This window comes from Faecalicatena fissicatena (assembly GCF_016900595.1).
Classification (GTDB): Bacteria; Bacillota; Clostridia; order Lachnospirales; family Lachnospiraceae; genus Claveliimonas; species Claveliimonas intestinigallinarum.
In genome coordinates, this window is record NZ_JACLYY010000001.1 from 341865 (window position 1) to 384663 (window position 42799).

The 42799-nt window shown below is 54.3% G+C and carries 43 protein-coding genes and 1 other RNA gene (1 of these 44 running past the window's edge); 9 read left to right on the forward strand and 35 right to left on the reverse strand.

The window, feature by feature from the left end; all coding sequences use genetic code 11:
* The 13 genes from H7U36_RS01705 to H7U36_RS01765 form a co-directional block, all read right to left on the reverse strand.
* Positions 1–8, reverse strand: the 5' portion of a protein-coding gene (locus H7U36_RS01705; RefSeq protein ID WP_205147505.1) for a MalY/PatB family protein. The gene continues 1201 nt to the left of window position 1, outside the view; only the first 8 of its 1209 coding nucleotides appear in the window; the start codon lies at positions 6–8; the stop codon falls past the left edge of the window.
* A 54-nt stretch (positions 9–62) separates the two neighbouring features.
* Positions 63–1076: an acyltransferase gene (locus H7U36_RS01710; RefSeq protein ID WP_205147504.1), complete on the reverse strand. Its 1014-nt coding sequence runs from the start codon at positions 1074–1076 to the stop codon at positions 63–65.
* Positions 1077–1098: 22 nt separating this feature from the next.
* Positions 1099–2010: a 4-hydroxy-3-methylbut-2-enyl diphosphate reductase gene (locus tag H7U36_RS01715; RefSeq protein ID WP_205147503.1), complete on the reverse strand. Its 912-nt coding sequence runs from the start codon at positions 2008–2010 to the stop codon at positions 1099–1101.
* 205 nt (positions 2011–2215) lie between these two features.
* The gene (locus tag H7U36_RS01720; RefSeq protein ID WP_033125473.1) at positions 2216–3226 is read right to left on the reverse strand and encodes a GGGtGRT protein; all 1011 of its coding nucleotides are present in this window, start codon (positions 3224–3226) and stop codon (positions 2216–2218) included.
* Positions 3227–3275: 49 nt separating this feature from the next.
* Positions 3276–3968 carry an iron-sulfur cluster assembly scaffold protein gene (locus H7U36_RS01725; RefSeq protein WP_033125472.1) on the reverse strand — a complete coding sequence of 231 codons (693 nt, stop codon included), beginning with the start codon at positions 3966–3968 and terminating at the stop codon, positions 3276–3278.
* Between the two features lie 151 nt (positions 3969–4119).
* Positions 4120–6303 carry a DNA topoisomerase III gene (locus H7U36_RS01730; RefSeq protein WP_205147502.1) on the reverse strand — a complete coding sequence of 728 codons (2184 nt, stop codon included), beginning with the start codon at positions 6301–6303 and terminating at the stop codon, positions 4120–4122.
* 16 nt (positions 6304–6319) lie between these two features.
* Complete coding sequence (locus tag H7U36_RS01735; protein ID WP_205155628.1) at positions 6320–7762, reverse strand: GNAT family N-acetyltransferase; 1443 nt, start codon at positions 7760–7762, stop codon at positions 6320–6322.
* Positions 7763–7789: 27 nt separating this feature from the next.
* The gene (locus H7U36_RS01740; RefSeq protein ID WP_033125469.1) at positions 7790–9055 is read right to left on the reverse strand and encodes a competence/damage-inducible protein A; all 1266 of its coding nucleotides are present in this window, start codon (positions 9053–9055) and stop codon (positions 7790–7792) included.
* Position 9056: 1 nt separating this feature from the next.
* Positions 9057–9599: a CDP-diacylglycerol--glycerol-3-phosphate 3-phosphatidyltransferase gene (gene pgsA / locus H7U36_RS01745; RefSeq protein ID WP_033125468.1), complete on the reverse strand. Its 543-nt coding sequence runs from the start codon at positions 9597–9599 to the stop codon at positions 9057–9059.
* A 1-nt stretch (position 9600) separates the two neighbouring features.
* Positions 9601–10923: a 30S ribosomal protein S12 methylthiotransferase RimO gene (gene rimO / locus H7U36_RS01750; RefSeq protein WP_033125467.1), complete on the reverse strand. Its 1323-nt coding sequence runs from the start codon at positions 10921–10923 to the stop codon at positions 9601–9603.
* Between the two features lie 69 nt (positions 10924–10992).
* A complete protein-coding gene (rpoZ, locus tag H7U36_RS01755) occupies positions 10993–11235 on the reverse strand; it encodes a DNA-directed RNA polymerase subunit omega (RefSeq protein ID WP_033125466.1) in 243 nt (80 codons plus the stop codon).
* Positions 11236–11239: 4 nt separating this feature from the next.
* A complete protein-coding gene (gene gmk, locus H7U36_RS01760; protein WP_033125585.1) occupies positions 11240–11869 on the reverse strand; it encodes a guanylate kinase in 630 nt (209 codons plus the stop codon).
* A gap of 43 nt (positions 11870–11912) precedes the next feature.
* Positions 11913–12794 carry a YicC/YloC family endoribonuclease gene (locus H7U36_RS01765; protein WP_033125465.1) on the reverse strand — a complete coding sequence of 294 codons (882 nt, stop codon included), beginning with the start codon at positions 12792–12794 and terminating at the stop codon, positions 11913–11915.
* Between the two features lie 145 nt (positions 12795–12939).
* Here H7U36_RS01765 and H7U36_RS01770 point away from each other — a divergent pair, with 145 nt between their 5' ends.
* Entirely contained in the window at positions 12940–14676 is a 1737-nt protein-coding gene (locus H7U36_RS01770) for an Rqc2 family fibronectin-binding protein (protein WP_205147499.1), read from the forward strand.
* A 69-nt stretch (positions 14677–14745) separates the two neighbouring features.
* Here the strand turns inward: H7U36_RS01770 and H7U36_RS01775 are convergent, their stop codons facing one another.
* Both H7U36_RS01775 and pheA read right to left on the reverse strand, forming a co-directional pair.
* On the reverse strand, positions 14746–16035 hold the full coding sequence (locus H7U36_RS01775; protein WP_205147498.1) for an ATP-binding protein: 1290 nt from the start codon (positions 16033–16035) through the stop codon (positions 14746–14748).
* An 18-nt stretch (positions 16036–16053) separates the two neighbouring features.
* The gene (gene pheA / locus H7U36_RS01780) at positions 16054–17184 is read right to left on the reverse strand and encodes a prephenate dehydratase (RefSeq protein WP_205147497.1); all 1131 of its coding nucleotides are present in this window, start codon (positions 17182–17184) and stop codon (positions 16054–16056) included.
* A 141-nt stretch (positions 17185–17325) separates the two neighbouring features.
* On the opposite strand from pheA, the gene H7U36_RS01785 reads away from it, so the two are divergent.
* The 3 genes from H7U36_RS01785 to H7U36_RS01795 are packed head-to-tail and all read left to right on the forward strand — an operon-like array spanning position 17326 to position 19287.
* Positions 17326–17862 carry a nitroreductase family protein gene (locus H7U36_RS01785; protein WP_033125461.1) on the forward strand — a complete coding sequence of 179 codons (537 nt, stop codon included), beginning with the start codon at positions 17326–17328 and terminating at the stop codon, positions 17860–17862.
* A 49-nt stretch (positions 17863–17911) separates the two neighbouring features.
* Positions 17912–18829, forward strand: coding sequence for an aspartate carbamoyltransferase (gene pyrB, locus H7U36_RS01790; protein WP_033125460.1), 918 nt, complete (start codon positions 17912–17914; stop codon positions 18827–18829).
* 11 nt (positions 18830–18840) lie between these two features.
* Positions 18841–19287 carry an aspartate carbamoyltransferase regulatory subunit gene (locus H7U36_RS01795; RefSeq protein ID WP_138303302.1) on the forward strand — a complete coding sequence of 149 codons (447 nt, stop codon included), beginning with the start codon at positions 18841–18843 and terminating at the stop codon, positions 19285–19287.
* Positions 19288–19378: 91 nt separating this feature from the next.
* Here the strand turns inward: H7U36_RS01795 and H7U36_RS01800 are convergent, their stop codons facing one another.
* Together H7U36_RS01800 and proC are read right to left on the reverse strand one after the other, a co-directional pair.
* On the reverse strand, positions 19379–19978 hold the full coding sequence (locus H7U36_RS01800) for a TetR/AcrR family transcriptional regulator (protein ID WP_033125458.1): 600 nt from the start codon (positions 19976–19978) through the stop codon (positions 19379–19381).
* Positions 19979–20092: 114 nt separating this feature from the next.
* Positions 20093–20887 (reverse strand): pyrroline-5-carboxylate reductase, encoded by a 795-nt coding sequence (gene proC, locus H7U36_RS01805; protein ID WP_191428022.1) that lies wholly within the window; start codon positions 20885–20887, stop codon positions 20093–20095.
* 167 nt (positions 20888–21054) lie between these two features.
* Between proC and H7U36_RS01810 the strand changes: the two genes are divergently transcribed.
* Positions 21055–21702 carry a GntR family transcriptional regulator gene (locus H7U36_RS01810; protein ID WP_205147496.1) on the forward strand — a complete coding sequence of 216 codons (648 nt, stop codon included), beginning with the start codon at positions 21055–21057 and terminating at the stop codon, positions 21700–21702.
* A 98-nt stretch (positions 21703–21800) separates the two neighbouring features.
* Here the strand turns inward: H7U36_RS01810 and hypD are convergent, their stop codons facing one another.
* From hypD to H7U36_RS01870, 12 genes are all read right to left on the reverse strand, one after another.
* Positions 21801–24179 carry a trans-4-hydroxy-L-proline dehydratase gene (hypD, locus tag H7U36_RS01815; RefSeq protein ID WP_205147495.1) on the reverse strand — a complete coding sequence of 793 codons (2379 nt, stop codon included), beginning with the start codon at positions 24177–24179 and terminating at the stop codon, positions 21801–21803.
* Positions 24180–24183: 4 nt separating this feature from the next.
* Positions 24184–25092, reverse strand: coding sequence for a trans-4-hydroxy-L-proline dehydratase activase (locus H7U36_RS01820; protein WP_205147494.1), 909 nt, complete (start codon positions 25090–25092; stop codon positions 24184–24186).
* 294 nt (positions 25093–25386) lie between these two features.
* Positions 25387–25736: RNase P RNA component class A (gene rnpB / locus H7U36_RS01825), an RNA gene on the reverse strand.
* 27 nt (positions 25737–25763) lie between these two features.
* Positions 25764–26249 (reverse strand): ribonuclease HI, encoded by a 486-nt coding sequence (gene rnhA / locus H7U36_RS01830; RefSeq protein WP_033125451.1) that lies wholly within the window; start codon positions 26247–26249, stop codon positions 25764–25766.
* A gap of 19 nt (positions 26250–26268) precedes the next feature.
* Complete coding sequence (locus tag H7U36_RS01835; RefSeq protein ID WP_191428019.1) at positions 26269–26988, reverse strand: MBL fold metallo-hydrolase; 720 nt, start codon at positions 26986–26988, stop codon at positions 26269–26271.
* A 7-nt stretch (positions 26989–26995) separates the two neighbouring features.
* The gene (locus tag H7U36_RS01840) at positions 26996–27472 is read right to left on the reverse strand and encodes a MogA/MoaB family molybdenum cofactor biosynthesis protein (RefSeq protein ID WP_033125449.1); all 477 of its coding nucleotides are present in this window, start codon (positions 27470–27472) and stop codon (positions 26996–26998) included.
* Positions 27473–27545: 73 nt separating this feature from the next.
* A complete protein-coding gene (locus H7U36_RS15285; RefSeq protein WP_052083991.1) occupies positions 27546–27872 on the reverse strand; it encodes a bifunctional adenosylcobinamide kinase/adenosylcobinamide-phosphate guanylyltransferase in 327 nt (108 codons plus the stop codon).
* Between the two features lie 3 nt (positions 27873–27875).
* Positions 27876–28280, reverse strand: a complete 405-nt coding sequence (locus tag H7U36_RS01850; RefSeq protein ID WP_033125448.1) for a bifunctional adenosylcobinamide kinase/adenosylcobinamide-phosphate guanylyltransferase — start codon at positions 28278–28280, stop codon at positions 27876–27878.
* Positions 28281–28309: 29 nt separating this feature from the next.
* Complete coding sequence (locus H7U36_RS01855; RefSeq protein ID WP_033125447.1) at positions 28310–28975, reverse strand: acyltransferase; 666 nt, start codon at positions 28973–28975, stop codon at positions 28310–28312.
* Complete coding sequence (locus H7U36_RS01860) at positions 28972–31092, reverse strand: DNA topoisomerase (protein WP_205155629.1); 2121 nt, start codon at positions 31090–31092, stop codon at positions 28972–28974. Before H7U36_RS01860 ends, H7U36_RS01855 begins: the two co-directional genes overlap by 4 nt.
* Before the next feature lie 10 nt (positions 31093–31102).
* Positions 31103–33223 (reverse strand): polyphosphate kinase 1, encoded by a 2121-nt coding sequence (ppk1, locus tag H7U36_RS01865; protein ID WP_205155630.1) that lies wholly within the window; start codon positions 33221–33223, stop codon positions 31103–31105.
* Between the two features lie 115 nt (positions 33224–33338).
* A complete protein-coding gene (locus H7U36_RS01870; protein WP_205155631.1) occupies positions 33339–34070 on the reverse strand; it encodes a Crp/Fnr family transcriptional regulator in 732 nt (243 codons plus the stop codon).
* Between the two features lie 104 nt (positions 34071–34174).
* Between H7U36_RS01870 and H7U36_RS01875 the strand changes: the two genes are divergently transcribed.
* Positions 34175–34927, forward strand: coding sequence for an ATP-binding protein (locus H7U36_RS01875; protein WP_205155632.1), 753 nt, complete (start codon positions 34175–34177; stop codon positions 34925–34927).
* Positions 34928–35058: 131 nt separating this feature from the next.
* Here H7U36_RS01875 and asd read toward each other — a convergent pair whose 3' ends face one another.
* The 4 genes from asd to H7U36_RS01895 form a co-directional block, all read right to left on the reverse strand.
* Positions 35059–36144 carry an aspartate-semialdehyde dehydrogenase gene (gene asd / locus H7U36_RS01880; protein ID WP_205155633.1) on the reverse strand — a complete coding sequence of 362 codons (1086 nt, stop codon included), beginning with the start codon at positions 36142–36144 and terminating at the stop codon, positions 35059–35061.
* 28 nt (positions 36145–36172) lie between these two features.
* Positions 36173–37555, reverse strand: coding sequence for an argininosuccinate lyase (gene argH / locus H7U36_RS01885; RefSeq protein ID WP_138303295.1), 1383 nt, complete (start codon positions 37553–37555; stop codon positions 36173–36175).
* Positions 37556–37649: 94 nt separating this feature from the next.
* On the reverse strand, positions 37650–38285 hold the full coding sequence (locus tag H7U36_RS01890; RefSeq protein ID WP_033125442.1) for an epoxyqueuosine reductase QueH: 636 nt from the start codon (positions 38283–38285) through the stop codon (positions 37650–37652).
* Positions 38286–38289: 4 nt separating this feature from the next.
* Positions 38290–39258 carry an L-lactate dehydrogenase gene (locus H7U36_RS01895; RefSeq protein WP_033125441.1) on the reverse strand — a complete coding sequence of 323 codons (969 nt, stop codon included), beginning with the start codon at positions 39256–39258 and terminating at the stop codon, positions 38290–38292.
* 147 nt (positions 39259–39405) lie between these two features.
* On the opposite strand from H7U36_RS01895, the gene H7U36_RS01900 reads away from it, so the two are divergent.
* Complete coding sequence (locus H7U36_RS01900; protein WP_033125440.1) at positions 39406–40173, forward strand: ABC transporter ATP-binding protein; 768 nt, start codon at positions 39406–39408, stop codon at positions 40171–40173.
* On the forward strand, positions 40166–40987 hold the full coding sequence (locus tag H7U36_RS01905) for an ABC transporter permease (protein ID WP_205147489.1): 822 nt from the start codon (positions 40166–40168) through the stop codon (positions 40985–40987). Before H7U36_RS01900 ends, H7U36_RS01905 begins: the two co-directional genes overlap by 8 nt.
* Before the next feature lie 66 nt (positions 40988–41053).
* Here the strand turns inward: H7U36_RS01905 and H7U36_RS01910 are convergent, their stop codons facing one another.
* Positions 41054–41311, reverse strand: coding sequence for a hypothetical protein (locus H7U36_RS01910; protein WP_191428010.1), 258 nt, complete (start codon positions 41309–41311; stop codon positions 41054–41056).
* Positions 41312–41339: 28 nt separating this feature from the next.
* Positions 41340–42140 (reverse strand): MBL fold metallo-hydrolase, encoded by an 801-nt coding sequence (locus H7U36_RS01915; RefSeq protein ID WP_191493240.1) that lies wholly within the window; start codon positions 42138–42140, stop codon positions 41340–41342.
* A gap of 152 nt (positions 42141–42292) precedes the next feature.
* Here H7U36_RS01915 and H7U36_RS01920 point away from each other — a divergent pair, with 152 nt between their 5' ends.
* Entirely contained in the window at positions 42293–42787 is a 495-nt protein-coding gene (locus H7U36_RS01920; RefSeq protein ID WP_033125436.1) for an HD domain-containing protein, read from the forward strand.
* The last annotated feature ends 12 nt before the right edge of the window (positions 42788–42799 follow it).

Consider the following 42799-nt stretch of genomic DNA (forward strand, 5'->3'; position numbering starts at 1 on the left):
TATTTCATAAATCTTCTCCTTTGCTGCGTCAGTTTTTCTGTGTATCTATTCTGCCTGCGGTATCAGGTGATCTTCCGTCCAAGCTTCGTCCTTCGCAGCAGCCAGACACACAGGAAGGATACGGCTGTGATACTCGCCACAAGCGCCGGCACCGCGATCCAGGCGGACAGATCGTAGGGCTCCATATGCTTTTTGTAATTGTCCAGGAACAGGATATGGATGAGATAGATCCCAAAGGAGCACCCGCAGAAGAGATCTATGACCCTTTTTGCCCTCTCACCGGGCCGCAGGCTTCCACCTCTCAGCCTGAGCATAACGAGGAAAAACATGGCAGAGGCCAGCACGATAAAGGGCATGCCATAGGTAAGGGCTCCCTCGTAGTGATCCCCCTGTACCACCGTCGCGGCCAGCGTGATGCCAAAGGAGGCGGCAAGACTCGCAGCGCATACCGCTGCTGCCGCCCTCTGGCTGAGGCGAATGCGGTCCCTGTACTTATAGAGATAGTAGCCCGCGTACAGGTAATAGACATAGACCCGGTCCCCGATCAGAGGCGGGTCGTAGTAAAATTCGCCGTTCATCAGCCAAAGCAGGTAATTGGCAATGACCGTCCCTGTAGTCACTACAAAAAAGGCTTTCTCCAGCTTTACGCTGAAGTTCCTGCACATCACCTGCAGGAACGGGAGGACCAGGTAAATGGGTATCATGGCATACAGATACCACAGATGCGCCTCCACAGGCTCATAGAGGATCGTCCGCAGGTCAAAATCTGACTTCATGTAAAAGGTATTCCACAGATAGTAGACCAGACTCCACACCACCAGCACGGTAAAAAACCGGATCAGTCTCTTCACATGCTTCTCAAGAGGCTCATCCCTCCCCATGAGCAGCGCCCCGGTGATCATGAAAAAGCAGGGCACGCTCACTCTGGCCGCCGTGTCCACCACAAGCGAAAAGAGGTATTCACTGTCCGGGATCTCCCCGTAGCCGCGGCAGAAATAATTGCTCACATGTATGGCGATCACCAGGACAAAGGACACCATGCGTATCAGTTCCAGGTTATAATTCTTTTCTCTCATCAGGTTCCCTTTCTATGACCGGTCAGTCAAGAATTTTCGTCAGGTCAGTGGCTGGCTTCCGGTAAGTGGCGGGATCAGTTTCCTCAAACTGTTCCAGAAATCCAATGACCTGGTTTGTCAGATAGGTGGGGGTGGACGCCCCCGAGGAGACAGCGGCCTTTCTCTTCCCTCTCAAAAGCTCCACATCCAGATCCTCCAGGCTCTCGATCATGTGGACCTCCCGTTTCTCCCGGGCGATGGCGGCCAGCTTCTGGGTGTTATTGGAGTGGGGATCCCCCACGATAAACACGATATCCACATCCTCGTCCATATTTTTGATGGCCTCCTGCCGGATCTTGGTGGCTGTACATGTCTCCTTCTCGACGAGTACGTAAGGCAGCAGCTTTTCCGCATATTCGCATAGCTCCTGCACATCGTACAGGGACATGGTAGTCTGGTTTGTGATGACGTAGGACCTGCCCGGATCTATGCCATCAAGGTCAGATTTGCTGGTAATAAGGTGGACCCTTTCCGCGTCGATAGAGACAGCTCCCTCCGCCTCCGGGTGCCCTGCCTTTCCAAAATATAATACCTCAAAGCCCTCTTGCAGCCTCGTCTTGATCACATTATGGGTCTTGATCACATCCAGGCAGGAGGCGTCGATGACGTGGAGTCCCTTGCCGCGAGCTTTTTCAAACACCTGATCGCTGGCCCCGTGGGCCGTGATAATCACAGTCCCCTCATCAATCTCATCCAGAAGCTCCAGACGTGTCTTCCCCGGATGATCAATGGTCTCAATGCCCATCTCCTTCAGGGCATCCACAATGTACTGGTTATGGACGATCATGCCCAGGATGACGATGGGCTTCTTTTCGTCCTTTGCCTTTTTTGCCATCTCTATTGCACGCACAACGCCCTTGCAGTATCCCCTGGGGGTTATCGCTTTGACCTGCATCTTTCTTCTCTCCTGTTCACTCTCATAAATTCTTCTGATATTTTGCCGGATTTTATGCCGACGCTTACAGTGTATCATACTCCGGCGCAAGTTCATACAGTTTTCTTATAACCAGATAAATATGCAGACATAAAAAGCTCCCCACATGGCAGCTCCGGATTTTCCGGTGTCCGCCATATGGGGAGCAATTCATTTCAAAGGCTGATTAGAATTTGCCAGCCTTCTTTGCCTCTTCGATGGAAACGGCAACTGCGACAGTCATACCAACCATCGGGTTGTTTCCTGCGCCGATGAGACCCATCATCTCTACGTGAGCCGGTACGGATGAGGATCCTGCGAACTGAGCGTCAGAGTGCATACGTCCCATTGTGTCTGTCATACCGTAGGAAGCCGGTCCTGCAGCCATGTTGTCCGGGTGGAGTGTACGTCCTGTACCGCCGCCGGATGCAACGGAGAAGTATTTCTTTCCTGCCTCAACACACTCTTTCTTGTAGGTTCCTGCAACCGGATGCTGGAAACGTGTCGGGTTTGTGGAGTTACCTGTGATGGAAACGTCTACGCCCTCTTTCCACATGATGGCAACACCCTCGCGCACATCGTTTGCGCCGTAGCAGTTAACCTTGGAGCGAAGTCCGTCAGAGTAGGCAATCCTCTGCACTTCCTTCAGCTCGCCTGTGAAGTAGTCGTACTCTGTCTGTACGTATGTGAAACCGTTAATTCTGGAAATGATCTTTGCAGCGTCCTTTCCAAGTCCGTTCAGGATAACGCGGAGCGGTTTCTTGCGGACTTTGTTCGCTTTCTCAGCGATACCGATGGCTCCCTCTGCTGCTGCGAAGGACTCGTGTCCTGCCAGGAAGCAGAAGCAGTCTGTTGTCTCCTCAAGGAGCATCTTGCCAAGGTTGCCGTGTCCAAGACCTACTTTACGCTGGTCAGCAACAGATCCCGGAATACAGAAAGCCTGCAGGCCCTCTCCGATTGCCGCGGCAGCGTCTGCAGCTGTCTCGCACCCCTTCTTGATAGCGATGGCTGCACCTGTGATGTAAGCCCAGCATGCATTTTCAAAGCAGATCGGCTGAATGCCTTTGATCTGGTTGTATACGTCCAGTCCGGCATCTTTTGTGATCTTCTCAGCTTCTTCCAGTGAAGCAATGCCGTAGCTGTTTAACACTTCATTGATTTTATCAATTCTTCTTTCATATGATTCAAATAAAGCCATTTATGTATCCTCCTGAATTATTACCTTTATTCTTTGCGATAACCTGCGATTACTCTTTGCGGGGATCGATGATCTTCACAGCGTCATCTACCCGGCCGTACTGACCTTTGGCTTTCTCCCAGGCGTCGTTCGGTGTATCGCCGTTTTTGATAAAGTCTGTCAGCTTTCCAAGGTTTACGAACTGGTATCCGATGATCTCATCGTTCTCGTCAAGAGCGATACCTGTTACATATCCCTCAGCCATCTCAAGGTAACGGGGACCTTTGGCTAATGTACCATACATGGTTCCAACCTGTGAACGGAGTCCTTTTCCGAGGTCTTCCAGACCAGCGCCGATGGCAAGTCCGTTCTCGGAGAACGCGCTCTGTGTTCTTCCGTAAACGATCTGAAGGAAGAGCTCTCTCATGGCTGTGTTGATAGCGTCACAGACAAGGTCTGTATTCAGAGCCTCGAGGATTGTCTTTCCCGGCAGGATCTCGGAAGCCATAGCTGCGGAGTGCGTCATTCCGGAGCATCCCAGTGTCTCTACGAGAGCCTCCTGGATGATACCGTCCTTTACGTTCAGAGTCAGCTTACATGCTCCCTGCTGAGGTGCGCACCAGCCTACGCCGTGTGTAAAACCGGAGATGTCCTTGATCTCTTTAGCCTGTACCCATTTTGCTTCTTCCGGGATCGGAGCCGGTCCGTGATTTGCACCCTGAGCTACCGGACACATCATTTCTACTTCATGTGAATAAATCATTTTAAAACTCCTTTCGATATGCGTACATGCCCTTGGCTGCATGTACGGAATTTTTGCAGGGTCGTTAGATATTTAACCCATACCTAAAATTATTCTCTCATAATTTTCGACATTCGTCAATCTGGTTTCAGTATTTTTTCTGCCGGTCCATCTACTGATCCAGCTTGATGCCCGCGAGGGCGTCCGCAAAGGCCGTGTTGACAGGCTCGTCCTTCTGCCTGTCCAGATATTTCCGGACATCCCGCTTGCTGACGCCTGCCCCCTCCTTCTTCCTTCGCTCCTTGAAGGCGGACAGCTTTTCCTTGTAGCCGCAGGAGCAGACAAACACCTGCCCCTCCCCCTGGCCCTTCAGCATCATCTTCTTGTGGCAAACCGGGCACCGGGCGTTGGAGGCGCGGGCGATGGTCTCCCGGTGGCCGCACTCTCTGTCCTGGCACACCAGCAGCTCCGCGTTCTTCCCCTTCACCCGCAGCATCCGCTTGCCGCAGACCGGGCACTTCGTGTTGGTCAGGTTGTCGTGGCGGAAGGTGCCGGTGCCGGTCCGGATCTCCTCCGTGACAGCCTGGGCGTAATCCCGGATATCCCGCATGAAGGCGCTTCTCTTCAGCTTTCCATCAGCGATGCGTGAAAGCTTCATCTCCCAGTCAGCAGTCAGCTCCGGTTTTTTCAGGTCTGCGGGAACCAGCTCCAGGAGCTGCTTTGCCTTGGAGGTGAGATAGATCTCATTTCCTCTCTTCTCAAGGAGGACGCTTCCAAAGAGCTTGTCCATGATATCCGCCCGGGTAGCCACAGTCCCAAGCCCGCCGGTCTCTCCCAGTGTCTTTGCCGCCTGCTTGTCGTGGCTCTCCATGTAGGCTGCCGGGTTCTCCATGGCCGCCAGGAGGGTTCCCTCGTTAAATCGGGCAGGGGGCTTTGTCTTTCCCTCTGTGACGGCAAGATGAACTCCTTCGATCCTATCCCCCTTCTCCAGTCTGGGGAGGGACTGGCTCTTTACGTCCTCGTCCTCCTCGCTCTCCTCTTCCTCGTCCGCGCCGTAGACCTCTCTCCATCCTTCCTTCAGCATACGCCTTCCCTTTGCGTAGAAGCTCTCCTCTCCCAGGGCTGCTGTCAGCTGGATCTCCTTGTACTCCGCCGGCGGATAGAGGACAGACAGGAAGCGTCTCACCACCAGGTCGTAGATCTTTCTCTCCTCGTTTGTCATGTGGGTCAGCTCCACATACTGCTCTGTGGGGATGATGGCGTGGTGATCCGACACCTTTTTGTCATTGACAAAGGCGGCCTTCGGACTCACTGCCGTGCGCATCACCTTTGCCGCCAGCTTCCGGTAGGGGCTCACAGCGCAGGCCTCCAGCCGATCCTTTATAGTGGGGACGATATCGCTGCTGATATACCGTGAGTCGGTCCTTGGGTAGGTCAGCACCTTGTGGTTCTCGTAGAGCCGCTGCATGATATTCAGTGTCTCCTTGGGCGAAAAGCCGAACCGTTTGTAGGCGTCCTTCTGGAGCTCTGTCAGGTCGTAGAGAAGGGGCGCGCAGGTCTTTTTCCGGGCGGCCTTCACCTCCCGCACTTCCGCCTCCCGGCCCTCCAGGGCTCTCCTGAGTCCCTGGATCCTTTCTCTGTCAAAGGTTCTTGTACTCCCCGATTTCCCATCCTTCCATATAAGGGTAATGCCCTTTGCGGACGCCCGCAGCCCATAGTAGGTCCGGGGGACAAAGCCGCGTATCTGTTCCTCCCTCTTGGCCACAATGGCCAGTGTGGGGGTCTGTACCCTGCCGCAGGAGAGCTGGGCGTTGTACCTGCAGGTCAGCGCTCTCGTGGCGTTGATGCCCACAAGCCAGTCCGCCTCCGCCCGGCAGAGGGCCGCGTCGTAGAGGGGATCGTAGTCGTGCCCGTTCCTCAAGCGGGCAAAGCCCTCCCGGATAGCTTTGTCCGTGACGGAAGAGATCCAGAGCCTCTTGATGGGCTTTTTGTTTCCCGCCTTGACAAGGATCAGCCGGGCCACCAGCTCCCCCTCCCGTCCGGCGTCTGTGGCTATGATGATCTCACCTACGTCCTTCCTGTGTATCTGGGCCTTCACAGCCTGATACTGCTTCTGGCTCTGGCGGATCACCTCCAGCTTGAACTCCTTTGGCATCAGGGGAAGATCCTCCAGCTTCCACGCCTTGTATTTGGGGTCATAGTCCTCCGGATCCGCCAGGGTCACAAGGTGCCCCAGCCCCCAGGTGACGATATACTGTCCGCCCTCGATGGCACCGGAAATATTTTTCCCGCACTTCAGGACTCTGGCTATGTCCCGGGCCACCGACGGCTTTTCTGCGATAACCAATGCTTTCATCTGTCAGTCCTCTCCTTTACTGAACAAGCGCCCAGAAGCCGCTGTCAGAGGCAAAGGGCCCTATCTCGTCAAAGTCAAAGGGCGCTGTCACCCAGGCATACCCTCTGTCGTCCTGGCTGTCCGCCGGATAGCGGAAGGAAAGGCCGATCTCCAGCCCGTCCTCGTCCACAAAGAATTCCGGTGTGTAGACGCCGTCCTTTGTGTCTCCGCCGAGGACATCCTTCATGTCCTCCGCGCTCAGCTCCGAGAGGAAGGTGTCGTCGTCCGCCTCGTCCCGCATAACCTGCGCCCACTGGCCGACAAAGCTGTCGTCCAGATTGACAATATCCTTCACCTCATAGAGGGTTCCATCCTGGAGGTTCACGTTCACGCACCGGAGGGCCACGTGATAGTCGTTCTCACTGCCCTCGTAGCTGTAATCCTGGAATACCACGCTTAAGAGCGACCGGCTCTGGTAGGTGACCTTGTACTCCACAAAGCTTGCCAGCACCGGATACTCCTCCCCCAGCACCTTCTCTTTCATCTCGTCAGAGGGAGACAGGTACAGCTTATCCACAGAGTCCAGGGCGCAGTCCTGGAGAGCGGTGTTCACCTTCTCCTGTACCTCCGCGTCCAGGCCGTCCACCTGGGGATAGTAGACCTCAAACTGAATGGTAGTGCTGCTCGTATTGTCCGCTGTGTAAATGTAGTTGTCCTCCGTCACATCGTAGCCGCAGTCCTCATCCACATACTCCGGGATGGCGTCAATGCCGGACTCCTCCTGACCGTCCTCAGCCTGTCCGTAGCCGCCGTAGAATTCATCATACCAGTCCTCAATGGAGGAGCCGTCATCTCCCCACTGGCTACCGTCCTGCATATACTCGTCCACGCCGTTCTCGGCCACGTAGCGCAGCTCCCTCGAGATGGCAGCTCCCGCCACCACAGCGAGAACAAGGCAGGCTGCCCCCACGCCTGCGGCAATGTAGACTCCCTTTCCCCTCTTTTTCTTCAGGGGAACAGAGGCTGCCCACATCTCCATGGGGATATAGCGCATCCCGCCTGCGTTCTGCTCCGGCGCTGTGTCGTGCATACCCATGTGGCGGTAGGCGTCCACCGCTCCCGGGGAAGCGTTGACCGTAAACTTCGATACCCGGTAAGTCTGAACCGCAAAGGAGCACATCTCCAGCAGGATAGCCTTCCCGATCCCTCTGTGCTGGTACTCCCGCCTCACAAAGAGGAGGGCGATATGTCCGGTGGGCAGAATCCCTCCCACGCCCAGCAGCTGGCTTCCCTCAAAGGCGCCAAAGAGGGCAAGCCCCTCTGTCTGCATCTTCCTCTCTATATTCGGATATCTGATAAAGTCCTGAAAAGAAGCCACTCCCTCCGGTGTGTACAGAGGCGCCACATCCTGGGCAAACACGTCCCACACAAGGTGGAGGGCATCCAGCGTCTCCTGTCTCTCCAGTCTGCGTATATTCATAGGATCTTCCTCCTTTTTCTATGGTATCTATGCCTTGTCCTCTGTCCTGAGCAGCTCCTCCCGGAGCAAGGTCAGCGCTCTGACAACAGCATAGTCTCTGTTCTTGCTGCGGTTCCCGGTAAAGCGGAATTCCTCCACCCGGGTCTTTCCCCTGACACAGCACCCGACGTACACAAGGCCCACCGGTTTCCCCGGCGTTCCCCCGTCCGGTCCGGCAATGCCGGTGACAGAGAGAGCCGCGTCCGCGCCTGCCTGGCGGGCCGCTCCCCGGGCCATCTGCTCCGCTGTCTCGGGGCTTACCGCCCCCACGCTCTCCAGAGTGCTGTGTTCCACGCCAAGGAGCTTTTCCTTGGCCTCATTGGAGTAGGTGATATATCCCTCTTTGTACACATTGGAGGCCCCTGGCACGTTCATGATCCTGCCTGCCAGCAGGCCCCCGGTACAGGACTCGGCTGTTGTGACTGTCATCTGTCTCTCCCGGAGCATGCCTACAACTGCCTCCTCCAAAGTAACCTCCTCGTCCATGGTGTAGATGTAGTCTCCGAACCGCTTCTCAAGCTCCGCCAGCATGGGCTCCATCAGCCTCCTGGCGGACTCCTCGTCCGCCGCCTTGGCAGTCACCCGGAAATGCACCTCCCCGGTCTTGGCGTAGGGTGCAAGGGTGGGGTTGCTCTGCTCATCCATCAGATCCGCCACCATGGTCTCCGCCTGGCTCTCTCCGATGGAGCAGATCTTCACCATCTTCGAATAAATGCCCTCCGGCTGCAGCCTGTTCAGATAGGGGGCGATATCCCTCTCAAACATGGGTTTGATCTCACCCGGAGGTCCCGGCAGAAGGATGGCCGTCTTTCCCTTTTCCTTATCCTCCAGGATGATGCCCGGGGCTGTGCCGTTGTGGTTGTCCACCACGATGGCTCCCTCCGGGACGAGGGCCTGCTTCCAGTTGTTGGCCGTAATCTCCCGGCCCTGGGCCCTCCGCTTGTCAAAGTAGGCCTGGATGCGCTCTTTGGAGTGGGCGTCCTCATAGAGCTCCCTTCCAAATACCTTTGCTGTCACTTCCTTAGTCAGGTCATCCTTGGTGGGGCCAAGGCCGCCGCTTAAGATGACGATGTCGGACCTTGAGAGGGCCAGCCGGATGGCGTCCTCCAGCCGCTCCTCATTATCCCCCACCACGCTCTGGTGGTAGCAGGAAAGCCCCAGCAGGGCAATTTTCTCCGCCAGGTAGGCGGCGTTTGTGTTCACGATGTTTCCGAGAAGTATTTCCGTACCGACAGAAATCAGCTCCACTGTCATCCTACATTCCTCCCTTTGTCAGCACTTCTACATTTTTCGCAATATAATCGATCAGTGATACCACTGTCAGTATCAGGGCGATCCAGATAAGCACAGTACCCACTGTATCAAATACGCCGCCCAGGTCAGCGATCAGCACGATCACCATGAACATCTGGGACACGGTCTTGAATTTTCCCCAGTAGCTGGCCGCGATAACGATGCCGCTGTCGGCCGCCACCAGCCGGAACCCGCTGATGATGAACTCCCGCGCGATGATGACGATGACCACCCAGGCCGGCAGCTTGCCCGCCGGAATGAGACAGATCATGGCAGAGCACACAAGCAGCTTATCCGCCAGAGGGTCCATAAATTTTCCGAAGTTAGTCACCAGGTTCCGGGCTCTGGCAATCTTGCCGTCCAGCATGTCTGTCAGGCTTGCCAGGCAGAAAAGGACGAGGGCGATCCATTTGCCGGCGTCCCCCGCGAAATCCGTGAGCATGAAAAACACAAAAAATGGTACCATGATTACCCGCAGTACGGTCAGTTTATTTGGCAAATTCATCTTACATCAACTCTCCTATCAAATCGTATTCTGCTGCCCCTGTGACTTTCACTCTGGCAAAATCGCCGGACATCAGTTCCTCATCTGTATTTACGAAAATGAGACCGTCCACATTCGGGGCGTCCTTGTAGGTCCTGCCCACGTAGGCGTTCTCGTCGGCCACCTTTCCCTCGATCATGACCAGCACCTCCCGGCCGATCATATCCTCAGCCAGGTCAAAGGCGATCTCCTGCTGGAGCTCCATCAGCTCCGCCTGCCGGTCCTCCTTTACTTCCTCCGGGATCTGATCCTCCATCTCGGCCGCCGGTGTCCCCTCCTCCGGGGAGTAGGTGAAGACGCCCAGCCTGTCGAATTCCATCTGGTCCACAAAGTCCATCAGCTCCTCGTGCTGCTCCTTTGTCTCCCCGGGAAATCCGGTGATTAGAGTGGTGCGGATGGCAATATCCGGTATCTCCCGTCTCAGCTTCCCGATGATCTCCTCTAAGTCCTCTCTCGATGTGCGCCGTCCCATTCTGCCAAGGATCTCCGTGCTGGCGTGCTGGATAGGCAGATCCAGGTAGTGACAGATCTTGGGCTCCTCCTTCATGACCTGGATAAGGTTATCATCAATCTCCTCCGGGTAGCAGTAGAGGATGCGGATCCACCGTATGCCGCTGATCTTACACAGCTCCCTGAGCAGCCGGTGAAGGGATTTCTCCCCGTACAGGTCCACCCCGTAGATGGTGGTCTCCTGGGCCACCAGGATCAACTCCTTCACGCCGTCCTCCGCCAGGGCCTGCGCCTCCTTCACAAGGCGCTCCATAGGCACGCTGCGGTAATTGCCCCGTATCTTCGGGATAATGCAGTAGGTGCAGTGCTTATCGCATCCTTCCGCGATCTTCAGGTAGGCGAAATGACCGCCTGTGGTCACAAGACGTTTCGTCTCAGGCAGGGGCAGGGCGTCGATATCCCCTATCCTGACGCCGCTTTTTCCCTCCAGGGCCTCCTGGATGGCGTCCACTATTTTGTCGTAGGATGTGGTGCCCAGCACCTCGTCCACCTCGGGTATCTCCTCCAGGATCTCATTTTGGTATCTCTGGGCCAGACAGCCGGTGACGATGAGGGCCTTTAAGGTCCCGGTCTTCTTGTACTCCGCCATCTCCAGGATAGTCTGGATGCTCTCCTCCTTGGCGTCATGGATAAAGCAGCAGGTGTTGATAACGATGACGTCTGCCTGTGTCTCATCGTCCGTCATCTGATAGCCCCTGTCCGCCAGCAGGCCGATCATGACCTCCGAGTCCACCAGGTTCTTGTCGCACCCCAGCGATATAAAAAGCACATTCATAGCTTTATCTCCTTTCAGTCAGAAAGGCAGATACCTTGTAAAAGCATCTGCCTTATCATTTTCGTCCGCTTATTCTTCAGAGTCCTCTGCGATGATCGTGATCTTGCCGCTGTTCAGTTCATCGATGGCAATGGAGAGCGGCTTCTCGCCGTCCTTTGTCTTTACCAGAGGCACATCGCCGTCAATGAGCTGTCTGGCTCTCTTGGCTGTCGCCATGACGATGGAATACCGGCTATTGACGACCTTTGTCTCGCCCTCCTCCACGTCTTTGTTTACTACTTTCATCAGATCCGTGTATGATGGATGCAGCATATTCCTATTCTCCTTTCAAATCCTCTTTCATATGTTCAATAAATGCCTGACTGCGCGTACTTCTTGCGTGCTCCGCTGAAATGACGCCGTGGACCTTATCCACACACTCCTCCAGCCGGTCCCTCTCGTTGAGAATGATGTAGTCGTAGGCTTCCATGAAGCCGGACTCCCTGGCCGCTGTCCTCATTCTCTCCTCAACCACCTCAGGAGCTTCCGTCCCTCTGTCCGTGAGCCTTCTCTTCAGCTCACCCGCGCTGGGCGGTGTGATGAAAATAAGGAGGGCATCCGGGAACCTTTCCTTGATTTTCAGGGCCCCCTGAACCTCGATCTCCAGGATCACATCCTTTCCCTGGGAGAGCTGCTCCTGCACGTACGCCTTAGGCGTGCCATAGTAATTATTCACGTACATAGCATACTCTATCAGTTCGTCTTTCGCAATCATTTTTTCAAATTCTTCCCTTGTTTTGAAAAAATATTCCCTGCCGTTCTCCTCCCCCTCTCTGGGAGCTCTCGTGGTGGCTGAGATGGAAAGGGCGTAATTGTCGTACTTTGTCAGAAGCCTTTTCAGCACAGTTCCCTTTCCCGCCCCGGAGAAACCGGATATGACGGTCAGAATTCCTTTTTGCTCGTTCATGCTCATGTCCCCGCTCTTCTATCTTTTTTCTATATTTATATTTCTACTCTATGTTCTGTATCTGCTCTCTTACCTTCTCGATCTCTGTCTTCAGGTCAATGCCCCTGTTGGAGACCTCCAGGTCGTTCGCCTTGGAGAGGATGGTGTTCGCCTCCCTGTTCATCTCCTGGGCGATAAAGTCCAGCTTTCTTCCTATACCGGCCTCATCGGACAGAAGCACGTCCTTCATGTGGCTGATGTGGCTTTTCAGCCTCACCACCTCCTCGTCCGTGCAGATCTTGTCTGCAAAGATGACTACCTCCGCGGCGATGCGGCTGTCGTCAATCTGGGTGTCGGCAAGGAGCTCCCTCACCTTCTCCTCCAGCTTTTCCCTGTACTCGGCAATGATCTTAGGAGATCTCACCTCGATAAATTCCACCAGCTCCGCCATGCCGTCCAGCTTGTCAATGATATCTCTGCGGAGATTTTCACCCTCCAGGGTCCGGGTCTCCACAAACTGGGAGATAGCGCCCTCCATAGCCTTCTTCAGGCAGTTCCATATCTCCTCCTCGTCCAGCGCCTGCTCCTCCATGGTAAGGACCTCCGGATACCGGGAGAGAGTGGATACACGGACATCATTTTCCAGACCAAACTGCTCCTCCATCTCCCTGAGGCTCTCCATGTACTCTTTTGCCAGTGAGGCGTTGTATTTCAGCACCGCCTGCCCCTCGGACAGATCCTCATAGGTAATGAAAATATCCACCTTGCCCCTGGATACGGACTGCTTCAAAAGACTGCGGATGGATGTCTCAAAAAAATTCAGCTTCTTCGGCATGCGGATGTTGACATCCAGATAGCGGTGGTTCACACCCTTCATCTCCACTGTGAATTTCCGCTCTCCGTCTGAGAGCTCACATCTGCCAAAGCCTGTCATACTCTTTATCATTTTGGCAACCTCGTTTTCGCTTTTTCATACTGCATTATTATAATTCATTTCCCCTCCCCCGTCAACTTTCCAAAACTCCCTTTCTGTGGTATACTGTGAACACTTGGCACTGTGAACACTTGAGACAGAAAGGACTGTAATCTATATGGCTTTTGACGGAATTACCATAGCAGCTGTGACGAAAGAATTGAAGGAGACCCTGGAGGGCGGGCGCATCAGCAAGATCGCCCAGCCCGAGGCGGACGAGCTGCTCCTGACGGTCAAGACTCCGGCCGGTCAGAGGCGGCTGTGCATCTGTGCCAGCGCCTCCCTTCCTCTTATATATCTCACTGATGAAAACAAGACGAGCCCCATGCAGGCCCCGGGCTTTTGCATGCTGCTGCGCAAGCACATCGGCAGCGGGCGCATCATATCCATCAGCCAGCCGAAGATGGAGCGCATCATCCGCTTCGAGATCGAGCACTTGGACGAGATGGGGGACCTGTGCAGCAAGACTCTCATTGTGGAGCTGATGGGGAAGCACAGCAACATCATCTTCTGCGATGACAGCGACCGCATCATCGACAGCATTAAGCATATATCCGCCCAGACAAGCTCTGTCCGGGAGGTGCTGCCGGGCCGGGACTACTTCATCCCGGACACCATGCACAAGCTGGATCCCCTGACCGTGGCCCAGGAGGACTTCATCACTGCTCTCAGGACAAAGGGCGGCCCCCTCTCCAAGGCCCTGTACACCAGCTTCACCGGCATCAGCCCGGTGGTGGCTGAGGAGATCTGTTATCTGGCAGCCCTGGAGTCCCGAATGACGGCCGAGGATCTCTCCGGGGACATGCTGGTCCATCTGTACCGGCAATTCAGCTACTACATGGAGCAGGTGAGCCTGGGCGACTTCTCCCCAGCCATCTACTATGAGGGCAGGGAGCCAAAGGAGTTTTCCGCGCTGCCCTTAAGCCATTTCTCCAACTACAGGAGAGAGGAATTCCCCTCTATCTCCCAGGTGATCCGCACCTACTACTCCTCCCGGGAGGCCCTGACCCGCATCCGGCAGAAGTCCGCGGACCTGCGGCACGTAGTCCAGACTGCTCTGGAGAGGAACCGGAAGAAATACGACCTGCAGTCCAGACAGTTAAGGGACACAGAAGGCCGGGACAAATTCAAGGTCTACGGGGAGCTGATCAACACCTACGGCTACGGACTGGAGCCGGGCGCGAAGCAGCTTGCCGCCCTCAACTACTACACCAACGAGGAGGTCACCATCCCTCTGGATGAGCACATGACTCCCGCCGAGAACGCCCAGCGCTATTTTGCAAAATACAACAAGCAGAAGCGCACCTTTGAGGCATTAAGCCAGCTCATCGAGGAGACCCGGGAGGACATCGAGTACCTGGAGTCCATCAGCAATGCCCTGGACATCGCCCGGGCCGAGGAGGACCTGGTCCAGATCAAGGAGGAGCTGACCCAGACAGGCTACATCCGCCGCCGGAGTACCAAACAGAAGGTGCGCATCACAAGCCGCCCCTTCCACTACATCTCCAGCGATGGCTACCATATCTATGTAGGGAAGAACAATCTCCAGAACGAGGAGCTGACCTTCCACTTCGCCTCGGGAAATGACTGGTGGTTCCACGCCAAGAAGGTGCCCGGCTCCCACGTCATCGTGAAATCCGGCGGGGAGGAGCTGCCGGACCGCACCTTTGAGGAGGCCGGTCGGCTGGCCGCCTACTACTCAAAGAGCCGGGGAGGCGACAAGGTGGAGGTGGATTATATAGAGAAGAAGCACGTGAAAAAGCCCGGCGGCGGAAAGCCCGGCTTTGTCATCTACCACACCAACTACTCTCTTGTCATCGACTCGGATATCAGCGGAATTGAAGAAGTAAAATAGCGACAGAATAAAAAGAGGAAGAACCGATAAGGCTCCTCCTCTTTTCTGCTTTCTGTCTATTCCGTTTGTCTACTCCATCCCAAGCAGGTAGTCGATAAACTGCTGAGCTGTCCGGCCGGACATGCCGCCGTGGTTCAGCTCCCAGCGGTTGGCTTCCAGAAGAAGCTGCTCCTCGTCCATCTCGATGCCGTTTCTCTTTGCCAGCTGACGGACGATCTCCTGGAACTCCTTCTTGGCCGGCTTCCCAAAGTAGATGGTGACGCCAAATCTTGCCACCAGGGAGAGCTTCTCCTGCACCGTATCGTTTGTGTGCAGCTCCTCGTCTCTCTCTTCCTTGTCCCGGAAGGTCTCCCGGATGAGATGCCGGCGGTTGGAGGTGGCGTAGATGAGCACATTGTCCGGCTTTTTCTCCAGGCCTCCCTCGATGACTGCCTTCAAATATTTATACTCGATCTCAAACTCCTCAAAGGAGAGGTCGTCCATGTAAATGATGAACTTGTAGTTCCGGTTCTTGATCTGTGCGATGACATCGTTGAGGTCCTGGAACTGGTGCTTGTACACCTCGATCATCCGCAGTCCCTGGTCGTAGTATTTGTTGAGGATAGCCTTGATGGAGGAGGATTTCCCGGTGCCCGCATCTCCGAAGAGGAGACAGTTGTTGGCCCGGCGCCCCTTCACAAAGGCCTCCGTGTTGTCGATAAGCTTTTTCTTGGCTGTCTCGTAGCCCACCAGCTCGTCCAGCTGCACGTGGGCAATCTTGGTGATGGGCACAATGTGCACGCCCTCCTCGTCGTGAGCCACCCGGAAGGCCTTGTGAAGCCCCAACTTGCCCACGCCGAACTCCTTGTAGAACTGGGTCACAGAGGCCTTGAACTCCTCTGCCCCCTCCGTCTGTCCCAAGCTCCTCGCCAGAGCGCAGATCCGGTCACGGATGCGGCCGTTGAACACGCTGCCGTGGGTGCCTGACCCGGTGTAAGTAAGGATCATGGAGACGCAGTCCACGCCAAGGCCTGCCTCCATGGCTGAGAAGTCGTAGTCAAACAGCTCCTTGAATATCTCAAAGTCGTGGAGTGCCACCTTGTTGATGCTCCCGCCTGTCTCACCCACGATCTCACAGGAGGTGCTGTAGGCATTCTCATCATTTGCCAGAAGGAAGGTCAGGTAGTCGTGCCAGAGATTTCCCTCAAAGCCGTGATCCACACACAGCTCCAGTATACTGCCCGTGCACTCAAAGAGAAGGCTTTTGAGGTCCTCCTGGTTGTAGTACTCATTGTCGTAGTTTTCCATCAGGAACGTCATGTCGTTCAGGATCTGCTCCTGCTCCAGATTTTTATAGATGATCAGCTCGTGTATTCTCATATCGTTTCTCCCTCCGCATCAATAATTTCCGAGTATCTTCAGGCTCTTGGACTCCTCCCGCAGGCCGCGGATGGCGTTCTTCACAGCGCCCTCTCCCATGTTTCCCTCAAAGTCCACAAAGAACCGGTACTCCCAGGTCCGTCCCTCCACCGGGCGGGACTCGATCTTGGACATGTTCAGGTTGTTGTAGGTGAAATGGGCCAGCAGGTGGTAGAGGGAACCGCTGGAGTGGTCCACCTCAAAGCAGATGCTGATCTTTTTGGCATCCTTTAAAAAAATCTTCTGGTTGGTCACAATGATGAACCGGGTGGAGTTGTTATCATTGTAGTTGATCTTCCGATCCAGTATCTTCAGCCCGTAAATCTGAGCCGCATGCTCACTGCAGATGGCCGCCTGGGTGATATCTCCGTCCTCCAGCACTTTTTTCGCCGCCACTGCCGTGTTGGGTGCGCTGATCCGCTGCCACCCAGGCTGGTCGTCCAGATATTTGGAGCTCTGCATCAGCGCCTGCGGGTGCGAGTAGACCGTCTTGATCGTGTCAAGAGTCGCCCCCTCCACGCTGGCCAGGGCGTGGTCGATGGGAAGGATGATCTCTCCCACAATATAATTTTCAAATTCCACTAGCAGGTCGTAGACCTCGCTCACCACGCCGGCAGAAGAATTTTCGATAGGAAGGACCGCGAAATCCGCCGAGCCCTCCTCGATGGCCTCCATGGCATCCCGGAAGGTCTGCACGTGAAAGCTGTTCACGTCCTTCCCGAAATAGGCGTGCATGGCGGCCTGGGAGTAGGCGCCGTCTGTCCCCTGGAAGACGATCCTGGACTGCTCATAGTCCAGCTTGTCCACGCCGATAAAGGGCAGTCTTCCAAGAGCCCCCTTCTTTGTCAGCATCTGGTACTGCATCTTCCTGCTCTGGGACATGAGCTGCTCAAAGAGCTCTGTCAGGCCCAGCCGCAAAAATTCATCGTCCACATTCCGGGTGATCCTGGCAAGCTGATCCTTCTCCCTCTTCTTGTCAAACACTTTTTTCCCCGCATCTATCTTGATATCGCCGATCTTCTCGCACACCTGCACCCGGCTTTTATACAGCTCCGCGATCTGGCTGTCGATCTGCGCCAGATGCTCTCTTAATTCCTCTAATTCTGCCATTTTTCTGTCTCCTTTTGTACACATACTAAAAGGTATTATAATACAACTCCCCGCCAAAATCCATGTCAGACATTGAAAATCTTTGGTATTTATTATATGATGTAGGTACGGTTGATTGATCTAAAAAGGAGGACGAACAGTATGAACACCATGGATTGTATTTTCAGCAGAAGAAGTATCCGCAAATTCAAACCGGATCCTGTAGGACATGAGCTTCTGGAGTCAGTGATCCAGGCGGCATCCTATTCTCCTTCCTGGAAAAACAGTCAGATCACACGCTATATCGCTATCGAATACACTTCTATTCTCACGAAAATTGCCGATGATTTCACCCCGTCATTCAACAGTCATATTATCCGCCAGGCACCGCTTCTCCTTGCCGTCACCTTTGTGAAGGGACGCAGCGGCTTTGAACGTGACGGCTCCTTCTCCACAAAGAAGGAAGACCGCTGGCAGATGTTCGATGTGGGAGCTGCCTGCCAGACTCTCTGTCTGGCCGCCCATGAGAAGGGCCTTGGCACAGTGATCATGGGCATTTTTGACGAGGACGGCATAGGAGAGCTTCTCGGCATCCCCGCTGACCGTGAGCTTGGGGCACTGATCGCGGTAGGGTATCCGGACGTCGAGCCCGAGGCGCCGAAGCGAAAGAGCGTGGACGAGCTGCTGACTTACCGTTAATTTTCACAGTGCCTGCAAGAGAAGGCACACGAACACGAAGGAGGTTTTTATGAGACATTTAATGAGTCCACTTGATTTTTCAGTGGAAGAGCTGGATAAATTGCTGGACCTGGCAGAGGATATTGAGGCAAACCCGAAAAAGTACGCCCACGCCTGCGAGGGGAAAAAGCTGGCCACACTGTTCTACGAGCCAAGCACGAGAACGCGTTTAAGCCACGAGGCTGCCATGCTGAACTTAGGAGGCAGCATCATGGGATTTTCCTCCGCTGACTCCAGCTCCGCCGCAAAGGGCGAAAGCGTGTCAGACACTATCCGCACCATCTCCTGCTACGCGGACATCTGCGCTATGCGCCATCCCAAGGAGGGCGCTCCTATGGTGGCCTGCCAGCACTCTTCCATCCCCGTCATCAACGCCGGAGACGGAGGACATCAGCACCCCACCCAGACCCTGACTGACCTGATGACGATCCGCTCGCTGAAAGGACACCTGGGCAATATGACCATCGGCCTGTGCGGGGATTTAAAGTTCGGCCGCACGGTCCACTCGCTGATCCACGCGCTGGTGCGCTATCCGGGCATGAAGTTTGTGCTGATCTCACCGGAGGAGCTGAGACTTCCCGGCTACATCCGCCACGATGTGCTGGAGAAAAATCAGGTTCCCTACGAGGAGGTCGTCCGCCTGGAGGAGGCTCTTCCAAATCTGGATCTTCTCTACATGACCCGCGTGCAGAAGGAGCGCTTCTTCAACGAGGAGGACTATGTGCGCATGAAGGATTTCTACATCCTGGACGCAAAGAAAATGAAGCTGGCAAAGGATGACATGTACGTGCTCCATCCGCTGCCCCGTGTCAACGAGATCTCCACGGAGGTGGACGACGACCCGAGAGCCGCCTATTTCAAGCAGATGCAGTACGGCGTGTACGTGCGCATGGCTCTCATTTTGACACTGCTGGAAATTGAAGTGTAGGAGGAGGAAGCATGGTTAAGAATACATTGAATGTTGGACGCATTTCCGAGGGCTTTGTTCTGGACCACATACAGGCCGGCCGCAGCATGGATATCTACAAATATCTCCACCTGGACCAGCTGGACTGCTGCGTGGCCATCATCAAGAACGCCAAGAGCAGCAAGATGGGGAAAAAGGACATCATGAAGATCGAGTGCCCCATCGACTTTATGGATCTGGATATTCTCGGCTTTATTGACCACAACATCACTATCAACATCATCAAGGATGAGCAGATCATCGAGAAGAAAGCTCTCCATCTGCCCAAGAAGATCAAAAATGTCATCAAGTGCAAGAACCCCAGGTGCATCACCTCCATCGAGCAGGAGCTGGATCACGTATTCGTCCTGACCGACCCGGAGAATGAGATCTACCGGTGCATGTACTGTGAAGAAAAATATGAGAGAAGGCCCAAATAGGAAAGCCTTCAGACAGCCCTGGACAAAACAGGGACAGATATGGCACAAGCCGCATCTGTCCCTGTTTTTCTCTTCCTATTTTCCTGCGTCTTCAGGAATTGCTTTTCCCTCTGAAGTGCTCCATCATGACGGGAAAATACTCCTTGCTGTACTCTCCCAGCGAGTAGTCCCCCTTCCCAAGGCACCACTCGGTCACAAGCGCTCTCTCGCACATGGCGTAGTATTTCACGACTGTGCGGATAGGCACATCCGCGCGGATTTCTCCCTTCTTCTGTCCCTCCTCCACGATCCCGGAGATCAGCTTGTAGTATTTCCGGTTCTCATTTAAAAGCTGGCTTTCCCCCTGTGCCACCAGCTGGGTGGAATAGAGAGAGGCCAGAAGCTCCATGCTGATGTTTTCCTCCATCATGGCATGGACCTCCCTGTTCAGATACAGGAGCTTCTCAAAGCAGTCTGTCCCGGGCTCCAGCTTCCTTTCCAGATCCCCGTAGTAGTCGTCCAGCATTTCCGCCAGCGTGTTCAGCAGCTCGTCCTTTGCGCTGAAATAGTAGTAAAAGGAGCCCTTGGATGTCCCGGATTTCTCAATAATGTCATCTACAGTTGTCCGGCCAAAGCCCTTGTCGCGGAACAGCTCCCAGGCAGCCGAGATGATCCTGCTCTTCACACTTCTCTTTTCTTCTGTCTTCTCCATAGCTTTGTCACCTATTTCATTCATTATTATATACTTTTCTATTTTAGCACAAAAAAAGGCGGAGGAAAACGAAAACCTCCGCCCTGCTGCCGTGAGCTTCCACAGACACTGCTCTTACAGACTTTTAGATATCTCCTCACATTTTTTCATAGCCTCGATGATGGCGCTCCTAAAGCCCTTCTCCTCCAGCACGCGGACCGCCTCGATGGTCGTCCCGGCCGGTGAGCACACCATATCCTTCAGCTCACCCGGATGCTTGCCAGTCTCGAGCACCATCTTCGCGCTTCCCAGCACAGCCTGCGCCGCGAATTTGTAAGCCTGGCTTCTGGGAATTCCGCCGGATACGGCCGCGTCCGCCATGGCCTCGATCATCACGAACACATAGGCCGGTGAGCTTCCGCTGACCGCCACGACGGCGTCCATCATATGCTCTGGGATCAGCTCCGCCTTGCCAAATCCGTTCAGGATGGAGAGTGCCTTCTCCATATCCTCATCTGTCACATAGGCGTTTTTGCAGGCTCCTGTCATGCCCTCTCCCACCATGGCCGGCGTGTTCGGCATGGTGCGCACGATCTTCACCGGCTTCTGGAACTGATCTGCCAGCCAGGACAGCGTCTTTCCGGGCGCAATGGTGATGATCAGGTGGCTGTCCGTCACATCATCTCTGATCCCCGCGATCACGTCCGCATAAAACTGGGGCTTTACAGAGAGGATAACGACCTCGGCGTTTTTCACGACCTCATTGTTGTCCGCAGTCACCCGGATACCGTATTTCTCTTTTACTCTCTCACGCCCCGGCGCAAATGGGTCCGCGCCGATGATCTCCTCCGGAGAAGCGATGTGATTTTCAATGATCCCGCCCATCATAGCGGTAGCCATATTGCCTGTCCCGATAAATCCAAGTTTCATCCTTATATCCTCCTCTTATTTGTATACATTTTATAAATTTGTATACAATTTTGTTTATAATATACCATCCTCTATGCTCCCTGTCAAGAAAAAGAGCTATTGCCTGCCGCTTTTTTTCACGGTATAATTTGTATACAAATGATCTTTATACAAGGAGTTGGATTTTCATGCCGCAGAAAGAAAAGAGTGTCTCCCTTGCCGACCAGGCCTATGAGACGATCAAGACGAACATACTGAATATGACCTACCCGCCGGGCATGACTCTGACGGAGAGCCGGCTGGCCCGGGATCTGGGCATGAGCCGCAGTCCCGTCCGCACAGCCATCCGGATGCTGCAGACAGAGGGGCTCATCGTCACAGACTACTATAAATCCATGACAGTGAAAGAGATCACCGAAAAGGACATCCGGGAGATCTACCAGCTCCGGGAGCTCCTGGAGGGAGCCGCCTTCCGGCTCATCTTTACCTCCGGCAAAAATGAGGAGTACTCCTTCCGCATCGAGGAAAAGGTGGTGCGCATGTGTGCCGCCGCCTCCGACATCTACGCCTGGGAGGTGGCCGACACAGCCATGCACATGGAGATCGTCAGCGTGCTGGAAAACAGCCGGGTTGACAGGATATACGAGAACAATCTGTCGGAGCTGATCCGCATGGGCCAGTTTTCTGTCAGGAACGGCATGGACATCGGCCGCACCAATGAAAACCTGAAGAAGATGGTGGAGTTTATGCGCGCCGGCGATTATGAAAATGCCTACGCCATCCTCAGGGAGGATCACTTTACCACCGGTATGGACTGTGCACTGCAGTTCAAATAAGACAAAAGAGTCTGTTTCCTTTATAAGGAACCTGCAAAAAAACGCGCCTGGCCTCTGTGGGTCAGGCGCTGTTTTTTCTTGCTCCCTGAGGGAAATCTCTAGTTAAAGGACTGCTCCGTGCGGTTGATGATCTCGTCCTGCAGAGGTTTATCCAGATTGCGGAAGAAATCACTGTATCCCGCCACCCGGACGATCAGGTCTTTATAGTCCTCCGGATGCTTCTGGGCATTGATGAGGGTCTGGCGGTCCACCACGTTAAACTGGATGTGATGTCCGTCCATGGCGAAGTAGGACCGGATCAGGCTGGCCATATTGTTCAGGCCCTCCTCGCCGGCCACCACGTCAGGCGTAAACTTCTGGTTCAGAAGCGTGCCCGCGGTCGCCAGATGATCCATCTTGGAGCAGGATTTGATCACAGCTGTGGGGCCGTTGGTGTCTGCGGATTTCTCCGGAGAAATGCCCTCTGATACAGGCTTGTGGGCCTTTCTGCCATTGGGTGTTGCCAGGATCACATCCCCAAAGTACACATGGCAGGTTGTGGGCAGCATATCTACGCCGTACTTTCCGCCCTTCATGTTCGGGCGGCCTGTGATGGTGCTCCTGTAGAGCTCAAACACATCCTGCATGATGCTGTCCGCGTAGTCGTCATCATTGCCGTATTTCGGAGTCCTGTCATGAACCATGCGGTAAATGGCGTCATAGCCCTCATAGTCGTGCTCCATGGCCTCAATGAGCTCCTCCATGGTAAAGTTTTTCTTGTCATAGACATTGTATTTTACAGCTGCGATACAGTCGGTGACTGTGCCGATTCCCACGCCCTGGATGTAGTTTGTGTTGTATCTGGCGCCGCCTGCATTGTAGTCCTTCGCGTTGGAGATGCAGTCGTTTGTCACAACAGACAGACAGGGGGCCGGCATCTCCTTGGCGTACAGCTCCTCAATCACATTGTTGCCTCGTATCTTTACGTCCACGATATACTCCAGCTGCTTCTTGAAGGCATCCCAGAGCTCGTCGTAGGTCTTGAAATCCCTGGCATAGCCCAGTTTCAGACCGATCTGCTTTCCGCTGTACTGGTCAAAGCCATTGAACAGCGTGAGCTGGAACACCTTGGGAATATTCAGGTATCCCGTCAGGATGTAGGCTTCGCTTCCCCAGGCACCTGTCTCCACGCACCCCGAGGAGCCGCCCCTCCTTGCGTCCTCCAGCTTTTTGCCGGCATTGACAAGCTCCATAATCTGGGCCTCCGTGTTGTAGAAGGCGGGCTGTCCCCAGCCCTTCCTTGAAATCTCGCAGGCTCTCTTCAGGAATTTGGCGGGCGTCTTCTTGCTGATAGTCACATTGGAGTTAGGCTGCACCAGCTTCATCTCGTCCATACAGTCCAGGATCAGATAGCTGACATTATTGACTCCATTGCGGCCGTCAGGCGTCACGCCGCCAGTGTTGATATTGGCAAAATCCGTGTAGGTAGCGCTCTCCTTCAGCGTGATACCCACCTTTACAGGCGCCGGCTGGTTGTAGAATTTCACCCACAGGCACTCCAGAAGCTCGAGGGCCTTCTCATCGTCCAGGATGCCTGCCTCCACGTCCCTCTCATAGTACGGGTACAGGTGCTGATCCAGTCTTCCAGGGCTGAAAGCGTCCCATGGATTCAGCTCTGTTGTGACCGCGAGGTGCGTGAACCAGTAGAGCTGGATTGCCTGCCAGTAGGTCTGGGGCCTGTGGGCAGGAACCACCTCCAGGTTGGCAGCGATCTGGAGCAGCTCAGCCTTCCTGGTCTCATCCTCCTCCTTCTGCGCCATCTCAAGTGCCAGGCTGCGGTACCGCTCTCCCAGGATGATGACAGCGTCACAGGCAATGTCCATGGCCTTGAGCTCCTCACATTTGTCGACAGCGTCCGGATCGTTCATGTAGTCCAGGGCATCCATGGTCTTTTTAATCTTCTCTTTGTACTCCATATAGCCGGTGGTGAACACCTGCTCTCCGCCGCAGGTATGTCCCGGGCCTCTCTGCTCCATAAATTCCGTGAACATGCCAGCCTCGTAGCAGTCATGCCACTCCGGGGTCATCCTGGAGAGGAGCTTTTCTCTCATGCTGCGCCCTGTCCAGTAGGGGATGATCTCCTCTCGCTGGAGCTTGCGATCCTCCTCTGTCGTCTTGAAGGACACGAGCTCCCTCTCGCTCATGACGATCATATCCTCCTCGCTGTGGCAGCACAGCTCCGGAAATGTGGGGGATGCCTGGGGATCCTTTCCCTTTTCCCCGACGATCAGCTCCCCGTCTCCAAGGTACAGCGTCTTTTTGGAGAAATACTCCTTCAGCGTCATGGCTCGCATAACCGGAATGGAATATTTCCCGTCATTTTCCTTGTAGAAATCTGTCTCGATCTTCGCCCTCTCAAGATCGATGTGAACCGGTGTGTTCACGCTGATCTCCCTGAGCTTCTGGATCCTTTCGTTCATGCCACGCAATTTTGCCATCCTTTTACCCTCCTATTTTGGTGTTTTTAAAACCTGCGTCTGCAAAGAGCGCTGCCAGCGCTTCCATCTCTTCTCTGTCTGGCGCGTGCAGATCTGTGCCTTTATATTCCATATCCACCTTTCTGTACTTTCCGCTTCCCGTATCGTGGTAGGGCAGCAGATTGATCTGTGCCGGATGGATATCGTGTTCCTGGAGAAACGCAATGGTCTCCTTCATATTCCGCTCGTTCCCATTGACCTCCTTCACCGTGGGAATTCGTATGTAAATCCTCGCCCCGTCCCGCGCAAGGCGGACCAGGTTATCAAGGATCAGCCTGTTGTCAGTTCCGATATATTTTTTATGGAGCTCCGGATCCATCACCTTCACATCGTAGAGGAAGGTGTCCACATAAGGGAGGATTTCCTGAAATCTCTCGTAGGGCACATAGCCGCAGGTATCTATGGTGAGGGACACATCCTGCTTCTTCAGCTCTTTTGCCGCCGCAAGGATAAAGTCCATATCCATGGCCATGACCTCTCCGCCGGAAAAGGTCACCCCGCCGCCGGACTCCTCGTAAAACATCTGATCCTTCATCAGCTCTCCTACCAGATCTTTGACTGAATACTCCTGCCCCACGATCTCCCGGATCCCTGCCGGGCAGAAATTCACACATTTCCCGCAGAGTGTACAGGCTTCCGCTTCCAGGACAGGCTGCCCTTCCTCCATATGTACCGCACCTGCCGGACAGACGGCCTGACAGGTGCCGCACCCTGTGCATTTTTCCCTGTCTACCTGCATTTCCTTTTCAAATCTCTGGGTCTCCGGGTTATGGCACCACTCGCATTTCAGCGGACATCCCTTGAAAAAAACTGTCGTCCGTATCCCGTCGCCGTCATGAATGGAAAACTTCTGTATGTTTGTTATGTTTCTCATCACATTCTCCTGCACATGTTTCTGCGTATAAACTATCGTTTAAACTTTAGTCTAACCAGTGATTTAAATATATCTTATCGTTATAATTTTGTCAATCGTTATCTTTGCCATAATCCGGCGACAATTTTTGTGAAATTTGTATCATAGTATATTGTATATTTTGTATAAAAAAAGACTGCAAACGCAGTCTTTTTTCTCATGGTTGTACACATTTATACACCAGTTACATGAATTCCAGACGTAACACTTTTAAAAAGTATTACGTCTGGAATTGATAATTTTCGCAATTGTGTAAAACCAGGCATAACGATAAGCCGGGTTATGTCGTTGGGTGATCATCTATCTAGGCCTGCCGTCACCGGCAGGCTCAAGCGACCAACCTGAGACGCGGCGGGCCGCCGCATTGTCTCGTTCCGGTCTTGCTTCGGATGGGGTTTACATGTGCCCCTCCTGTTACCAGGAGGGCGGTAGTCTCTTACACTGCCCTTCCACCCTTACCGGGAAGATCCCGGCGGTACATTTCTGTTGCACTGGCCTTGGAGTTGCCTCCACCGGACGTTATCCGGCATCCTGCCCTGTGAAGCCCGGACTTTCCTCACCTGCTGCCTTTCGGCATATGCAGCCGCGATCACCTGTTATACCTGGTCTCACGAATTTCGATTTTATCACAATTATGAATTTCTGGCAAGCCCCGTATCCTCGATCAGGTCCTTCCCGTCCGCCGCTGTAGTGGCCAGGGTATCGCACCTCTCGTTCTGGGGATGGCCGTCGTGGCCCTTCACCCAGATGAACCGGACCTGGTGAGGCTCTTTTGCCTTCAAAAGCCGCTGCCAGAGGTCCACATTCTTCACCGGCTCATTCTTGCCCCTCTTCCAGCCCTTTTTCAGCCAGCCGCCGATCCAGTTCTGATTAAAGGCATCCACCACATACTTGGAGTCTGAGTAGAGCTCCACACTGCAGGGCCTGTTCAGCGCCTCCAGCGCGGCGATCACCGCCATCAGCTCCATCCGGTTGTTGGTGGTCTTCTTGTATCCCTGGGACAGCTCCCTCGTGTGGAGCTGCCCCTTTGTGTCCACATATTCAAGGACGGCCCCATAGCCTCCCGGTCCGTCCGGATTGCCCCTTGCCGCCCCGTCTGTGTATATCCTTACCTGCATAAATTTTTAAGCTCCCGTGTCAGATTTTGTCAAATGTAAAGACCTGGCCCTCCCCTGTGATGTGGGCCACTCTGTCTCTGTAGCCGGCTGACGTTTTCTCCTCCATCAGCCGTTCGTACAGACCGTACTGTCCCTGCATGTGCATAGGGAACACGATATCTGTATCCGTATGGCGCATAAACCAGTCCAGTCCCCAGTAATACTCCTTCCCAAGCCTTGGGTCCAGGGGGACAAAGGCGGCGTCAATGTGCAGCCCCTCCAGCTTTCCGATCTCCTTCTGATAGGCCTTCTTCATAAGCTGGTTGTACCTGTCGGTCTCCTCCTCCCAGTGCCACCAGTTCAGATCCCCCGCGTGATAGATAGTCCGTCCCTCAGTCTCCACCACAAAGGCCACGCCCTCATCTGTAGACCGCAGGGTCTCCACAAGAAATGTGCCCTCTCCGTCTCCAATCCGCAGCCTCTCTCCTGATCCCACGAAATGTATCTTCTCCTTTGGAGCGGAGGACGGCACTGCCTCCTTCACATCACCGGACAGGATGTAGGTGATGCGGGGAAACTCTTCCGCCCACTGGAAAATGGATCTCTGAAAGTGATCGTAATGCCTGTGGCTTACGAAGACGTACACATCCCTGTCACTTTCAAAAGAGGGAAGCTCTCCCTTGTAGTAATCAAAAATCAGAACCTTGTCCGCCAGCTCCACCGCGAACCCGCTGTGCTGGATGTATGTGATCTTCATCATATACGCTCTACTCCCTGGGCGCCTTCTGGATCACTTCCACCGCATGGGTGATCTCCGGCAGAAGATATTCCAGGCACTGCTTGACTGCTCCCGCCTTTCCAGGAAGATTGACAATAAGAACGTCCCCTCTGATGCCGGCGGCGCTCCTGTTGAGCATGGATCTTTTTGTCAGCTTCATGGTGTACGCCCGCATGGCCTCGGGTATGCCAAGGACCGGTCTCTCCACCACGTCCATGGTGGCCTCCGGCGTGCAGTCTCCGGCATTGCAGCCTGCCCCGCCTGTCGTAAGGATCAGGTCTGTCAGATGTCCGTCAGCCATTCTCTGCATGACAGTGGAGAGGACCGTCCTGTCACAGGGCAGAGCCTTCTGGAACACGATGGTGTGTCCAGCCTGCTCAATCAGCTTTCTGATCACTTTTCCTGCAGTGTCTTCCTCTTTTTCTCTGTAAACTGCCGTATTTGCTGTTATAATCGCAACTCTCATCTTGTACCTCCATAAAACCATTCTTTCGTACACAGGCTTCCCTTGATACGGCGAAAGCCCTGCCAGTATCTTCCTATTTGATGCGCTCGCCGATGCCGGCTGTCACCCGGTATACTCTGTCAGCCATGTCCGCCAGATAGCAGCCGACCCGGCCAACCTGCTCTCGCAGGATCCGATCCTCCGCCTTCTCCGGCACCATGCCGCAGCCCATTTCACTCATAATAATAACAACTTCCGGGTTCATTTGCAACATGGCCTCCGTCTGTTCCACAGGATCCTTTCCCTCCTTCACGTATTTCTCCACAGAAAACTGATAGGCAGGCATAAGGATCCGCTCCGGAAACTGTTCCTTCGCAAAGGCCACCTTCCCCTGACAGCTTCCTCCTGTAATAAAGATCACGTCTTACCACCACCCCTTCTTTTCATCATTCTGCTTTCTCCAGATAGGGATGCCGTAGACAACCTCCACAAAGAGATCCGCCTCCTTTGCCAGCGTCAGGTTGATCTGGCCGAGACATTCCATAAATTTCCTCTGCTCATCTGTCCCCGGCACGTCGGAAAACACCTGATTTGTCACAACGATCAGATTGTCCGTCTGCTCTCCCAGCGCGTGTATCTCAGAGAGGATCTCCTCCACGATCTGCTGCTGGGGAAGAACTTCCCCCTGGTATGTCCTGATCTTTTCCGTCAGAGTCTCCGCCACGCAGTCTAGCACGATGGTGGACTGCCCCTTATCCATTTTCCCCGCAAATTCCTGCGCGATCCAGGACTTTCCGCTTGCGCTTCCGCCTGTGATCAGCAAAAACATACTACTCCACCTCTTTTATTCACTCTGATTTACCGCTTCTTAACAACCTCTCCCTGCTTTTTGTAAATGCTCCCCGCCGGGACAAAGCCTCTCACAGAGGACAGGGGATAGATGTTGCTGTGGCTTCCCACCACGCTGCCCGGGTTGAGGACAGTGCCGCAGCCGACCTCCACCTCATCGCCCAGCATGGCGCCAAATTTCTTGAGGCCAGTCTCGATGTTCCCCTCTGGGGTCTTCACCACCACCAGCTTCTTGTCGGATTTTACATTGGAGGTGATGGAGCCGGCTCCCATGTGGGCCTTGTATCCGAGGATGGAGTCTCCCACATAATTGTAGTGGGGCACCTGCACCTTATTGAAAAGGATCACATTCTTGAGCTCTGTGGAATTCCCCACAACAGCCCCCTCGCCCACGATGGCATTGCCGCGGATAAAGGCGCAGTGGCGCACCTCGGCGTTCTTGCCGATGATGGCCGGCCCGTGGATGTAGGCAGACTCAAACACCACCGCGGACTTTGCGATCCACACGTCCTCGCCCACCTTGTCATACTCGTCCTCAGGCAGACTCCTTCCAAGCTCCAGGATAAAGTCCTTGATCCTTGGCAGCACCTCCCAGGGGTAGGTAGCTCCCTCGAAAATATCCTTTGCGATTGTCTCATCCAGTGTGTAAAGCTCTTTGATGGTCAGTTCTTTCATTTCTTCTTCGCTCCATTTCCGCCTTCCGGCTTTTTATTTTTTGTTTTATAATATGCGGCTGCCTTGTCGTAGCAGCTCCTCAGCTGATATTGGTTGCCCAGCCCCAGGACTCCGTCTGTCCTTGTGCGGATAAAATGCTCCAGCTTCTCCATGTACTCATCTGACGTGATCTCCCCCTCCGCCACATAGTTCAGCCCCTTTTCCCAGCTGGCCGTCAGCTCAGGGTTGAGAAGGGAGCGGATGGAGTGGTCCACCACATCGTAGATCATCTCCCCCTGGAGGGTAGGCGTCACGATCTGGGTCTTCTTGTTCAGGGCCAGGTACTTATTGTTAAACAGCTTTTTCAGTATCTCGCCCCTGGTGGCGCTGGTTCCGATGCCGCAGCTCTTGATCTGCTCCCGCAGCTCCTCGTCCTCGATGAGCTGTCCGGCGTTTTCCATGGCCAGGATAAGGGATCCGGAATTGTACCTCTTGGGCGGGGAGGTCTTCCCCTCCCTGATATCCAGCGAAGTAACCTGCAGTGTCATGCCCTTTTTCAGGTTCTTCACCACCTCAAAGAGAGCAGCCGGGTCCTCCTTTCCGGAACCGGCGCCGCCTGGCGCCTCACCGTCTGTCTCCTCCTGCTTTCCCTTTGTCTGTCCCGCTTTCTGCCCTGGAATTCCCGTCACCTTCAGGTAGCCCTCCTCGGCCAGCACACGGAAGCTGGAAAAAAACTGCTCCTCCTTCATGCCTGTGACAATGGACACCTTCTGGTACACAGCCGCGGGATAGAAAATGCTTAAAAATCTGCGCACAATTATATCATACACCGATTTCGCTGTATGCGCCACACCATTCAGCGCCGAGAGCCCCTGCCCGGTGGGAATGATGGCGTAGTGATCCGTGATCTGCTTGTCATTGACATACCTTGTCTTTGCCAGCCCCTTGTGGGATCCCATGTCCGCGATCTCATTTAAAAAGGGCACCGCCGGACCGTATTTCATCAGCCCGTTGAGATTTTTGCTGATCTCCTTTGCCACGGCTGTAGAGAGCACCCTGGCGTCTGTCCTGGGGTAGGTGACCAGCTTCTTCTCGTACAGCTCCTGGACGATACGAAGCGTCTCGTCCGGGCTGATCTTGAACCTTTTGGAGCACTCGTTCTGCAGCTCCGCCAGATTGTAGAGGAGGGGCGGGTTCTTTTTCTCCTTTTTCTTCTCAATGGACAGGATTTTGCAGCTCTGTCCGCCGCCCTCGCTGCCAAGATAGTCGATCAGCTCCTGTGCCTTCTCCTTCTCTTTAAAGCCGTTCTCCTTGTAGAGACAGGGGGAGGCGAAATACCGGGATCCCTCCGCTGCGCGCCACTCTCCCTCAAAAGAGGCCGCCCCGCTCTTCTCCTTGTCCGTCGGAGCGTCCTTCTCCCCAAAGCTGTCTGCCTGGATCGTGCTGACCACCCGGTAGAAGGGGGTCTCCACAAACTCCCGGATCTCCCGCTCCCGGCGCACCACCATGCCCTGGACGCAGGTCATGACCCGCCCGACGGATATGACAGTATATTTTGTCTTTAGATAATTGGAAATACTGTTTCCATACTTTAGTGTAAGGAGCCGGGAAAAATTGATCCCCATCAGGTAGTCCTCCTTGGCCCGCAGGTAGGCGGAGGAGGAAAGGTTGTCGTAAGCGGACAGATCCTTCGCCTCCCGGATCCCCCGCAGGATCTCCTCCTCGGTCTGGGAGTCGATCCACACTCTGCGGCGCTTTTTCCCCTTCACGCCGGCCATCTGCTCCACAAGTCGGTAGATGTACTCTCCCTCACGTCCGGAGTCGGTGCACACGTAAATGGTATCCACGTCCTCCCGGTTCAGAAGGGAGGAAACGATGCGGTACTGCTTTGCCACCCCGGGAATGACCTCGTACTTGAACTCCTCCGGTAAAAACGGCAGAGTCGCCAGACTCCACCGCTTATATTTTTCATCATAGGCCTCCGGATAGCTCATAGTCACCAGATGCCCCACACACCAGGTCACTACCGCGTCATCTGACTCCAGATAACCGTCATGCCTTCCGGTGCGGAGGTGAAGCGCCCTGGCAAACTCCTGGGCAACACTCGGTTTTTCCGCAATATATAATGATTTTCCCATAAATGCTGTCTTATCTCCTGTCCTGTTTCTTAAAAAGTCCGGCAAACCTCTCCCGCAGCCCTCTCCTTTTCCGGGGAGTGCCGGCGCTCCTGGCAGCGTGCACAGCCTCCTTCATAAAGCGCTCCTGAGAGTTCACCGCATGCTCTGTGATGGCTTTTTTCTTGTAGGTTCCGTCGCTCTGCAGCACCCGGGCCTTCACATTGTCCTCCAGCATCACATCCACATAGTAGCTGATCTGGCGCCGCACCGTATCGTCCAGCACGGGGCAGGCCACCTCCACCCTCTTCTCCGTGTTGCGGGTCATCATGTCGGCGGAGCCTATGTATATCTTCTGATCCGCCCCTGTTCCAAAGCAGAAGATCCTGGGATGCTCCAGATATCTTCCCACAATGCTTGTTACCGTCAGATTGTCTGTGTAGCCTGGAACTCCCGGAAGGATGCAGCAGATTCCCCGGACGATAAGATCGATCCTCACTCCGGCCTGGGACGCCTCGGCTACCTTGGCGATAAAATCTACATCTGTCAGGGAGTTCATCTTCATGATGATGCGCCCCCTGGCGCCTTTCCTGATCTCCCCGTCCATGAGCTGCAGAACCTTTGGCTTGAGAGAGGTGGGGGACACGATCAGATGCCGGTACATGCCATCCAGATTGCCAATGGACATATTCTGGAAGAAGAGGGCCGCGTCCTCTCCGATCTCACGGTTGGCTGTCATCAGTGACAGGTCCGTGTACATGGCGGCCGTCTTTTCATTGTAATTTCCCGTTCCGATCTGGGTGATATACTGGATCTCATTTCTGTGCCGGTAGGTGATCAGGCAGATCTTGGAGTGTACCTTGTAGCCTTCAAAGCCGTAGAGAACACGGCACCCCGCCTCCTCCAGACGCTCGGACCAGTCGATGTTGTTCTGCTCGTCAAACCGGGCCCGCAGCTCAATGAGCACAGTTACCTCCTTGCCGTTCTCAGCGGCGGCACACAGGTACTCCACCAGTCTCGCCTTCTTCGCGAGCCGGTAAATGGTGATCTTGACAGTCATGACAGAGGGGTCGTAGGCCGCCTCCTTGATGAGCTGCAGGAAGGGCTCCATACTCTCATAGGGGTAAAAAAGCAGGATATCATGCTTTCGGATCTGCCGCATCATGCTCCCCTCCTCCACCTGCCGCCCCGGTTGCGGGGAGAAGGGCGGGTAGATCAGGGATCGCTTCATGGAGTCCGGCAGATTGCCGCTGATGGCAAACATGTAGTCCAGCTTCATGGGCATCTTTGTGCGAAAAATCTGTTTTTTAGTGATATTGAATTTCTCGCAAAAATATTTTTCCATATCAGGCTGCAGCTTTTCCGCAATCTCCAGACGGACTACAGCCATACGGCGGCGCTTGTGGAGAGTCTGCTTCATCAGATAGCGAAGGTCGTCCGTGACCTCCAGGGACTCGTCATCCGGCGCGATATCCGCGTTTCTTGTGACGCAGATATAGTTTCTCTCGGACACTTCATAGCGGCCAAACACCAGCTCCAGGTGCTCCATGATGACCTTCTCCATCCGGATATAGCGGATGTCATGTCCCGGCAGATAGAGGATGTCAGACACAAAGTTTGGCACCGGCACAATCCCCATCATGCCGCGGCCGTCCTTCTTCAGCATGGCCGTCACGTAGAGCTCCTTGTTGAGAAGATGGGGGAAAGGATGGCCCGCATCCACGATCTGGGGCGAGAGGATGGGGAGCACCTGCTCCTTAAAATATTTTTTTACATATTTCTTCTCACTCTGCTCCAGCTCCTTGTAGTCCAGCCCGCACACACCGTAAGGGTGGAGCTGCTTTTTGATCTCCGCATAGGTCTTATCCCGCTCCTTGTAGAGAGGGGCCACCGCCTCGTAGATCTTATCCAGCTGCTGTGCCGGCGTCATGCCGGACCTGGCATCCACTGTCCTCGGATCCGTGGCAGCCATATCGAACAGGCTTCCCACCCGGATCATGAAAAACTCGTCCAGATTGCTGGTAAAGATGGCCACGAACTTCATTCTCTCCAGCAGCGGGACAGACGGATCCTGTGCCTCCTCCAGCACCCGCTGATTGAACTTCAGCCAGGACAGCTCCCTGTTCTGGGTATATTTTAAAATATCCTTCTTCATCTTTTCCCCGCTTCTCCTTTCCGGTCACCGGATCTCTTTTTATAAAGATTATACATGTAAACCGGAAATATATCCAGTATTCTTTTTCTCTGCCCGGCCCACCCGGTTCGTCCTGTCAGTCCCCGGTCCTGTCCGCCTCACACCCCGCAGCCAGGAGCCGGAAATGATTTTTTCTGTAATCCAGTATCCCCTCCCGCTTCATTTTCCCCAGCTCCCTGGACAGCGCGCTTCTGTCAACAGAGAGAAAATCGGCCAGCTCCTGCCTGTTAAATGGAATATCGAACTGGCTGCCCCCTGCCCGACGGGCCTGGGCTGAGAGATAGGCCTCCACCTTCTCCCGGATCCCTCTCCCGGACAGATACTCTGTCTTGCGGGACATAAACCAGGTCTTCTCCGCCAGAATATGGACCAGATTGACTGCCAGCCTTGCGTAGATCCCTCTCATCGCCTCATCCCCCCTGGCTTTCCCGTTCAGTCTTCTTCCTTCCGGTCTTCCTTCCAGCACCGGCTCCAGATCCAGGAGAAGCACCTTTGTCTTTGTCTGGGCCGTCACATTGATATTGAGGGTCCGGTCCTTCCGGCAGGCGTAGACCTCCCCGAACACCTCCCCGGCTTCCACCACGGCCAGGATGCTCCTGTTGCCCCAAAAATCCTCTCTCTCCAGGGAGAGGCTGCCCTCCAGCACAATCCCCATGCGCTTCAGCCGATCCCCCTGGCGGTAAAGAACCTGCCCTTTTTCAAAGCGCTCCTCCACCGCGGCCAGAGACTGGAGTAGCACTCCCATCTCCTTTGGACAGATGCCGGCAAAAAAAGGCAGATTTACCAGCATACCTATATATTTTTCCATTTCTCCTCATTTCTGTTGCATTTGCAACTGACTATTTTATTCCATTATACTATACTGCTTGTGTAAAGCAAGAGTACAGACCACACATGCAAGGAGGATTATACATGATACGAAGAATCATACACATTGATGAAGAAAAATGCAACGGCTGCGGACTCTGTGCCAGGGCCTGCCACGAGGGGGCCATTGAGATGGTAGACGGAAAAGCGCGGCTCATGAGGGACGACTACTGCGACGGCCTCGGAGACTGCCTGCCGGCCTGCCCCACAGGTGCCATCTCCTTCACTGAGCGTGAGGCGGCGGCCTATGATGAGGCTGCTGTGAAAAAGCATCTCGCAAAGCGGGGTGAAAATCCGGGTCTAGCGCACAGCGGGCCTCACGGCGGTCCCGAGGCTGGCTGTCCGGGCAGCATGTCCCGCAGGCTGCACCCCAAAGAGAGCGCTCCCACCCCCTCTGGCACAGCGAATGCTCAGCCAGGTGCCGCGTCTCAGCCCTCCCAGCTTCGCCAGTGGCCGGTGCAAATCAAGCTGGCTCCTGTCAGCGCCCCCTATTTCAACGGCGCCCGGCTTCTCATCGCCGCCGACTGCACTGCTTACGCCTACGCCGGCTTCCATCAGGATTTTATCCGTGGCAGGATCACCCTGATCGGCTGTCCCAAGCTGGACGGAGTGGACTACACGGAGAAGCTGACCGAGATCATCTCCAAAAACGACATCCGGGATCTGACCATTGTCCGCATGGAGGTGCCCTGCTGCGGAGGCATTGAGCACGCGGCGACAGAAGCGCTGAAGGCCAGCGGGAAATTCATTCCCTGGCAGGTGGTCACCATCTCCACGGACGGAAGGATACTGGAATAGAGAACATCCAGGAAGCAGACAAATTCATTGACCACATCCCCCAGACAAAATGCCCTCCCCGCGGTATGGCTCATACCTGCCGCAGGAGGGCATTTTTTCTTCTTTCTGTTCTCTTCTACTTTTATCCTCTTTTATTTTGCCTGGATATATCCCTTAGCCGTCAGGGCCTCGGCGCAGAGCACAGCTCCTCCTGCCGCTCCCCGGACTGTGTTGTGAGACAGGCCGATGAATTTGTAATCGTAGATGCTGTCCTCTCTCAGACGGCCAATGGAGACACCCATACCATTCTCGTAGTTTACATCCAGAGTTACCTGGGGACGGTTGTCCTCCTCCAGATACTGAATAAACTGCTTCGGCGCGCTGGGAAGCTCCGCCTCCTGTGGGAATCCCTTAAATGTCACCAGCTTCTCGATCAGCTCCTCCCTGGAGGGCTTTTTCTCAAAATTGATGAACACAGCCGCTGTGTGGCCGTTGAGAACCGGCACGCGCACACACTGGCAGGTGATCTTCGGGGAATCTGCCATGACGATCTGGCCGTTCTCCACCTTGCCGAGAACACGCAGGGGCTCCTTCTCGCTCTTCTCCTCCTCGCCGCCGATGTAGGGGATGATATTGCCCTCCATCTCCGGCCAGTCCTTAAAGGTCTTTCCTGCTCCGGAGATAGCCTGGTATGTAGTCACCACCAGCTCCTTGGGGCCGAATTCCTTCCAGGCAGCCAGACAGGGGGCATAGCTCTGGATGGAGCAGTTCGGCTTCACAGCGATGAAGCCTCTCTGCGTTCCAAGACGCTTTTTCTGATCTTTGATGACCTCAAAATGCTCCGCATTGATCTCCGGCACGACCATGGGCACGTCCGGCGTCCAGCGGTGAGCGCTGTTGTTGGAGACAACCGGGGTCTCTGTCTTTGCGTAGGCCTCCTCGATGGCCTTGATCTCCTCCTTTGTCATGTCCACTGCGCTGAACACGAAATCCACTGTGGAGGCCACCTTCTCCACCTCGTTTACGTTGAGGACTACCAGCTTTTTCACTGCCTCCGGCATGGGAGTATCCATCTTCCAGCGGCCTCCCACCGCCTCCTCGTAGGTCTTGCCCGCTGACCTGGGGCTTGCCGCCACTGTCACTACCTCAAACCAGGGATGGTTCTCCAGAAGAGCGATAAAACGCTGTCCCACCATGCCTGTCGCACCTAAAATACCAACTCTCAGTTTTTTCTCCATTTTTCTGTTCTCCTTTTTCCTTTTATGATTATGAGTACTCCCGCATATATTTCTTATATATGCCGATCACTTCTTCCATAGCCTTCTTGCCTGGGGCTCCAGTAGTCACCCGCTTGTTGACACAGGTGTCAATGCTGATAGCGTCGTAGATATCCTCCTGGAACACAGGGGAGATCTCCCTGTACTCCTCCAGCGTCATGTCGTCCAGGGCAATGCCCTTGTCGATACAGTAGAGCACCAGCTGTCCCACAATACCGTGGGCATCCCGGAAGGGCACTCCCTTGCCCACCAGATAGTCTGCCGCGTCTGTGGCATTAGTAAATCCGTGCCGTGCACTGGCCTCCATACGGTCCTTGTTGAACCGGATGGTCCGAAGCATGCCTGTGAAAAGAGAGATACACCCCTTTGCTGTGTCGATGGCGTCGAAGGCCGGCTCCTTGTCCTCCTGCATATCTTTGTTGTACGCCAGCGGAATTCCCTTCATGGACGTAAGAAGGGACATGAGAGCGCCGTATACCCGCCCTGTCTTGCCCCGGACAAGCTCCGCAATGTCCGGATTTTTCTTCTGGGGCATAATACTGCTGCCCGTACTGTAGGCGTCGTCCAGCTCCACAAACTGATATTCATTGGAGTTCCAGATGATGATCTCCTCGGAGAAACGGCTCAGGTGCATCATCACCGTAGCCAGGGCTGCCAACAGCTCAATAAGGTAATCCCGGTCTGACACGCCGTCCATGCTGTTCAGCGTGGGGCCGTCAAATCCAAGGAGCTTTGCCGTGTAATCCCGGTCCAGGGGATAGGTTGTCCCGGCCAGGGCGCCTGATCCCAGAGGGCAGGTGTTCATCCTGCGGTAAATGTCATGCATTCTCTCATGGTCCCTTTTGAACATCTCAAAGTAGGCCCCCATGTGATGGGCCAGAGTGATGGGCTGTGCCTTCTGCAGATGGGTAAATCCGGGCATGATAGTCTCCGTGTGCTCCTCCATGATATTCAGGATGGCAAACAGCAGCTCCTTTAAAAGATTGTCGATGAGGTGCACCTCATCTCTCGTGTAGAGCTTCATGTCCAGCGCCACCTGGTCATTCCTGCTCCTGCCAGTGTGCAGCTTCTTTCCCGGCTCTCCGATCCTCTCTGTGAGCACCGCCTCCACAAAGCTGTGGATGTCCTCATATTTATCCGAGATTTCCAGTCTTCCCTTCTCTATGTCATCCAGGATACCCTCCAGACCTTCCACAATCTTCTCCTTGTCCGCGTCTGTCAGTATTCCCTGCTTTGCAAGCATCATTACATGAGCAATGCTTCCTCTTATATCCTGGGCATACAGCCTTTTGTCAAAGGAAATAGAGGCATTGAAATTATATACGAGCTGATCCGTCTCCTTGGTGAAGCGTCCGCCCCATAACTGTGCCATTTTCGATCCCCTTTCTTTCGTATAAATTTGTATAAATATTTATAAAATGTTATATATACGCTATAGTTTAGCATACTTCTACCGAAAAACACAACTAAATCTGTTGGTTTCTGCGTTTTTGGGCCTCTCTTAGGGAAAATTCGCACCCGCAGTAATCCTGTCTGTACAGTCCGTATTCCTTCGAGAGCTCTGTAGAGCGCTTGTACCCGTTCTTTTTCTTGAAGTCTGAGAGGAGATATTTCACTCCATACTCCTCCCCCAGACGCTCTCCGATCTCATTCAGCTTTGCCGCGTTTTTCATGGGGCTGATGCTGAGGGTGGTGGTGAAATAGTCAAAGCCTCCCTCCCTGGCCATCCGGGCCGACTCCCGAAGCCGCAGCTCATAGCACCGCATGCACCGTTCGCCACCCTCTTTTACATGCTCCAGTCCTCTGGCCATCTCGTAAAACTTTTCTTTATCGTAGCATCCCGCCAGGAAGGCCACCGGATGCTCTGTCTCCATCTCGCTGATCAGCGTCTGCTGTTCCAGTATCCGCTTCGTATACTCACTCTCAGGGAAAATATTGGGATTGTAGTAGAACACAGTGATCTCAAAATATCTGCTCAGATACTCCAGCACATAGCTGCTGCAGGGAGCGCAGCAGCTGTGGAGAAGAAGGGCAGGCACCCGCTTCTCCTCCTGGAGCCTTCCAAGGAGCTGGTCCAGCTCTCTCTGATAATTGACAGCCATCCCGCTACCTCACTTCCGCAGCTCTGTCCAGGAAGGAGCGGATCACACCACAGGACTGGTGAAATCTTTCCGCCTCATCCGCTGTAAGCTCCACTTTCACTATCTCCTCCACGCCGTTCTTTCCGATCACGCAGGGGACGCCTGCCGCCACATTTTCCTCGCCGTACTCCCCTTCCAGGGCCACGGAAACCGGCCAGATCAGCTTCTGGTCATGGAAAATGGCTTTCACCAGCTTGGAGGCCACGGCCGCTATGCCAAACTCTGTGCAGCCCTTACCTTCCACCTCAGCAAAGCCCTCCCATTTGATATCCTTTTCCATCTGCTCCAGATCGATCTTCCCGATGGTGTCCGGCCTCTCCTCTCTCAGCTCGAAAAAGGATTTCCCGTTCAGCGTCACCCTTGAGTACACAGGCACATGGGAGTCCCCGTGCTCGCCCATGCAGAAGCCCTGGATGGACTGGGTGCTGTAGCCTGTGGCCTGGGAAATATATTTATAGAGTCGGAATGTATCCAGACTGGTCCCTGTGGAGAAGGCCCTGGTCCTGTCAAATCCAACAGCCCTTCTTATATATTCGCAGATCACATCCGCCGGGTTGGAGATGCTGATAAAAAATCCGTGAAAGCCGCTCTTCTTAATACCGGGGATGATATCCTGTATCATGCGGACAGAGTCGTCCAGCATGTCCAGTCTTGTCTCTCCCGGACGGCGGCTGCGCCCGGCGGCCATAATCATGACATCCGCGTCTGCCGCGTCCGCATAGTCTCCCGCATAGACCTTTACCGCATTTCCAAGCCCAGCGGCCGCGTCGCTGATATCCTTGGCCTGGCCCTCTGCCTTGGCCCTGTCTATATCAATAAGAACAATCTCATCCGCCTCCCCTGTATATACCAGGCTGAGCGCGCAGTGGGAGCCCACATGTCCCGCTCCGATGATTACGATCTTTTTCCCTTTTTGCACATTATCTGTATGCATGCTGTCTGCCTCCTCATCTTACGAATTCATCTATTGACGGTAACTAGTATATGGCATTTTCACACCATATGCAAGCACCCTTTAAGATACGGGGCATAAACTAATATATACTCACTGTGCTTCAGGAATTTATATCGGGAGGTTCTCATGGAAGAAATTTTAGAGCTGAAACATATTTACTATTCCTATCATACTATGGATGGAGAGACCTCTGCACTCTCAGATATCTCATTTGGAATGAAGGAGGGAGAATTTGTTGCCATCGTAGGTCCCTCCGGCTGCGGCAAATCCACCCTGCTGTCACTCATCTGCGGGCTGCTCACACCGGAGAAGGGACGGATTCGGGTGCGCGGAAAGGAACTCAGGGAGAGCACCACCAATATCGGCTACATGCTGCAGCACGACCAGCTCTTTGAGTGGCGGACAATCTACAATAATGTCATCCTGGGCCTGGAGGTACAGCACATGCTGACCACCAAGTCCCGACAGAAGGCCCACGAGCTCCTGGACACCTACGGCCTGTCCCAGTTCGAGAACGCCAGGCCCTCCCAGCTCTCCGGGGGCATGCGCCAACGGGCGGCTCTTGTCCGGACCTTGGTGCTGGAGCCGGATATTCTGCTCCTCGACGAGCCCTTCTCTGCTCTCGACTACCAGACAAGGCTCCGGGTCAGCGATGACATAGGACAGATCATCCGCAAAGAAAAAAAGACAGCCATCCTGGTGACTCACGACCTGTCTGAGGCCGTGTCGCTGGCTGACCGGGTCATCATCCTGAGCCCGAGACCCGCCACCATCCGGCAGACGCTGCCTCTTATCTTTGACCTTGAAAACGATACACCCCTGAACCGCCGGGCCGCCCCGGAGTTCAAGACCTATTTCAATCTAATCTGGAAGGAACTGAACAGCAATGAATGAACTATCTGCAGCTCAGCTGCGCTATCTGAACCGTCAAAAAAAGCACCGCCTGACCGTAATCCTGTCCAGGCTCGCGATCCTCATCGGCTTCTTCTGCCTGTGGGAGCTCTGCGCGGACAAAGGGGCCATTGACTCCTTCATCTTCAGCAGCCCTTCAAAGATCGCCGTCTGCTTTCTGGAAATGGCACGGGACGGCAGTATCTTCCTCCACATCGGGGTGACTCTGTACGAGACTATCGTCAGCTTTCTTCTGGTCATTGCCATCAGTGTTCTGATGGCAGTTGCCCTGTGGCTGTGCCCGAAGCTCTCGGAGATACTGGACCCCTACATGGTGGTGCTGAACAGCCTGCCCAAATCCGCCCTGGCCCCTCTCCTCATTGTCTGGCTGGGAGCCACCACTACTACCATCATTGTGGCCGGCATGTCCGTGGCCATCTTCGGCAGCATCCTGAACCTGTACACAGCCTTCCGCACCGTGGAGCCGGAGAAGATCAAACTGATCTATACCCTCCGCGGTACCCGGCTCCAGGCCCTCACAAAGGCGGTCATCCCCAGTTCCATCCCCGCTCTCATCAGCACAATGAAGGTGAACATCGGGCTCTGCCTGGTAGGGGTCATCATCGGGGAATTCCTGGCTGCAAGGCAGGGACTCGGGTATCTCATCATCTACGCCAGCCAGACGTTCAAGCTCGACTGGCTCCTGATGTCGATCGTGCTCCTGTGCCTCATGGCCATGCTCCTCTACGCTGTCATCAACCTTCTGGAGCGGCTCTACCGCAGGCGGATGTTTGACGGCAGTTCCCGGCGGGAGTAGACAGCAAAAAAGCAGCCGCGTCCGAAAACGCAGGCTGCCTTACATATCCATTATTTCCTCTGATCTCTATTCTGCTGTGGGCAGCTTGTTCAGCTGCTCTACGATGGCATCCAGCCCCTCATCGCTGAAGGGATACCTGTAGGTGGTCTTCTCCTCCTTCGTGGCGTCATAGCAGAAGGGCCCCTTCCAGACTGTCAGGAGGAATTCATCCTTTTCATCCCCGGACACCTTCTCGATCCGGTAGTTCAGCTTTCCCTTGCTGCCGTTGAATTTGGACTTTTTATAAAAGGCAAGAGGAAAGATCATCTGTCTTGTAACCGGCATAGCCGTCCCTCCCTTTCCTTATATCTTCCTAGATCTCAAAGGTCTCCATATCGTCCGGCACGTACAGGCTGCCGTGGTAGAATTCTTTTCCCTCGTTTGTGTAGAGCTCTTTTCTCCTGGCAATATTCTTGTCCTCTGTGTGGTAGAGGATCAGGTTCGGAATCTGAAGCTCCTCAGCTGTCTGACAGGCCTCCTTCACTGTGCTGTGGTGCTTTTCATAGGGGCCGAACTCGTCCGCCTCGCTGTACAGGCAGAAGGCCTCGTGCATGAGCCAGTCGCTGCCCTTCACAAACTCGTAGTCCTTCTCATTGTAGGGCTCGTCTCCCGCACAGGTAAACTTCACGCCGCCCGGCAGCATGATCGTAAAGCCATACTGCTTCGCCTTTGTGGAGTAGATGTCGAAAAATGTCACCGGGCAGCCTATGATCTCCCTCGTCTCACCATGCTCCACCGGGATGAGCTGGATGCGCTCCCCGATGTGCTTTGTCACCTTTTTCTGGATGGTGAGGTCTGTGATGGTCTTGATCACCGGGATCAGATCAGCATGACAGTAAATCCGCAGATCTCCCTCGTATTTTCCCTTGTTCATATTTTGTCCGATCATACGCACAAGCCAGATCAGCCCAAGAAGATGGTCAATATGCTCGTGTGTGATAAAGATGTCGTGAATGTCCTTCAGTGGGATCCCCGCATCCTTCAGTCTCTTTAAAATCTGGTTTCCGCCGCCTGCGTCCACCAGGAAATGTCTGTCTGCGTCTGAAAATGCAAAGCATGTGTTGTAGACTTCCGTAACTGCCGCATTTCCGGTTCCAAGTATCGTAAGTTTCATATTCCTTTTCTCCTTCCTGAAATCCTGCCCTACTATTCTAACATATTCTTCCTTATTTTTTCATTAATTTCATTGACTTTTTTCATTTTGAAAGCTATATAGAAAGTAAGAGTAGAAAAATGCCCATATAAAAAGAAAGTGAGTGAGTGCCGATGGACATTAAGGTTACGGAGGATATTTCCTCAGAGTATGTGGAGATCGTCAGAGATATTCTGGAGGACGAGGAGTTTCGAAAGCTGTCGGGATATATCCAGCACCTGAAGACGACACGGCTGATCCACAGCCTGAACGTATCTTACATTTCCTGGAAAATGGCCAGGAGGCTTGGATGTGACGAGCGGGTGGCCGCAAGGGCCGGTCTCCTCCATGATTTCTTTCTCTATAAATTCAGCGATCCCAAACCGGTCAAGGAATTCCAGGCATTTTACCACCCGAAGGTGGCCGCAAGAAACAGCCAGGAACGGTTTGAGATCTCTGAGAAGGAACGTCTGGCGATCCTGTCACACATGTTCCCGCTGGGCCCCCTTCCCACGAGCAGGGAGGCGTGGATCATTAGCTGCGCAGACAAATTCTGCGCCACTGCCGAGCTGTGCTGTCTTCCTGTAGGGTTTGCCAGGGAGGGCCGCATTGTAGTGGGTCCGGCATAAAAAGCAAAATAT

Bases quoted from the DNA above. Each gene is read 5' to 3' on its own strand.
- asd (WP_205155633.1), bottom strand. From the start codon at position 36,144: ATGGAGAAAAAACTGAGAGTTGGTATTTTAGGTGCGACAGGCATGGTG.
- H7U36_RS01710 (WP_205147504.1), bottom strand. From the start codon at position 1,076: ATGAGAGAAAAGAATTATAACCTGGAACTGATACGCATGGTGTCCTTT.
- H7U36_RS01770 (WP_205147499.1), top strand. From the start codon at position 12,940: ATGGCTTTTGACGGAATTACCATAGCAGCTGTGACGAAAGAATTGAAG.
- H7U36_RS01900 (WP_033125440.1), top strand. From the start codon at position 39,406: ATGGAAGAAATTTTAGAGCTGAAACATATTTACTATTCCTATCATACT.
- H7U36_RS01920 (WP_033125436.1), top strand. From the start codon at position 42,293: ATGGACATTAAGGTTACGGAGGATATTTCCTCAGAGTATGTGGAGATC.
- H7U36_RS01730 (WP_205147502.1), bottom strand. From the start codon at position 6,303: ATGAAAGCATTGGTTATCGCAGAAAAGCCGTCGGTGGCCCGGGACATA.
- H7U36_RS01725 (WP_033125472.1), bottom strand. From the start codon at position 3,968: ATGATTTATTCACATGAAGTAGAAATGATGTGTCCGGTAGCTCAGGGT.
- pgsA (WP_033125468.1), bottom strand. From the start codon at position 9,599: ATGAATTTGCCAAATAAACTGACCGTACTGCGGGTAATCATGGTACCA.
- H7U36_RS01800 (WP_033125458.1), bottom strand. From the start codon at position 19,978: ATGGAGAAGACAGAAGAAAAGAGAAGTGTGAAGAGCAGGATCATCTCG.
- H7U36_RS01840 (WP_033125449.1), bottom strand. From the start codon at position 27,472: ATGAGAGTTGCGATTATAACAGCAAATACGGCAGTTTACAGAGAAAAA.
- pheA (WP_205147497.1), bottom strand. From the start codon at position 17,184: ATGGCAGAATTAGAGGAATTAAGAGAGCATCTGGCGCAGATCGACAGC.
- H7U36_RS01810 (WP_205147496.1), top strand. From the start codon at position 21,055: ATGCCGCAGAAAGAAAAGAGTGTCTCCCTTGCCGACCAGGCCTATGAG.
- pyrB (WP_033125460.1), top strand. From the start codon at position 17,912: ATGAGACATTTAATGAGTCCACTTGATTTTTCAGTGGAAGAGCTGGAT.
- H7U36_RS01875 (WP_205155632.1), top strand. From the start codon at position 34,175: ATGATACGAAGAATCATACACATTGATGAAGAAAAATGCAACGGCTGC.
- rpoZ (WP_033125466.1), bottom strand. From the start codon at position 11,235: ATGCTGCATCCATCATACACGGATCTGATGAAAGTAGTAAACAAAGAC.
- ppk1 (WP_205155630.1), bottom strand. From the start codon at position 33,223: ATGAAGAAGGATATTTTAAAATATACCCAGAACAGGGAGCTGTCCTGG.
- rnhA (WP_033125451.1), bottom strand. From the start codon at position 26,249: ATGCAGGTAAGGATATACACAGACGGGGCGGCAAGGGGCAATCCGGAC.
- argH (WP_138303295.1), bottom strand. From the start codon at position 37,555: ATGGCACAGTTATGGGGCGGACGCTTCACCAAGGAGACGGATCAGCTC.
- H7U36_RS01795 (WP_138303302.1), top strand. From the start codon at position 18,841: ATGGTTAAGAATACATTGAATGTTGGACGCATTTCCGAGGGCTTTGTT.
- H7U36_RS01870 (WP_205155631.1), bottom strand. From the start codon at position 34,070: ATGGAAAAATATATAGGTATGCTGGTAAATCTGCCTTTTTTTGCCGGC.
- H7U36_RS01715 (WP_205147503.1), bottom strand. From the start codon at position 2,010: ATGCAGGTCAAAGCGATAACCCCCAGGGGATACTGCAAGGGCGTTGTG.
- H7U36_RS01820 (WP_205147494.1), bottom strand. From the start codon at position 25,092: ATGAGAAACATAACAAACATACAGAAGTTTTCCATTCATGACGGCGAC.
- H7U36_RS01890 (WP_033125442.1), bottom strand. From the start codon at position 38,285: ATGGCTGTCAATTATCAGAGAGAGCTGGACCAGCTCCTTGGAAGGCTC.
- H7U36_RS01905 (WP_205147489.1), top strand. From the start codon at position 40,166: ATGAATGAACTATCTGCAGCTCAGCTGCGCTATCTGAACCGTCAAAAA.
- H7U36_RS01895 (WP_033125441.1), bottom strand. From the start codon at position 39,258: ATGCATACAGATAATGTGCAAAAAGGGAAAAAGATCGTAATCATCGGA.
- H7U36_RS01910 (WP_191428010.1), bottom strand. From the start codon at position 41,311: ATGCCGGTTACAAGACAGATGATCTTTCCTCTTGCCTTTTATAAAAAG.
- H7U36_RS01735 (WP_205155628.1), bottom strand. From the start codon at position 7,762: ATGAATATACGCAGACTGGAGAGACAGGAGACGCTGGATGCCCTCCAC.
- hypD (WP_205147495.1), bottom strand. From the start codon at position 24,179: ATGGCAAAATTGCGTGGCATGAACGAAAGGATCCAGAAGCTCAGGGAG.
- H7U36_RS01765 (WP_033125465.1), bottom strand. From the start codon at position 12,794: ATGATAAAGAGTATGACAGGCTTTGGCAGATGTGAGCTCTCAGACGGA.
- H7U36_RS01785 (WP_033125461.1), top strand. From the start codon at position 17,326: ATGAACACCATGGATTGTATTTTCAGCAGAAGAAGTATCCGCAAATTC.
- proC (WP_191428022.1), bottom strand. From the start codon at position 20,887: ATGAAACTTGGATTTATCGGGACAGGCAATATGGCTACCGCTATGATG.
- H7U36_RS01740 (WP_033125469.1), bottom strand. From the start codon at position 9,055: ATGACAGTGGAGCTGATTTCTGTCGGTACGGAAATACTTCTCGGAAAC.
- H7U36_RS01855 (WP_033125447.1), bottom strand. From the start codon at position 28,975: ATGAAAGAACTGACCATCAAAGAGCTTTACACACTGGATGAGACAATC.
- H7U36_RS01850 (WP_033125448.1), bottom strand. From the start codon at position 28,280: ATGTTTTTGCTGATCACAGGCGGAAGCGCAAGCGGAAAGTCCTGGATC.
- rimO (WP_033125467.1), bottom strand. From the start codon at position 10,923: ATGAATGTGCTTTTTATATCGCTGGGGTGCGACAAGAACCTGGTGGAC.
- gmk (WP_033125585.1), bottom strand. From the start codon at position 11,869: ATGAACGAGCAAAAAGGAATTCTGACCGTCATATCCGGTTTCTCCGGG.
- H7U36_RS01835 (WP_191428019.1), bottom strand. From the start codon at position 26,988: ATGATGAAGATCACATACATCCAGCACAGCGGGTTCGCGGTGGAGCTG.
- H7U36_RS01720 (WP_033125473.1), bottom strand. From the start codon at position 3,226: ATGGCTTTATTTGAATCATATGAAAGAAGAATTGATAAAATCAATGAA.
- H7U36_RS01775 (WP_205147498.1), bottom strand. From the start codon at position 16,035: ATGAGAATACACGAGCTGATCATCTATAAAAATCTGGAGCAGGAGCAG.
- H7U36_RS01860 (WP_205155629.1), bottom strand. From the start codon at position 31,092: ATGGGAAAATCATTATATATTGCGGAAAAACCGAGTGTTGCCCAGGAG.
- H7U36_RS01915 (WP_191493240.1), bottom strand. From the start codon at position 42,140: ATGAAACTTACGATACTTGGAACCGGAAATGCGGCAGTTACGGAAGTC.